Annotated in this window: 62 protein-coding genes (2 of these 62 running past the window's edge); 26 read left to right on the top strand and 36 right to left on the bottom strand. The window is 27.9% G+C overall.

What is annotated here, in order from left to right; genetic code table 11:
• From ABVS04_RS00520 to ABVS04_RS00550, 7 genes are all read right to left on the bottom strand, one after another.
• A protein-coding gene (locus tag ABVS04_RS00520; protein ID WP_368028693.1) for a mechanosensitive ion channel family protein crosses the window boundary here: on the bottom strand, nucleotides 1-751 show its 5' portion. 110 nt of this gene lie to the left of the window's left edge; the window shows 751 of its 861 coding nt (coding positions 1-751); the start codon lies at nucleotides 749-751; its stop codon lies beyond the left edge, outside the window.
• A gap of 50 nt (nucleotides 752-801) precedes the next feature.
• Nucleotides 802-2508: a proline--tRNA ligase gene (locus ABVS04_RS00525; RefSeq protein WP_368028694.1), complete on the bottom strand. Its 1707-nt coding sequence runs from the start codon at nucleotides 2506-2508 to the stop codon at nucleotides 802-804.
• A gap of 45 nt (nucleotides 2509-2553) precedes the next feature.
• Nucleotides 2554-3852, bottom strand: coding sequence for a glutamyl-tRNA reductase (gene hemA / locus ABVS04_RS00530; protein ID WP_368028695.1), 1299 nt, complete (start codon nucleotides 3850-3852; stop codon nucleotides 2554-2556).
• Nucleotides 3853-4752, bottom strand: coding sequence for a polyprenyl synthetase family protein (locus tag ABVS04_RS00535; protein WP_368028696.1), 900 nt, complete (start codon nucleotides 4750-4752; stop codon nucleotides 3853-3855). It abuts the gene before it with no gap.
• Nucleotides 4753-4765: 13 nt separating this feature from the next.
• Nucleotides 4766-5068: a DUF2018 family protein gene (locus tag ABVS04_RS00540; protein ID WP_368028697.1), complete on the bottom strand. Its 303-nt coding sequence runs from the start codon at nucleotides 5066-5068 to the stop codon at nucleotides 4766-4768.
• Nucleotides 5069-5196: 128 nt separating this feature from the next.
• A complete protein-coding gene (gene hisD / locus ABVS04_RS00545; protein WP_368028698.1) occupies nucleotides 5197-6498 on the bottom strand; it encodes a histidinol dehydrogenase in 1302 nt (433 codons plus the stop codon).
• Nucleotides 6499-7008, bottom strand: a complete 510-nt coding sequence (locus ABVS04_RS00550) for a shikimate kinase (RefSeq protein WP_368028699.1) — start codon at nucleotides 7006-7008, stop codon at nucleotides 6499-6501.
• A 117-nt stretch (nucleotides 7009-7125) separates the two neighbouring features.
• Here ABVS04_RS00550 and ABVS04_RS00555 point away from each other — a divergent pair, with 117 nt between their 5' ends.
• A complete protein-coding gene (locus tag ABVS04_RS00555; RefSeq protein WP_368028700.1) occupies nucleotides 7126-10266 on the top strand; it encodes an EAL domain-containing protein in 3141 nt (1046 codons plus the stop codon).
• On the opposite strand, the gene ABVS04_RS00560 is transcribed toward ABVS04_RS00555, so the two are convergent.
• Nucleotides 10259-11119, bottom strand: coding sequence for a 1-aminocyclopropane-1-carboxylate deaminase (locus ABVS04_RS00560; RefSeq protein ID WP_368028701.1), 861 nt, complete (start codon nucleotides 11117-11119; stop codon nucleotides 10259-10261). The two genes, ABVS04_RS00555 and ABVS04_RS00560, sit on opposite strands and share 8 nt — an antisense overlap.
• A gap of 63 nt (nucleotides 11120-11182) precedes the next feature.
• On the opposite strand from ABVS04_RS00560, the gene ABVS04_RS00565 reads away from it, so the two are divergent.
• From ABVS04_RS00565 to ABVS04_RS00575, 3 genes are all read left to right on the top strand, one after another.
• On the top strand, nucleotides 11183-11656 hold the full coding sequence (locus tag ABVS04_RS00565) for a MotA/TolQ/ExbB proton channel family protein (RefSeq protein WP_368028702.1): 474 nt from the start codon (nucleotides 11183-11185) through the stop codon (nucleotides 11654-11656).
• Between the two features lies 1 nt (nucleotide 11657).
• Nucleotides 11658-12047, top strand: coding sequence for an ExbD/TolR family protein (locus ABVS04_RS00570; RefSeq protein WP_368028703.1), 390 nt, complete (start codon nucleotides 11658-11660; stop codon nucleotides 12045-12047).
• Between the two features lie 224 nt (nucleotides 12048-12271).
• Nucleotides 12272-12490 carry a cold-shock protein gene (locus tag ABVS04_RS00575; protein WP_172124872.1) on the top strand — a complete coding sequence of 73 codons (219 nt, stop codon included), beginning with the start codon at nucleotides 12272-12274 and terminating at the stop codon, nucleotides 12488-12490.
• Between the two features lie 60 nt (nucleotides 12491-12550).
• Here ABVS04_RS00575 and ABVS04_RS00580 read toward each other — a convergent pair whose 3' ends face one another.
• Together ABVS04_RS00580 and ABVS04_RS00585 are read right to left on the bottom strand one after the other, a co-directional pair.
• Nucleotides 12551-12928: a DUF779 domain-containing protein gene (locus ABVS04_RS00580; protein WP_368028704.1), complete on the bottom strand. Its 378-nt coding sequence runs from the start codon at nucleotides 12926-12928 to the stop codon at nucleotides 12551-12553.
• 76 nt (nucleotides 12929-13004) lie between these two features.
• Complete coding sequence (locus ABVS04_RS00585) at nucleotides 13005-14501, bottom strand: aldehyde dehydrogenase family protein (RefSeq protein WP_368028705.1); 1497 nt, start codon at nucleotides 14499-14501, stop codon at nucleotides 13005-13007.
• Between the two features lie 220 nt (nucleotides 14502-14721).
• Here ABVS04_RS00585 and ABVS04_RS00590 point away from each other — a divergent pair, with 220 nt between their 5' ends.
• From ABVS04_RS00590 to ABVS04_RS00605, 4 genes are all read left to right on the top strand, one after another.
• The gene (locus ABVS04_RS00590) at nucleotides 14722-16629 is read left to right on the top strand and encodes an FIST N-terminal domain-containing protein (protein WP_368028706.1); all 1908 of its coding nucleotides are present in this window, start codon (nucleotides 14722-14724) and stop codon (nucleotides 16627-16629) included.
• Nucleotides 16626-17285 (top strand): response regulator transcription factor, encoded by a 660-nt coding sequence (locus ABVS04_RS00595; RefSeq protein WP_368028707.1) that lies wholly within the window; start codon nucleotides 16626-16628, stop codon nucleotides 17283-17285. Before ABVS04_RS00590 ends, ABVS04_RS00595 begins: the two co-directional genes overlap by 4 nt.
• Nucleotides 17286-17358: 73 nt before the next feature.
• Entirely contained in the window at nucleotides 17359-18504 is a 1146-nt protein-coding gene (locus ABVS04_RS00600; RefSeq protein ID WP_368028708.1) for an MFS transporter, read from the top strand.
• Nucleotides 18505-18517: 13 nt separating this feature from the next.
• The gene (locus ABVS04_RS00605) at nucleotides 18518-19141 is read left to right on the top strand and encodes a LysE family translocator (RefSeq protein ID WP_368028709.1); all 624 of its coding nucleotides are present in this window, start codon (nucleotides 18518-18520) and stop codon (nucleotides 19139-19141) included.
• A gap of 15 nt (nucleotides 19142-19156) precedes the next feature.
• On the opposite strand, the gene pqqE is transcribed toward ABVS04_RS00605, so the two are convergent.
• The 9 genes from pqqE to ABVS04_RS00650 all read right to left on the bottom strand — a co-directional run bounded on the left by pqqE (nucleotide 19157) and on the right by ABVS04_RS00650 (nucleotide 26718).
• Nucleotides 19157-20257 carry a pyrroloquinoline quinone biosynthesis protein PqqE gene (gene pqqE / locus ABVS04_RS00610; RefSeq protein ID WP_368028710.1) on the bottom strand — a complete coding sequence of 367 codons (1101 nt, stop codon included), beginning with the start codon at nucleotides 20255-20257 and terminating at the stop codon, nucleotides 19157-19159.
• Entirely contained in the window at nucleotides 20250-20519 is a 270-nt protein-coding gene (gene pqqD / locus ABVS04_RS00615) for a pyrroloquinoline quinone biosynthesis peptide chaperone PqqD (RefSeq protein WP_368028711.1), read from the bottom strand. Before pqqD ends, pqqE begins: the two co-directional genes overlap by 8 nt.
• Nucleotides 20520-20525: 6 nt before the next feature.
• Nucleotides 20526-21233 carry a pyrroloquinoline-quinone synthase PqqC gene (gene pqqC / locus ABVS04_RS00620; RefSeq protein ID WP_368028712.1) on the bottom strand — a complete coding sequence of 236 codons (708 nt, stop codon included), beginning with the start codon at nucleotides 21231-21233 and terminating at the stop codon, nucleotides 20526-20528.
• 31 nt (nucleotides 21234-21264) lie between these two features.
• A complete protein-coding gene (gene pqqB, locus ABVS04_RS00625) occupies nucleotides 21265-22182 on the bottom strand; it encodes a pyrroloquinoline quinone biosynthesis protein PqqB (RefSeq protein ID WP_368028713.1) in 918 nt (305 codons plus the stop codon).
• A 113-nt stretch (nucleotides 22183-22295) separates the two neighbouring features.
• Complete coding sequence (pqqA, locus tag ABVS04_RS00630) at nucleotides 22296-22370, bottom strand: pyrroloquinoline quinone precursor peptide PqqA (RefSeq protein ID WP_128357823.1); 75 nt, start codon at nucleotides 22368-22370, stop codon at nucleotides 22296-22298.
• Nucleotides 22371-22404: 34 nt separating this feature from the next.
• Nucleotides 22405-24186 (bottom strand): methanol/ethanol family PQQ-dependent dehydrogenase, encoded by a 1782-nt coding sequence (locus ABVS04_RS00635; protein ID WP_368028714.1) that lies wholly within the window; start codon nucleotides 24184-24186, stop codon nucleotides 22405-22407.
• 56 nt (nucleotides 24187-24242) lie between these two features.
• Nucleotides 24243-25025, bottom strand: a complete 783-nt coding sequence (locus ABVS04_RS00640; RefSeq protein ID WP_368028715.1) for an ABC transporter permease — start codon at nucleotides 25023-25025, stop codon at nucleotides 24243-24245.
• A gap of 4 nt (nucleotides 25026-25029) precedes the next feature.
• Entirely contained in the window at nucleotides 25030-25752 is a 723-nt protein-coding gene (locus tag ABVS04_RS00645) for an ATP-binding cassette domain-containing protein (protein WP_368028716.1), read from the bottom strand.
• Nucleotides 25753-25755: 3 nt separating this feature from the next.
• On the bottom strand, nucleotides 25756-26718 hold the full coding sequence (locus ABVS04_RS00650; RefSeq protein ID WP_368028717.1) for a PQQ-dependent catabolism-associated beta-propeller protein: 963 nt from the start codon (nucleotides 26716-26718) through the stop codon (nucleotides 25756-25758).
• Between the two features lie 128 nt (nucleotides 26719-26846).
• On the opposite strand from ABVS04_RS00650, the gene ABVS04_RS00655 reads away from it, so the two are divergent.
• The 5 genes from ABVS04_RS00655 to ABVS04_RS00675 all read left to right on the top strand — a co-directional run bounded on the left by ABVS04_RS00655 (nucleotide 26847) and on the right by ABVS04_RS00675 (nucleotide 31201).
• On the top strand, nucleotides 26847-27995 hold the full coding sequence (locus ABVS04_RS00655; protein ID WP_368028718.1) for a hypothetical protein: 1149 nt from the start codon (nucleotides 26847-26849) through the stop codon (nucleotides 27993-27995).
• Nucleotides 27992-28450 (top strand): hypothetical protein, encoded by a 459-nt coding sequence (locus ABVS04_RS00660; RefSeq protein WP_368028719.1) that lies wholly within the window; start codon nucleotides 27992-27994, stop codon nucleotides 28448-28450. The genes ABVS04_RS00655 and ABVS04_RS00660 overlap by 4 nt, the downstream gene beginning before the upstream one ends.
• Nucleotides 28451-28490: 40 nt before the next feature.
• Complete coding sequence (locus tag ABVS04_RS00665) at nucleotides 28491-29489, top strand: LLM class flavin-dependent oxidoreductase (RefSeq protein ID WP_368028720.1); 999 nt, start codon at nucleotides 28491-28493, stop codon at nucleotides 29487-29489.
• A 130-nt stretch (nucleotides 29490-29619) separates the two neighbouring features.
• Complete coding sequence (locus ABVS04_RS00670; protein WP_368028722.1) at nucleotides 29620-30399, top strand: hypothetical protein; 780 nt, start codon at nucleotides 29620-29622, stop codon at nucleotides 30397-30399.
• Between the two features lie 460 nt (nucleotides 30400-30859).
• Complete coding sequence (locus tag ABVS04_RS00675; protein ID WP_368028723.1) at nucleotides 30860-31201, top strand: hypothetical protein; 342 nt, start codon at nucleotides 30860-30862, stop codon at nucleotides 31199-31201.
• Between the two features lie 149 nt (nucleotides 31202-31350).
• On the opposite strand, the gene ABVS04_RS00680 is transcribed toward ABVS04_RS00675, so the two are convergent.
• From ABVS04_RS00680 to ABVS04_RS00695, 4 genes are all read right to left on the bottom strand, one after another.
• Nucleotides 31351-32550, bottom strand: a complete 1200-nt coding sequence (locus ABVS04_RS00680; RefSeq protein ID WP_368028724.1) for a hypothetical protein — start codon at nucleotides 32548-32550, stop codon at nucleotides 31351-31353.
• Nucleotides 32551-32870: 320 nt separating this feature from the next.
• On the bottom strand, nucleotides 32871-33584 hold the full coding sequence (locus ABVS04_RS00685; protein WP_368028725.1) for an ABC transporter ATP-binding protein: 714 nt from the start codon (nucleotides 33582-33584) through the stop codon (nucleotides 32871-32873).
• A gap of 1 nt (nucleotide 33585) precedes the next feature.
• A complete protein-coding gene (locus ABVS04_RS00690) occupies nucleotides 33586-34320 on the bottom strand; it encodes an ABC transporter permease (RefSeq protein ID WP_368028726.1) in 735 nt (244 codons plus the stop codon).
• 14 nt (nucleotides 34321-34334) lie between these two features.
• A complete protein-coding gene (locus tag ABVS04_RS00695; protein ID WP_368028727.1) occupies nucleotides 34335-35297 on the bottom strand; it encodes an ABC transporter substrate-binding protein in 963 nt (320 codons plus the stop codon).
• 144 nt (nucleotides 35298-35441) lie between these two features.
• Here ABVS04_RS00695 and pedF point away from each other — a divergent pair, with 144 nt between their 5' ends.
• Genes pedF through ABVS04_RS00715 form a run of 4 tightly spaced genes read left to right on the top strand, consistent with a single transcriptional unit; the run spans nucleotide 35442 to nucleotide 38379 of the window.
• The gene (gene pedF, locus ABVS04_RS00700; protein ID WP_368028728.1) at nucleotides 35442-35843 is read left to right on the top strand and encodes a cytochrome c-550 PedF; all 402 of its coding nucleotides are present in this window, start codon (nucleotides 35442-35444) and stop codon (nucleotides 35841-35843) included.
• 11 nt (nucleotides 35844-35854) lie between these two features.
• Nucleotides 35855-36724 carry a substrate-binding periplasmic protein gene (locus tag ABVS04_RS00705; RefSeq protein WP_368028729.1) on the top strand — a complete coding sequence of 290 codons (870 nt, stop codon included), beginning with the start codon at nucleotides 35855-35857 and terminating at the stop codon, nucleotides 36722-36724.
• Between the two features lie 9 nt (nucleotides 36725-36733).
• Nucleotides 36734-37474: a quinoprotein dehydrogenase-associated SoxYZ-like carrier gene (locus ABVS04_RS00710; protein ID WP_368028730.1), complete on the top strand. Its 741-nt coding sequence runs from the start codon at nucleotides 36734-36736 to the stop codon at nucleotides 37472-37474.
• Nucleotides 37471-38379, top strand: a complete 909-nt coding sequence (locus tag ABVS04_RS00715) for a quinoprotein relay system zinc metallohydrolase 1 (protein WP_368028731.1) — start codon at nucleotides 37471-37473, stop codon at nucleotides 38377-38379. The genes ABVS04_RS00710 and ABVS04_RS00715 overlap by 4 nt, the downstream gene beginning before the upstream one ends.
• Here the strand turns inward: ABVS04_RS00715 and ABVS04_RS00720 are convergent, their stop codons facing one another.
• The 3 genes from ABVS04_RS00720 to ABVS04_RS00730 all read right to left on the bottom strand — a co-directional run bounded on the left by ABVS04_RS00720 (nucleotide 38380) and on the right by ABVS04_RS00730 (nucleotide 41796).
• Nucleotides 38380-39816 carry a leucyl aminopeptidase gene (locus ABVS04_RS00720; protein ID WP_368028732.1) on the bottom strand — a complete coding sequence of 479 codons (1437 nt, stop codon included), beginning with the start codon at nucleotides 39814-39816 and terminating at the stop codon, nucleotides 38380-38382.
• A 92-nt stretch (nucleotides 39817-39908) separates the two neighbouring features.
• Entirely contained in the window at nucleotides 39909-40979 is a 1071-nt protein-coding gene (gene fbaA / locus ABVS04_RS00725) for a class II fructose-bisphosphate aldolase (protein WP_368028733.1), read from the bottom strand.
• A 10-nt stretch (nucleotides 40980-40989) separates the two neighbouring features.
• Nucleotides 40990-41796 carry a peptidylprolyl isomerase gene (locus tag ABVS04_RS00730; protein WP_368028734.1) on the bottom strand — a complete coding sequence of 269 codons (807 nt, stop codon included), beginning with the start codon at nucleotides 41794-41796 and terminating at the stop codon, nucleotides 40990-40992.
• A 216-nt stretch (nucleotides 41797-42012) separates the two neighbouring features.
• Between ABVS04_RS00730 and hsrA the strand changes: the two genes are divergently transcribed.
• Both hsrA and ABVS04_RS00740 read left to right on the top strand, forming a co-directional pair.
• Entirely contained in the window at nucleotides 42013-42705 is a 693-nt protein-coding gene (gene hsrA, locus ABVS04_RS00735) for a homeostatic response regulator transcription factor HsrA (protein WP_368028735.1), read from the top strand.
• Between the two features lie 22 nt (nucleotides 42706-42727).
• Entirely contained in the window at nucleotides 42728-44008 is a 1281-nt protein-coding gene (locus ABVS04_RS00740) for a sensor histidine kinase (RefSeq protein ID WP_368028736.1), read from the top strand.
• Here ABVS04_RS00740 and ABVS04_RS00745 read toward each other — a convergent pair.
• From ABVS04_RS00745 to ABVS04_RS00790, 10 genes are all read right to left on the bottom strand, one after another.
• Nucleotides 44005-44433 carry a CoA-binding protein gene (locus ABVS04_RS00745; RefSeq protein WP_368028737.1) on the bottom strand — a complete coding sequence of 143 codons (429 nt, stop codon included), beginning with the start codon at nucleotides 44431-44433 and terminating at the stop codon, nucleotides 44005-44007. The genes ABVS04_RS00740 and ABVS04_RS00745 overlap by 4 nt on opposite strands.
• 45 nt (nucleotides 44434-44478) lie before the next feature.
• On the bottom strand, nucleotides 44479-45525 hold the full coding sequence (locus tag ABVS04_RS00750) for a DHH family phosphoesterase (protein ID WP_368028738.1): 1047 nt from the start codon (nucleotides 45523-45525) through the stop codon (nucleotides 44479-44481).
• Entirely contained in the window at nucleotides 45525-45923 is a 399-nt protein-coding gene (locus ABVS04_RS00755) for an Rrf2 family transcriptional regulator (RefSeq protein ID WP_368028739.1), read from the bottom strand. The genes ABVS04_RS00750 and ABVS04_RS00755 overlap by 1 nt, the downstream gene beginning before the upstream one ends.
• Before the next feature lie 142 nt (nucleotides 45924-46065).
• Nucleotides 46066-46338 carry a 30S ribosomal protein S15 gene (gene rpsO / locus ABVS04_RS00760; RefSeq protein WP_368028740.1) on the bottom strand — a complete coding sequence of 91 codons (273 nt, stop codon included), beginning with the start codon at nucleotides 46336-46338 and terminating at the stop codon, nucleotides 46066-46068.
• Between the two features lie 95 nt (nucleotides 46339-46433).
• Nucleotides 46434-46958: a 5-(carboxyamino)imidazole ribonucleotide mutase gene (gene purE, locus ABVS04_RS00765; protein ID WP_368028741.1), complete on the bottom strand. Its 525-nt coding sequence runs from the start codon at nucleotides 46956-46958 to the stop codon at nucleotides 46434-46436.
• Nucleotides 46955-48109 (bottom strand): 5-(carboxyamino)imidazole ribonucleotide synthase, encoded by a 1155-nt coding sequence (locus tag ABVS04_RS00770; RefSeq protein WP_368028742.1) that lies wholly within the window; start codon nucleotides 48107-48109, stop codon nucleotides 46955-46957. Before ABVS04_RS00770 ends, purE begins: the two co-directional genes overlap by 4 nt.
• A gap of 35 nt (nucleotides 48110-48144) precedes the next feature.
• The gene (locus ABVS04_RS00775; protein WP_368028743.1) at nucleotides 48145-48435 is read right to left on the bottom strand and encodes a hypothetical protein; all 291 of its coding nucleotides are present in this window, start codon (nucleotides 48433-48435) and stop codon (nucleotides 48145-48147) included.
• Nucleotide 48436: 1 nt separating this feature from the next.
• On the bottom strand, nucleotides 48437-49432 hold the full coding sequence (locus tag ABVS04_RS00780) for a sodium-dependent bicarbonate transport family permease (RefSeq protein ID WP_368028744.1): 996 nt from the start codon (nucleotides 49430-49432) through the stop codon (nucleotides 48437-48439).
• Nucleotides 49433-49559: 127 nt separating this feature from the next.
• Nucleotides 49560-50531, bottom strand: a complete 972-nt coding sequence (gene moaA / locus ABVS04_RS00785) for a GTP 3',8-cyclase MoaA (RefSeq protein WP_368028745.1) — start codon at nucleotides 50529-50531, stop codon at nucleotides 49560-49562.
• Nucleotides 50532-50590: 59 nt separating this feature from the next.
• Nucleotides 50591-51508: a glycosyl transferase gene (locus ABVS04_RS00790; RefSeq protein ID WP_368028746.1), complete on the bottom strand. Its 918-nt coding sequence runs from the start codon at nucleotides 51506-51508 to the stop codon at nucleotides 50591-50593.
• Nucleotides 51509-51593: 85 nt separating this feature from the next.
• Here ABVS04_RS00790 and ABVS04_RS00795 point away from each other — a divergent pair, with 85 nt between their 5' ends.
• The 7 genes from ABVS04_RS00795 to ABVS04_RS00825 form a co-directional block, all read left to right on the top strand.
• Nucleotides 51594-52259: a Crp/Fnr family transcriptional regulator gene (locus tag ABVS04_RS00795; RefSeq protein ID WP_368028747.1), complete on the top strand. Its 666-nt coding sequence runs from the start codon at nucleotides 51594-51596 to the stop codon at nucleotides 52257-52259.
• Entirely contained in the window at nucleotides 52256-53251 is a 996-nt protein-coding gene (locus ABVS04_RS00800; RefSeq protein WP_368028748.1) for a type IV pili methyl-accepting chemotaxis transducer N-terminal domain-containing protein, read from the top strand. The genes ABVS04_RS00795 and ABVS04_RS00800 overlap by 4 nt, the downstream gene beginning before the upstream one ends.
• A 137-nt stretch (nucleotides 53252-53388) precedes the next feature.
• Nucleotides 53389-53715, top strand: coding sequence for a hypothetical protein (locus ABVS04_RS00805; protein ID WP_368028749.1), 327 nt, complete (start codon nucleotides 53389-53391; stop codon nucleotides 53713-53715).
• Nucleotides 53716-53731: 16 nt separating this feature from the next.
• Nucleotides 53732-54406: a cytochrome c gene (locus tag ABVS04_RS00810; protein ID WP_368028750.1), complete on the top strand. Its 675-nt coding sequence runs from the start codon at nucleotides 53732-53734 to the stop codon at nucleotides 54404-54406.
• Nucleotides 54396-55817, top strand: coding sequence for a cbb3-type cytochrome c oxidase subunit I (locus ABVS04_RS00815; RefSeq protein ID WP_368028751.1), 1422 nt, complete (start codon nucleotides 54396-54398; stop codon nucleotides 55815-55817). The genes ABVS04_RS00810 and ABVS04_RS00815 overlap by 11 nt, the downstream gene beginning before the upstream one ends.
• A gap of 10 nt (nucleotides 55818-55827) precedes the next feature.
• Nucleotides 55828-55983: a hypothetical protein gene (locus ABVS04_RS00820; protein WP_368028752.1), complete on the top strand. Its 156-nt coding sequence runs from the start codon at nucleotides 55828-55830 to the stop codon at nucleotides 55981-55983.
• Between the two features lie 123 nt (nucleotides 55984-56106).
• Nucleotides 56107-57671, top strand: the 5' portion of a protein-coding gene (locus ABVS04_RS00825; protein WP_368028753.1) for a cytochrome D1 domain-containing protein. Its footprint extends 154 nt past the window's final position; 1565 of the gene's 1719 nt are visible here — the first part of the coding sequence; the start codon lies at nucleotides 56107-56109; its stop codon lies beyond the right edge, outside the window.

Consider the following 57671-nt stretch of genomic DNA (forward strand, 5'->3'; position numbering starts at 1 on the left):
AATCAGGAGTTTTAACCCAAGCTCTTACTACAAAGTTTACAGATGAATCAGCCAATTCAGAAACTGCAACTGTAATTCCTTTATCAATTAATACTTTTTCATGTGAAGAAATAATATCATTTAAAACTTCTTTTGTTTTTTTAATATCATCTTCATATCCAATCCCAACAACTAAATCAACTCTTCTTGTATCATTAGCATTTATATTTGTTATTGAACCACTTGTAATTGCACCATTGGGAACTATTATTTTTTGATTATCAGGAGTTATAAATACAGAGTTGAAAATTCCAACTTCACTTACACTTCCTGTAACTCCAGCAGCAGTAACAACATCACCTACTTTAAAAGGTTTAAACATAATAATCATAACACCTGAAGCAAAATTACCAAGTGAATCTTTAAGAGCAAGTCCAATAGCTAAACCAGCAGCTCCAAGTATTGCTAAAAATGAAGTTGTTTCAACTCCTAGTTTTCCTAAAGATGTTAATAAAACTACAATCATTAAAGCGTAATAAACGATATTTTCTAAAAACTTAATTAAAGTTTCGTCCATACCTTTTACTTTTCTTAAAACTTTTCCAAGTAAAGCAACAATTTTATTTACAGCCCATTTACCAATAATAAAAATCAGTAATGCCATTATCAATGAAAATGCATATCCACCAACAATTTCAACTATATTATCAGGTATATAAGAGCTAATATCTTTTGTTAAGCCTTCAATGTTTTTTTCTAATTCTTTTTCCATTTATTTCCTTTTTCGAAATTGCATAATTTTAACATAAATAAATTAATATATTATTTCAAAAGTTCTAAAATTTTTGCACTTACTTCTTCTATTTTAACATCTGTTTTTTCTAAAGTTTTTCTGTCAACTAATTCAACAAAGCCATCAGCTAGTTTTTTACCAATAACAACAGCATAAGGAAATCCTATAAGTTCAAAGTCTCCTATTTTAAAACCAAATCTTGCATTTATTCTATCATCTAAAATAACTTCAACACCAGCTTGTTTTAATTCATTATAAATATTTTCACCCGCTTGTGCTTCTTCATCTTTTTTAGAGTTTGAGACAATAATATCCACCATAAATGGAGCTGTTTCTTTTGTCCAAATACATCCTTTTTCATCATGATTTTGTTCAATTACAGCAGCAACCAATCTTGAAACTCCAATTCCGTAACATCCCATTACAAATGGTTGTGCTTTTCCATTAGAATCTAAGAAATTTGCATTCATAGCACTTGAATATTTAGTACCTAATTGAAAAATATGCCCAGCTTCAATTCCTTTTGTGTATGATAATATTCCACCACAACAAGCACAAGTATCACCCTCTTTTACAGCTACTAAATCTGCAAATTTTAGACCCTCTATTGAAGTTAAATCAACACCTTTTAAGTGATAGTTTTCTTCATTTGCACCACAAACTAAATTATTATCTTCTTTTAATTCATTATCAACTATAACTAAAACATCTTTTGGTAGATTAACAATTCCACAATAACCTGCAACTAAATCAGATTTTGTAATATCATCTTCACTTGCATCTTCAAGCTCTAAAGCACCAACAGAATTACAAGCTTTTGTTTCTTCTAACTCATCAATTCCTCTTATAAAGAAAACTACTGTTTTTGTTTTATCTTCAAAAATTGCATTTTTGATAACAGCTTTCATAGAATAATATGCATCAGCATTTAAAAATGAGCTAACTTCTTCTATTGTTTTACAATTTGGAGTTTCTATTTTTTCAACTGAAATTGTTTTTAATTTTTCTTTTCTATTTGCTTTTCTTGTAGCAGCTTCAATATTAGCACCATAATCACAAGAATCACAAACAACAATTGTATCTTCACCACTATTTGCAAGAACATGAAACTCTTTAGAACCACTTCCACCAATAGCACCACTATCAGCTTCAACTACTCTAAATTCTAAACCAAGTCTTGTATAAACTTTTTTATAAGTTTCTTCCATAAGATTAAATTCTCTTACTAAATCTTCAGTAGATGAATGGAAAGAATAAGCATCTTTCATTAAGAATTCTCTCCCTCTCATTAAACCAAATCTTGGTCTTGCTTCATCTCTAAATTTTGTATAAATTTGATATAAATTAACAGGTAAATCTTTATATGAAGTAATTCTATTTTTTACCATATTTACAGCAGCTTCTTCATTTGTAGGAGATAAAACATAATCACTGTTTTTTCTATCTTTAAATCTTAGAAGTTCATTTCCCATAGTTGTAGCTCGACCTGATTCTTCCCATAAAGAAAGAGGTGTTACAAAACCAAATTGAACTTCATTTGCTCCACTATTATCCATTTCTTCTTTTACAACCGCTCTAATTTTATCTAAAACAATTTTTCCCAAAGGCATATAATCATAAATTCCAGCACCTGTTTGAGAGATAAATCCAGCTCTCAATAAAAATTGATGTGATGGCAATGTTGCATCATTTGGAGTTTCTTTTGTTGTAGGTATAAACATTTTGCTAAATTTCATATACTATTTTCCTATTTTTTTAATTTATTTCTAATTGTTCTTAATTCAATTTTTTATTAAATGATCACATTTATATTTATTTGATCTATTTGAATCACTTGCTAGTCCAAACATATTTTGAACCGCTCCTACAACTATATCACACTCCATATTTTTTGAAATATCTTTTAATTGTTTAGAAGGATTATGTAAATATTCTGTTATAACCGTTTGACAAAGTTTTCTAATATTTTCTTCATCATCTACTCTTATGTAACCTTTTTTAATAGCATTTTTCACTTTTTTATCAATAATACTTTCACCTTTTACATAAAGATGTTTTACTACAGGCTCAATTTCAAGTGATTTTAACCACTCAAAAAATTCAATTGACATTCTGCTTACAATTCCGTATGCTGTTTTTGCTTGTTCTGCTCTTAAACTCATATTTTCATTTACTATATCTTGTAAATCATCTACTGAATAAATTTCTAAACCATTAAGTGAAATATTTTCATCAATATCTCTTGGAACTGCTATATCAAACCAATATCTATCAATTGAAGCACTAGGAGCATTATCTTTAGTTATTATTGGATAAGGAGCAGCAGTTGCTGTTATCATAACTGGAATTTTTGCTAAAAGATTTGATAGCTCACTATATGGTTCAACACTAACATGAACTTCAAAAGAGTTTGCTAAGATTTGAGCTTTTTTAATATCTCTACTTGTTAAGATAACATCAAAACCTGAAGAGATAAGATGCTTAATTGTAAGCTCACTCATTTCTCCTGCACCTACGACTAAAGCTTTTACACCTTTTGTATTTTTAATAATATCTTTAGCTTTTGCAACAGCAGTAGAGGCAACAGAAACAGAGCCTGTTCCTAAAGATGTAGCGTTTCTTACATTAGCTGCACATTTAAAAGCATAGTGCATTACTCTTGTTATATTTGAAGAACAATAATTTTGTGCTTGTGAAAATCTAAATGCATCTTTTAATTGTCCTACAATCTGTGTTTCCCCGATAACTAATGAATCAAGTGCAGAAGCTACTGAAAAAAGATGATGTACTGCACCATCATTATCATATATATCAGCTCTTTCATATAAAATATCAAAATTAATTCCTGAATATAAAGATAATTTTTCGATAATATTTTTTGCACTATTTTTTATATTTGAAGATCTAGTGATGATTTCAACTCTATTACAGGTTGATAATAAAACAACTTCTTTAGTATGTTCATTTTCTAAAAGAACTCTTATAAATCTATCTTTGTCTTCACTACTACCAAAAGCTAGTTTTTCTCTCATTTTTATATCTATATTTTTATGAGAAAAACTAATTACTAAGTAACTCATTTAAAACTCTCTTTCAATCATTGCCTTCATAATAAATACTAAAGTTTCACTATCTTTTTCATTTCTTACTGCATTAATACCTATATTTCCTATTTCTCTAGCTTGAGAAATTGAATCTTCTAAAGCTTTCGTAATATTCATTTGTTCTTTAATCCACAAGATTTCATCAGTATTTAACTCTTTTTTATATAAAGATTCTAATTTTGTTTTGTTTTCTAATCGTTCATGAAGTAAAAGATATGGAATGGTAACTTTACCTTCAGCAAAATCTGACATTGCAGGTTTGCCCAAAGTTTGTGAATCTTGTGTAATATCTAAAATATCATCAATCATTTGAAAAGCAACACCTAAATTTCGTCCATATAAGGCATATTTATTTTCATCAAGTCCAGCTAAAATTGCTGCTGCTTTTGCTGCTGCTTCTATTAATGATCCTGTTTTTTTATAAATCATATCTAGGTATTTATCATAAGAAGTATTAAAAGTTTCAGCCAAATCAACATCTAACATCTCACCTATACTTAATTGTGTTACTGAGTTTGAAATAGTATAAGCAACTTTTTTATCCATTAAAGTCAATTCTGTAAATGCTCTTGAATATAAAATATCTCCAAACATAATAGATGTTTTATTATCGTAAAGTGCATTAACAGAAGGTTTACCTCTTCTTATATTAGCTTCATCTATAACATCATCATGTAAAAGTGATGCTGCATGAATCATTTCTACAATAGCACAAAGATTAATACTTTCAGGAGTTACACCTGCAATTTTTAAAATGAGTTTAGATCGCAACATTTTTCCTGTTGCTAAATTATTAAGTAAATCTAAACTTTTTTTATGATTACAAACTTCAACAAATTCTCTTATTTGATTTTTAACTTTATCTAATTCTTCCACTTAAATTTTTACCTTATGAATCTAATCTACAAATAATTTCACCTGTAAATTCAACATATAAACCTTTTTTCATAGCTTTTACTTCTGACATATTATCTAAAGTATAATCCTTAATGTATTGATTGATATCAAAGTCTTCACCCTTATCTTTGCTAATAATCATTTCTAAAACTGCTAATTTTTCAACAATTTTATCTATTTCTTCTTCAACAATATCTTTTGAAGCTTCTCTACTTACATCAAAAAACTTTGATTTCGGGCTTCCCATAAAAATATCATCTTCATCTTCTGTAAACCAATCTTTAAATGTTGACATGTGTATATTCCTTTTAAATCGTTCCTCTTAAAAAGGGAACCTATTTCATTTAATCTCTACTTTTTTAGCAGGATTTATAAAAAATCCTTAAAAAGTAGCAAAAACCTAAAGGGCTTTAAGAATAAACCCTATTCATGTTTATTTTCAAGTCTCACTCTAACAGCTTTTGCATGAGCCGTTAAACCTTCAGTATCTGCAAGTAATGCACAAGCTTCACCAAGTTCATCTATAGCATTTTTTGAAAAATTAATAATTGAACTTTTTTTCATAAAATTTTCCACATTTAATGGACTATAAAATTTAGCTGTACTTCCGGTTGGTAATGTATGATTAGGACCTGCTAAATAATCACCAATTGGCTCAGGAGTATTTTCACCTAGGAAAATTGCCCCTGCGTGTTTAATAAATGGTAATAATTCAAAGGCATTTTTAGTCATAACTTCTAAGTGCTCAGGCGCTATTTCATTCATTAATTTTATTGCTTCATTTATATCTGATGCTATAATAATGGCACCTCTATCTTCAATTGATTTTCTAGCAATCGTTTCTCTGCTTAAAGTTTTTAAGTAGTTTTCTACCTCATCACTTGTTTTATTCGCAATATTTTCACATGTTGTAATCATAATAGAACTAGCCATCTCATCATGCTCAGCTTGTGATAATAAATCAATAGCTAAATAGTGAGGTTTTGCCGTTTCATCTGCAAGAATTCCAATTTCACTTGGACCTGCAATCATATCAATATTTACTTCACCAAAAACAAGTTTTTTAGCAGTTGCTACAAAAATATTACCTGGACCTGTAATAACATCAACTTTTGGAATTGTTTGTGTTCCATAAGCCATTGCAGCAATTGCAGAAGCCCCACCTACTTTATAAGCTTTTTTTATTCCACAAAGGTGACAAGCTGCAAGTAAAAGTTCATTTACTTCATTATCAGGAGTTGGAGTACAAACAACTATTTCTTCAACGCCTGCCACGATTGCTGGAATTGCATTCATTAAAAGAGAGCTAGGATATGCAGCTTTTCCACCTGGAATATAAAGCCCTGCTCTATCAACTGCACTTACTTTTTGACCTAAAATAGTACCATTTGATTCAAAGTCTAACCATGATTTTGGAAGTTGTTTTTCATGATATTTTTTAATTCTATCATATGCGATATGTAAAGCATTTCTTAATTTCTCATCAATATTATCATATGCTTTTTTCATATCAGTAGGATCTATCATCAAATCTTCATCTGATTTAACTTCCCATTTATCAAACTTTTCTATATGTCTTTTTAAAGCTGTATTTCCCTCAACAACAATTTCATCAATAATATTCATAACAATAGAAGAAACACCCTTGATATCACTCTTAGCTCTAGCTAAAATTGTTTCAAATTGCTCATTAAAATTGTTATCTTTTGTATTTATAATTTTCATTTATATTTGTCCTAAAATCTCTTTTACAATATCTTTTAAATCTTTATTTTCAACATCAACAACTATTTTAGCAACTTTTTCATACTCTTTAGCTCTTGAATTATAAAGCTTAATTGCTTCTTCCATATTTTGTAAAAGTGGTCTTTTTTTTAGTTTATTTTCTGCATTTGGAGCAGCATTTATTCTGTCTAATATACCTTGAAACGATGATTTTAAATAAACAACCTTTCCTATTTTGTTTATATTTTCTTGCTTATAAAATCCACCACCTGTTGAAATAATAGTGTTACGAACACTTTTTTGCAACCACAATGCAGTTTTCTTTTCTAAAGCTCTAAAATATGGTTCACCCTCAATTTCAAAAATTTTTTTGATTTTTCTATTTTCCATACTTTCTATTAAATCATCAGTATCAATTGCCATCATATTAGATTTTTCAACTAATCCACGTGCAACTGTGCCTTTACCAACACCCATAAAACCTATTAATATTATATTGTTCTTTTTCATAGTTGAGGATTATATCTAAACTTATTTAAATTTTTATATATAAGTGTTTTCATTAGCTAAAATTAGGCTTTATTTTGCTATCATTTAAAATAATAACTAGATGAAGATAGGAAATATATGGCTTTAACAAGATTACTTTCAAATAGTAATAATTCAATAGATTATAATGTAACTTTACAAGAAATCCTAGATTTAATGATTAAAAATAAAACTAAGCATTTCGTATTATTAGATAATAATAAGCCCATTGGAATTATAACTGAAAGAGATATTTTGTTTTTATATGCTAAACATATTGATTTAAATTTAAAAGCGATTGACTATGCAAAAAAATGTTTAATAACAAGTAAAGTAAATAGAAAAATTAATTATATTTTAGGATTAATGTTAAATCACAGAATCAGAAGAGTTATAATAGTTGACACTCAAGGAGACTATTTAGGAACTATATTACAAGAAAAACTAATTTATGAATTTGAACAAGACATATTTAAAACCCATACAAAAGCAAAAGATTTAATAAGAAATAATTTAAAAGCTATATTTGTACAAAAAGAGGCAAATATTCAAGCAGCTATTGACATAATGAGTGAAAAATATATTGGTTCTATCCTAATATTTGATAAGGCTAAACCTATAGGTATATTGACTGAAAGTGATGTTATAAATCTTGCACAAAAACATGTTGACACTTCATTAAATATTCAAGAAGTTATGCATGGAAATATTATTTGTTTTGATTCTGAAGAATTATTATTTAAAGTTGTCGAAACAATGAAAAAAGAAGATATTAGGAGAGCTGTAATTTTTGATAAATTCAAAAAAGATTATTTTATAATCACTTCAAAAGACATCTTAAATAATATTAAAGGAAACTATAATTTATTTTTAGAATCAAAATTAAGAGATATAAAAAGTACTTTTAATTCCTTAAATGAAGCTGTAATTGAGATTTTTGATAATGAAGAAGAACAGATTATATATTGGTTTAATCAAAAAGCAAAAAAATTATTTAACTTAGCAATTGATGAAAATATCACAACTATTATACCTAAACATAAATGGAATGAAATTTATAAAAAAATTCTTACAAATGATTTTGGTGAAAATGAAATTTTAGAAATAAATGATGATGTTTTTCAATTAACAATTATGAATACAGTTTTACTTGATAACGCTATAATAAAACTATTATTTACAAATATAACTGAAATTGCCCATACAAATAAACAAATTGAAAATAAATTTAAATTTTTATATGAACAAGTTCCTTATCCTTATCAATCACTAAATGATAAAGGAATTATCACGAGTGTAAACAAGAAATGGACAGAAATAACAGGTTATACAAAAGATGAAGCAATTGGAGAAAAATTTAGTATTTTCACAGATGAAAGTTATGAAAAACTAAAAATTCTATTCAAAGCATTTATAAATACAAAAAAAGTTGAAAATGAAAGACTAAGAATAAAGAAGAAAAATGGAGAAATTATTTTAGCTGAATTCACAGGTAATATTTCAAATATAAATGGAGAATTAAAAACTCATTGTATTTTCAAAGATATAACAAGTGAAGAAAAAATTGAAAAAAAATTGAAATTATCAGATATTGTATTTGAAAATACAACTGAGGGAATTATAATTACAAACCATAAAAATGAAATTATTTCAATAAATAATGCATTTACAAAAATAACCGGTTATGAAAAAGAAGATATTCTTTATAAAAATCCTAAAATTTTAAGATCAGGAAAACATAATAAAGAATTTTATGAAAATTTATGGAAAGAATTATCACAAACAGGTCAATTTCAAGGTGAAGTTTGGAATAGAAAGAAAAATGGTGAAATATATCCTGAATGGTTAAATATTTCTATTGTAAAAGATTCTTCTGGAAATGTTTTAAATTATGTTGCAATTTTTTCTGATATTACAAAAATCAAAAAATCAAATGAAAAAATTGAATTTTTAGCTCATCATGATCCATTGACGAATTTACCAAATAGATTGCTTTTAAAAGCTAGACTTGATCAATCAATTGCTCATGCAAATCATGCAAAAGAAGTATTAGCTGTCTTTTTTATTGATATTGATAATTTTAAAATGATTAATGATACATATGGACACTCAATTGGTGATAAAATTATCAATCTTGTAGCAGCAAGATTACAAAAAAATCTAAGGGCTGATGACACTATTTCAAGAATTGGTGGAGATGAATTTATTATAGTTATTGAAAATATTGATAATATAAAAAATGTAGAAAAAATTGCTAATAAAATATTAGATGATTTTAAAGAACCTATAAAACTTCAAGAATATCTTTTTGATATTACAATTAGTATAGGTATATCTTTATTCCCAAATAATGGACTTGATACTGAAGATTTAATCAAAGAAGCTGATACCGCAATGTATAGTGCTAAAAATGCTGGTAGAAATCAATTTCAATTTTATAAAAATGAAATGACTAGTGAAATTTTTGAAAAAATCATTATGAAAAAAGAAATTTCTGATGCTCTAGAAAATGGCGATTTTGAAGTATATTATCAACCACAAATAAATATAAAAGAAAATAAAATTGTTGGATTAGAAGCTCTAATTAGATGGAATTATAAAAATAGTAAATTAGTTTTACCAAAAGAATTTATTTCATATGCAGAAGAAACAAAATTAATCCTTCCATTAGGAGAATTCGTATTAAAATCAGCTTGTTCATTTATTAAAAAACTTCAAAATTTAAATTTAATTCAAGATGCAGTAGTTGCTGTTAATATTTCTGGTGTTCAAATAAAAAACTCTGATATATTCAAACTTATAGTAAATAGTTTAAAAGAAGCAAATTTAGATGCAAGATATTTAGAAATTGAACTAACAGAAAGTTATATTATAGAAAATATTGAACAATCTCTTTTAACCTTAAATAAGCTAAAAGATTTAGGAGTTAAACTTGCAATTGATGATTTTGGGACAGGATATTCATCTTTAAGTTATTTAAAAAAGTTTCCAATTGATAAACTAAAAATTGATAAATCATTTATTGATGAATTACCAAATAATACAAAAGATGTTGCAATTGCAAGAACTATTATTGCTCTTGCAAAAGGATTAGAAATAAAAACTATTGCAGAAGGTGTTGAAATTCAAAAACAAAAAGAGTTTTTAGAGAAAGAAGAATGTGATGAAATTCAAGGTTGGTTCTATGCTAAAGCTTTAAGAGAAAATGATTTTATTGAGTTTGCAAGAAACTTTAAATAAAATCATACTTATTTTTATATCTTTCAAGCATAGAAATATTTCCCAATAATCCTCCTTGATGGATGTATAATATTTCAAAATCTTGTTTTTCAAAATTTTTTAGATATTTTTCAAGACAAATCCAAGCTAAGCTATCATATAAAAAATCAAACTCTATATTTGTTTGAGCTAAAAGTTCCTTATGAATTTCATAAAATTCTTTATATAATTTTCCAAAATGATATTTTTTCTCTCTTTTTATAATTATAGGATGATTCTCTTTTTCAAGCATATCAAACTGCTTTTTTAGATAATCTTCATCACCAACACAAGCACATGTTAATACTTCAAAGGGAAGATATTTTTGTAAATAAAGAGCTGTAGTTCCTGTACCACTGGGTAAAAAAATTTTTAGTTTCTCTATTTTATTTTCATTTGCCCAAGAGATAATCTCATTTGCTAATATTTCAAGACCAAAGCAAGCCTCTTTTACAGCACCACCTTCACTTATAAATAAAACATCTTTTTCAAAAGTTGTAGGAACTTCATCTTCTATAATATTCATTTTATTTTCTAAAGCAAATTTATAATTTCCACTTGGATTTTCTTTTAAAAAAGATGCAATATGATCTACATAATAATCAAATAATAAACCTTTGATTTTACATAATACAGATAAAGAGTACATTGCATTTGATTGAGCTGAGCCACAAGAAACTATTTTTTTTATATTAGGAAAATCATTTTTTAAGAAATAATAGAGTTTTCTAGCTTTATTTCCAGAAAAATCAATATTCAGTAAATCATCTCTTTTTACAAAATATTTTCTAGCATTAAAAGTAATTTGTTCAGTTGGGGAATTTATATAGTTCATAAAAAATTGTACCATCTATTAGCAAAAGTTTTGTACAATAACAAAAAAATATTGGGGTTTAAAATGGATTTAATGAGTTATATTGATAAAGGTGGAGCTATAGTTTATATTTTAATAGCATTAAATATAGTTGGCTTCACTATTATTTTATGGAAATTTTTTACACTTCCTAGAAAAAATGCGATGATAAATAAAATAAAAAATCGTGTAACTATAAATTCAACTATTTCATCTCAAATCGAATATGAAGTAAAAAAGTTAGAATCAGGTTTAACTATTATAAAAAATATTGCTACTGTTGCTCCTCTTTTAGGACTTTTGGGAACAGTAATTGGAGTTTATAAATCATTTGAAGCAATTACTCAAAATGGTTTAGGAGATCCAACTATTTTCTCAAATGGTATTGGAATAGCACTTATTACAACAATTGCTGGTTTAATTGTAGCAATTCCACATCAAATAGCTTATAATCATTTTATCTCTATGATTGATTCAATTGAATTAAAAGCTAAAAAAGAGTTAGTTGGGCAAGAATAATATGAAAAGAAGAGAATCCTTAGGATTAGACTTAACACCTGTAATAGATGTTGTTTTTATTCTTTTAATATTCTTTATAGTTACCTCTGTTTTTAAAAAAGAAGAGTTAGCACTAATATTAGATTTACCAACATCGAATGCAAAAGAGATGGAAATTCAAAAAGAACAAGTATTTATTGAGCTAAGCCAAGATAAACTTGCAATAAAAGGAATTGAAGTATCTTTTGAATCTTTAGAAGACAATCTAAAAGCTATTAAAGATAGAGAAAAGCCTGTCATTGTTAGAATTGATAAAAAAGTAGAGTATCAAAGAGTGGTAAAAGTTTTAGATTTATTACAAAAATATAACCTTTCAAATCTTGCTTTAGTAACAAATGAAGAGAAGAAATAAATAGGAATTTACGAAAATAATGAAAAAAATTCAATAAAAAAGTTTATTTTCTTTTTTTTGTGCTATAATAATCCCATTGAAAGATGGTTTAGGGTTCATCTATAGTTTATGTTTTTCTTGTAACGCTAGTTTTAAGTACACAATCAATCTAAAGAATTCTCAATTTTATATCTTCAACACTTTAGAAATGAAGTATATTTTAACAAAAAAGAAAAGGAGTTACAATGGCAACATTAGTAAACGGAACAGTAAAATGGTTTAATAGCGAAAAAGGTTATGGTTTTATCGAGCAAGATAACGGTGGAAAAGATGTATTCGTACACTACAGAAATATCAACAACACTGGTTATGGTAGAGTTTCATTAAATGACGGTCAAAAAGTTACTTTTGAAGTTGGTCAAGGTGAAAAAGGTCTTCAAGCAGAAAACGTAACAGCTTTATAATTTTAGCTTTACTATTTAAAAAAGGGAAAAGAGTTTTACTCTTTTCCCTTTTTTTTTACTCTATTTTTCTGATTTATCTAAAGAAGCATATTCTTCATCTGTAAAAATTCTTGATTTTGTAATAAATTGATAACCTATATCTATTTCTAGAGAAAATGAATTTCCAAATGCAGATTTTTCTTCTCTTACATCTATTGTAATAAATGAGTGTTTGAAGTATTCAAATTGATCTTTATCTATAAAAAACTCACATCCACAAATTTCACCTAATTTTACATTACGACTAGGAACATAAAAATCACCTTTTTCATAACACATGGGAGCTGTTCCATCACAACATCCGCCACTTTGGTTAAATACTAATTCACCATGTTCTTCTTTTAATCTTTCAATAACAACAGCTGCTGCAGGTGTTACGTCTACTCTTTTAATTGACATTTTAAAATCCTTTGTAATGCAAAAAACCCATAGAGGAGAACTTCTATGGGTTTTGTTATTGTTTTTAGATTAAATCCTAGAAGAAACCTAATTTATTTTTATTGTATGAAGTTAAAATATTTTTAGTATGTCTATATGAATTTAACATCATCATATGTGTTTCTCTTCCAATTCCTGATTTTTTGTATCCACCAAAAGAAGCATGTGAAGGATAAATATGGTAACAATTTACCCACACTCTTCCAGCTTCAATTCCTCTAGAAAATTTATGTAATTGGTGAGCATCCCTTGACCAAACACCTGAACCTAAACCATAAATTGTATCATTTGCAATCTCTAATGCTTCTTCTTCAGTTTTAAATGTAGTAACAGCAAGAACTGGTCCAAAAATTTCTTCTTGGAAAATTCTCATTTTATTATGACCTTTAAATAGTGTTGGTTCAATATAGTAACCGTTTGGATTAGTTTCTGAATTATGAACATTTCCACCAATTAATAGTTCAGCACCCTCTTCTTTACCAATTTTAATGTATTCAGTAATTTTCTCTTTTTGACTTAATGAACATTGAGCACCCATCATACAATCAGTATCTAAAGGATTCCCTAATTTAATAGCTTTAACTCGCTCAAGTACCCTTGCCATAAATGGCTCATAAATTGATTCTTGAATTAATGCACGTGACGGACAAGTACAAACTTCCCCTGAGTTAAATGCGAATAACACTAAACCTTCAATTGCTTTATCAAAGAATTCATCATCAGCATCCATAATTGATTCCATAAAGATGTTTGGTGATTTTCCACCAAGTTCTAATGTAGAAGGAATAATATTTTCAGTTGCATATTGCATAATTAATTGACCAGTTGTAGTTTCACCTGTAAATCCAACTTTTTTAACTAATGGATGAGTTGAAAGGAATTTACCAATTTTTCCACCTGCACCATTAATAATATTAATAACACCTTTTGGTAATACATCTTGTACTGCTTCCATTAATAATAAAATTGACATAGGAGTTGCAGATGCAGGCTTCATAACAACACAATTTCCAGCTGCTAATGCAGGTGCTAATTTCCATGCAGCCATTAATAAAGGAAAATTCCATGGAATAATTTGAGCAACAACACCATATGGTTCATGAATTTCTTGAGAAATCGTATTTTCATCTAAATCTGAAACTGTTCCAGATTCTGCTCTAATTACTGATGCAAAATATCTAAAATGATCAACAACTAAAGGAACGTCAGCATTTAAAGTTTCTCTAATTGCTTTTCCATTATCTAAAGTTTCTGCAATTGCAAGTTTTTCCAAATTTGCTTCTATTGCATCAGCCATTTTATTCAATAAATTACTTCTTTCAACAACTGAAGTGTGTTTAAAAGATTGAAATGCTTTATCAGCAGCAAAAATTGCAGCTTCAACATCTGCTTCATTTGATCTTGGTATTCTTGTTAAAACTTCACCATCAACAGGTGAAATGTTATCAAAATACTCACCACTTGTAGGAGCTACCCATTCTCCACCGATGAAGTTCTCATATTGAGATTTGTATTGAGGTTTACTGTAAATCATTTTATTATCCTTTTTTATTTGTTTTGTTTTGGAAAAAGTGTTAAGTTTATAAACTTATCTTTTCGCTTGATGAAATTCTACATGAGATTTATAGCGTGAATAAAGCCCTTGTATAGCGTGAATATAGCGGTGATAAGATTTGTTACAAATTCCCTTGTTTTCGTACTTTTAAAGAGTTTTTTTTCTTTGATTTTTTTGAAATATCTGCTACAATTTTTTTATGAAAACATATAATTATACACTTAACAATAAATCTTTAGCTTCATTAATTGATTTTTCACTTTTTGAGAAAGAAAAAAATATTTTAATTCAAATATTTTGTGGAGAAAAAAAAGAAGTATTAGAAAAGATATTAAAAGAGATCACAAATAAACTGCCACAAGCTGTTTGTATTGGCTCATCAACAGATGGAGAAATCAATAATGCTCAAATTACTATATTAAAAACAGTAATTTCAATTTCTACTTTTGAAAAAACAACTTTAAAAACAACATATATAAAAGAAAAAAATTCTTTTAAAAATGGTGCTTTACTTGCAAGTGAATTATGTGGTGAAAATACAAAGTTATTGCTAACCTTTACAGATGGTGATACAACAAATGGTGAAGAGTTTTTAAATGGTATTGCATCTATTGATGGAAATATCTTAGTTTCAGGTGGAATGGCTGGAGATAATGCCCACTTTACACAAACATTTATTTCATCTCAAAATAATATATTAACCCAAGGATCAGTTGGGGTTTCTTTTAATTCCGATGTTTTAAAAGTATATAATGCTTACAATTTCAACTGGTCGCCAATAGGAATTGAACATGAAATTGAAGAAGTTGAAGGAAATAGAGTGTACAAGATTTCAGGATTAACTCCATTAGATTTTTATGAAAAATACTTAGGATCACATGTGGCTAGAACTCTTCCTGCAACCGGAATTGAGTTTCCTTTAATTGTACAAAAAAATAATATTCCATTGGCTCGTGCTGTTATTGCAAAACATGAAGATGGAAGTCTTAGTTTTGCAGGAAACTTATATAAAGGAGATATTGTTAAATTAGGCTTTGGAAATGTTGAGCTTATGATGAATAATCCTCTAAAGTCTTTATTTAATAAAAGTAAAATCAAAAACACTGAATCATTTTTTATTTATGCATGTATGGCAAGAAGAAGATATATGCCAAATTTAATTGATATTGAAATCAATCCTTTTTCACAAATTGCTACAACTTCTGGATTTTTCACATATGGTGAATTCTATCATCATCATAATCATAATGAATTATTAAACCAAACATTAACAGTTTTGTCTCTTAGTGAAAAAGAAATTGAAATTGAAGATAATGATAGTGACAACGAAGTAGAAGACACAACTCTTAGTGATCATGCAATAAGTTTACAAGCCCTTACTCATTTAATTCAACAATCTTCTGAAGATTATAATAAACAATCAAAAGAGTTAGAAATTAAAAATACTTACGCACAAAATTTAATAACTTCACAAAAACAGTTTTTAAAATATGCAATCCATGAAACTAACACTCCATTATCAGTAATAATGGGAAATATTGATATGTTTGAAATAAAATATGGTAAAAATCCATATTTATCAAATATAGAAGTTGCAATGAAAAATATATTTAGTATTTATGATGATTTATCTTATTTAGTAAAAAGAGATCAAGTAAAACAAACTAGCCACAAAATTAATTTAGTTGAATATATAAAAAGTAGAATAGATTTTTTTACACAAACTGCATTAAAATTTAAAGTAGAATTTAATTTTATTTCAAATTATGAAGATATATTTATAGATTTCAATGAAATAAAACTTCAAAGAATAGTTGATAATAATCTAACAAATGCAATTAAATATACTTTAGCAAATGAAAGAATATATGTTATTTTAAAAAAGACAAATGAAAATTGTGATTTTTTAATAGAAAGTCGTTCTGCTCAAATATTAGATCCTCAAAAAATATTCGAAGAGTACTATAGAGAAGAGGTTTCAAAGGATGGATTTGGACTTGGATTAAATTTAGTAAAAAGAATATGTAGTGAAGAAAATGTTGGAATAAAACTAGAATCAGGTGAAAATTGGGCTTCATTTACATATACATTTAAAGGAATATTATGAAAATTTTATTAGTTGAAGATGATATTATGTTAAATGAGATGATATGGGAATATATTACATCAACAGGACATCTAATCAAAAGTGAAAAAAATGGGAAAGATGCTTTAGAAGTTTTAGAAAAAGAAAAATTTGATCTACTAATTTTAGATATTAATCTTCCTGATATTGATGGTTTTACAATTTTAGAAAAACTTCATGAGCAAAAAAGAATGATTCCTACTATTTATATCTCAGCTTTAATTGATATAGAAGATATTTCAAGAGCTTTTGATTTAGGATGTTTTGATTATTTGAAAAAACCTTTTCATCTAAAAGAATTAACTCTTAGAATTAATAAGATTTTAAAAACAAGAATAGTTCCTCAAACCCATAAAAGATTATCAAAACATTATAGTTTTGATTCTGAAAACATGACACTTTTATACAATAATGAACCTCATATTTTGCCTAAACGACAACTTCAAATAATCGAGCTTTTAGCACTTAATAGAAGTTTAGTTGTTCAATATGATATGTTTAGAGACTATGTTTGGAATGATGATTATATTGATAATGCGACCATTAGAGCCGAAGTAAATAGAGTAAAAACAGTATTAAAAGAAGACTTTATAAAAAATATTCGAGGAAGTGGATATATGATTGAAAGACCTGAATAAGCAAAACTATTATAAAATCTTTTTTTACTAATAAATTAAAAAATCATAAAAAATTTAAAATAGTGATTCGCCTATGAAAAAAAGAGATTTATTTATAATAGTTTATTGCATAATTATTGTTTTATCAGTAATGTATGCAACACAACCTTTGCAACCTTTGCTCGCAAAAGAATTTGATATCTCAATTACTAAAGCTTCACAATTTACAGCTGTAATAATGCTTTTTTTAGCCATATCTCCAATAATATATGGATATATTTTAGAAAAAGTAAATGCAAAAAAAATGTTAATAAACTCTTCAATTATACTTTTTATTACAAATATTTTTTTAGGATTATCAAGCTCTTATGAACTATTTTTACTTTTTAGAATAGTAGAAGCCTTAGTTGTTCCTGCAATTTTAACTTCACTTATGAGTATCTTAGCAAACATAGACAAAGAAAATATCAAATTTAATATGTCTATTTATGTGGCCTCAACTGTATTTGGAGGACTTATAGGAAGAGTTTTCTCAGGTTTTATTGCAACAAACTTTTCATATCAGTTTGTATTTTATTCATTATCACTTGCAATTTTAATTTCTATTTATTTTATATCTAAATTATCATATGAAGGTGAAGCTAATATCATAAAACCTCAGCTTTCTCATATAAGTGAAATACTAAAAGATAAAAAGTTTTCTACAGTTTATATTTTGATGTTTTGTGTATTTTTTGTATTTTCTGGAGTATTAAATATACTTCCTTTTAGAGTAAAAGAAATCTCATCTAATGTATCTGAATTTCAAATTTCATTATTGTATCTAGGTTATGGAATGGGAATTTTAGTTTCATTAAACTCAAGAAAGATTATAAACTTTTTTAAAAATGAAATAAATACAGTTTTATTTGGTTTAGTTCTTTTTTTATTTATCACTATATTTTTAGTTATAAAAGATATTTTGATTTTATTTTTACTTATTTTTCTATTTTGCTTAGGAATGTTTACAGTTCATAGTGTAAGCACTGGACTTGCAAACTCTATGAAAGAATCTCAGAAATCACTTACTTCTGGAATGTATCTAACATTTTATTATTTAGGTGGAGCATTTGGTTCTTATATTCCATCTATTATTTATGAAAAATTTGGATGGAATAGTGTTATTTATATGTTTTGTGCAATCTTAATTGGAACTATGTTTTTACTTGTAAAAAGAAAAAAACTATTTGATAATTTATAATTAAAGGATTTTTATGGAAGTTATATCATTACTATTTATTCTCACATCAATAATTATTATTTTAACACCTGGTCAAGATATGATTTTAGTGATGTCTCAGTCTATTTCACATGGTAAAAAAGCTGGAATTATTACAGCATTGGGAGTAAGTGGAGGATTATTAGGACATACATTATTAGCAACAGTTGGCTTAGGATCATTACTTATGGCTTCAGATTGGTTATTTGATGTAATTAAATTTATTGGGGCTACGTATTTGATTTATATAGGGTATCAACTATTAGTTAGTAAAAGTCCTAAACTAGCAATAAAAACTCTTCCTAAAGTTTCATATAAAAAGATGTTTATACAAGGTGCTATTACAAATATTATGAATCCTAAAATTACAATATTTTACTTCTCATATCTTCCTCAATTTGTAACTTTAAATACAGGAACAGAATCATTACAGCTTTTTATTTTGGGAATTACATTTGCTATTTTAACTTTTTTTATCAAAGCACCTATTGGTTTCATATCAGGTACATTATCATTTTGGATTCAAGCAAGACCTATTGTTCTAAAATACATAAATAAAACAAGTGGTGTGATTCTTATTGGATTAGGTTTAAAATTAGCAATGGAACAAAAAGCTTAAAATTCTTTAACTTTTTTAAATAAAAGTTAAAGAGTTTTTTCTATTTCTATAAAGAATTTTATCATCTGCAAAAACAACACTATTTTCTATTTTCTTATTTATTATTCCATGATCAGGAGATTTTATACATACAGGATCAGCTGCATTCATATCACCTGTTAACGCAAAAGCTTGACATCTACATCCTCCAAAATCCTTCTCTTTTTCATCACAAGTTCGACAAGGCTCTTTCATCCAGCTATCACCTCTGAAATAGTTAAATGCTGTTGATTCATTCCATATTTGCTCAATTGAAAACTCTTTTACACTTGGAAATGTTAAAGGTAAGGTATTTGCAGTATTGCAAGGAAGTGCTACACCATCTGGATTTATAGTTAAAAATGTTGTACCCCAACCATTCATACAAGCTTTTGGTCTTGTTGCAAAATAATCAGGAACAACAAAAAATACTTTCATATCTTTTCTTTGTTCTCTATAATATTTTGTTACTTCTCTTGCTTTTGTAATTTGCTCTTGAGATGGTAAAAGTGCATTTACATTTTTTAATGCCCAACCATAATATTGAATATTTGCTATTTCTAAATAATTTGCTCCTAAACTTTCAGCTAATTCAATAATTTCACCAACTTGATGAATATTCTGTCTTGTTATACAAGTATTTATAATCAACTGTAGACCTGCTTTTTTTACTTCTTTTGCAAAAGCCATTTTTTCATCATATGAATTTTTATTATTAGTAATTAAAGTCATAGTATCTCTATCATGAGATTGAATACCTAGCTGAACTGTTTTAAGTCCTGCTTCTTTTAATTTTTTAACTATTCCCTTTGGAGCTCCCACTCCTGAAGTTATAAGGTTTGTGTAAAATTTTAAAAGATTTGCTTTTTCAACAATATCAACTACATCTTTATTTAATAAAGGCTCACCACCAGAAATTCCTAATTGTACTGCTCCCATTTCTCGTGCTTGCTCCATCACTCTAAACCAATCTTCTTTGCTCATTGCATCTTTTGTTTTTGCAAAATCTAGTTGATTATAACAATATGCGCACTCTAGGGGGCACTTGTGAGTTAACTCTAAAAGTATCCATAAAGGTGGTTTTATTTCATTATTCATAACTTATCCAATTTCTATTTTGTGCTTCTTCTAAAAAGCTTTTTATATCTTGTGTTAAATCTTCTACTTCAAATTTTTCACATAAAAGTTTATTTATATTTTCTGTATTATTTTGCCCATCACAAAGAGCTAGGATTTCCCCAGCACTTTGATTTAATTGAACCATCCCCTCAGGATAAAGTAAAACATAACAGTTTTGTCTATCTTCCCATTGAAATTGGAAATTTGGATTTATTTTAATTTTTTTATCTAAATTTTGCATTTTTTCCTACTTACAATTAAAATATGGTGGTCTTTTTAGTTCGTATGCTAAGTATAAAGCATCACACATTGTCCATAATATATCTAGTTTAAATTGTAAAATAGTAAAAGCTTTTTCTTGAAGCTCTCTTGTATTAAACTCTTCTAGGGTTATATTTAAACCATGTTGAACATCTCGTCTTGCTTCACTTAATCTTTTTTGAAAATATCTTAAACCTTTTTGCTCAATCCAAGGATAATTATTTGGCCATGTACTTAGTCTTTGTTGATGAATTTGAGGAGCAAACATTTCAGTTAAAGATGACATTGCAGCCTCTTTCCAAGGAGCTCGCCTTGCAAAATTTACATATGCATCAACTGCAAATCTAACAGATGGCAATAAAAATTTATGAGAAATTAAATCCTCTTTTTTAAGTCCAACTGCTTCACCTAATTCAAGCCATGCTTCAATTCCTCCACCAACACTATCATGGTCTATAATTCTATCTATCCACTTTCTTCTATCTTCTAAACTAGGACAATTTGACATAATAGCTGCATCTTTAATAGGAATCATACATTGATAATAAAATCTGTTTGCAACCCAACCTTGAATCTCTTCTTTAGTGCAAGAACCTTCATACATTCTTATATGAAATGGATGATTTATGTGATACATACTTCCCATATCTCTTAATTTTGTTTCAAATTCTTCTTTGCTGTAAGCTTCTTGCATTTTTTTCTCCTATTTATTAAATAAATTTTCTTTAAATTTCTATACTCATACCATCATAAGATATTTCAATTCCATGGGATATAAGCTCTTTATACTCTGGATTTGACTCATCTAAAATAGGATTTGTATTATTTATATGAATCAAAATCTTTCTTGGTTTTTCTAAAGTATCAAGAACTTTAATTAAACCATCTTCTCCATTTAAAGGAATATGACCCATCTCAGTTCCTAGTTTTTTAGAAAAATTTCCTTTTATCATCTCATCATTTGTCCACAAAGTACCTTCTAATAATAAAATATCAGCTTTTGCCATCTCTTCTAAAATATGATCTTCAAGAACTCCAAGTCCTGGAAGATAAAAAAGTCTTTTTCCTGTATTTTTATTTACAACTGTAACACCAATATTATCACCCTTTCTTGGCTTATCTCTATAAGCTGAGTATGGAGGTGCATTTGAGATTAGTGAGTGTGCATAAAATTCATAACTTGGCATCACTGGGATTTCAAACTTTGTAGTACTATTTGGAAGAATTTCATGCCAAAAAGTTCCACCACCATCCCAGTGTTTTAACATTTTAAATAAAGGGAAAGTTGTATTTAATTCTTCATTTACCTCTTTTGTGCAATATATTTGATGAGGGCAACCTTCTCTTAACATCAAAAGTCCAGTTGTGTGATCTATTTGTGCATCATTAAAAATTATTGCTTTTATTTTAGTTTCTCTTTTTTGTGTAGGGTGTAAAAAAGGTGAATTATGAATTTGTTCTAAAATATCAGGAGAAGTGTTAAACAAAACCCAATTAACACCATCCTCACTAATAGTAATTGAACTTTGTGTTCTTCTTTTAATTGTAGTTTTACCTTCTCTGTAACCTTTACAATTATCGCAATTACAATTAAACTGAGGAAGTCCTCCTCCTGCGCTTGAACCTAAGATTTCTATTTTCATATTATTCCTAACTCTTTTTATAATTGAATCAATTTTAAATAAACTCAATAATAAAAAGAGCAAGAAAGGAAACTAATCCTTCCTTGCTAATTAAAACTTACAATTAAGACCTATTATTCATGACAAATATACATTGTCACTTCAAATCCGAATCTATTATCAACGAACATTGGTTTTTCCCATTTCATAATATTGCCCTCCTTTCATAAGATTTACACAAATCTATTTTGATTTATGTAGTTTAAATACGTGAACTGTTCCACCTTGGTTAATTTCCTTAATCTGTTTTGCAACTTCACCACCCCATAAAGGAACAGCTCCACCCCAACCTGAAACGATTGAAATATATTGTTCACCATTTTGTTCCCAAGTAACAGGAGATCCAACGATTCCAGATCCAACTTGGAATGAATACAAGATTTCACCTGTTTCATCATCAAATGCTAAGAATTTACCTTCAGGTGTTCCTGTAAATACAAGTCCACCAGCAGTTGTTAAAACTCCTCCCCATAATGGTGCAGGGTTTTTATATTCCCATTTAACTTTTCCACTTAGTGGCTCGATTGCTTTTAAAGAACCAATATGATCTTCAAAAATAGGTTTGATTGTAAATCCAGCACCTAAATATGCAGCACCTTTTTTATAAGAAACTGGTTGATTCCAAATATCCATTCCCCACTCATTAGATGGAACATAGAAATTCTTTGTTTTTTGTGAGTAAGCCATTGGCATCCAGTTTTTAGCTCCCAAGAATGCAGGAACAGCAAATACTGATGAACCTTTTGATTCAGCACCTGGATTTCCTGGTCTTCCATCATCTGTATAAATTGGTCTACCATCTTTTCCAATACCTGTTGCCCATGTAATATTTGAAACAAATGGGTTTGCAGTAACAAATTTACCATTAGTTCTATTTAATACATAGAAGAATCCATTTCTATCAGCAGTTGCAGCTAGTTTTTCAATTTTCCCATCTTTATTTGTATAGTCAAATGAAATTAATTCATTTACACCATCAAAATCCCAACCGTCATGAGGAGTTGTTTGATAATGCCAAACAATTTTTCCAGTATCAGGATCAAGTGCTAATCTTGAAGATGAATATAAATTATCTCCAGGTCTTAAATGTGAATTCCAAGGAGCAGGATTTCCTGTTCCCATAAAAATTAAGTTAGTATCAGGATCATAAGTTCCACCTAACCAAGTTGCTGCACCTCCAGATTTCCATAAATCTCCAGGCCATGTTTTACCAGCTTCTCCACCAGTTATTCCATTTTCTTTCCCATTTAAGTAACCCATATGACCTTCAACAGTTGGTCTAGTCCATACTACTTCACCTGTTTTTGCATTTCTTGCTTCAACTTTTCCAACAATACCGAACTCACCACCTGCAACACCTGTGATTACCATATCTTTTACAATCATCGGAGCAGCTGTTATTGAGTAACCATCTTTATACTCTTCAACTTTTTTCTTCCAAACTACATTTCCAGTTTTTCTATCAAGTGCAACTAATTTTGCATCAAGAGTTCCGAAAATTACTAAGTTATCATAAATAGCAACACCTCTGTTGATAACGTCACAACAAGGTAAAATTGCATCTGGAAGTTTTGCATCATATTGCCAAATTTCTTCACCATTTGCTATATTAATAGCAAAAACTCTAGAGTAAGAACCTGTAACATACATAACACCATCTTTGATGATTGGTTGAGACTCTTGTCCTCTTTGTTTTTCACCACCAAAAGAGAAATTCCATACAGGAACTAAATCTTTAATTGTATTTTTATTGATTTGTTCAAGTGTTGAATATCTTTGACCTTGTTGCCCCAACCCGTAAGTTAAAACATCTTCTGTAGACTTCGCATCATTTGAAATTTCAGTATAAGTAACTGGATTGTATGATGGTTCTGTAACCTTATTTGTGTTACTATTTGCTTGAGCGCTAATTAGGGCACAAAGTGTAACGGCAGCGGCACTAGTTAGTAGCTTTTTTTTAATCATTTTCTCTCCTTAATTATTGTCTTAGCAAAAGTATACATGACATTTATAGCCTAAGTTTAGCCATGACTCACTTTTTTTGATTTGAATCCTACAAAGGCCATTATTAGGCTAATTAGCAATGAAATTCCTAAAATTAGAAATATTTCTAAGTCAAATTTTTCATATAAAGAAAATCTAATAGCCTCTACAACATAAGTAAATGGGTTATAAGATGAGATATTAAATAATAAAAGTGATGAATCTTTTATTTTCCATAAAGGATAAAGTGCAGAACTTAAAAAAAACATAGGAAAAATTACAAAATTCATCACCGTTGCAAAATTTTCTAGCTGCTTAATAACAGATGAAATAAAAAGTGCAAAAGCATTTAATATAATTGATGAAATCATAATAATAGGAATAGTTAAAATAATTGCACCATATGAAATATCAACACCATAAAGAATTGCAACTATTAAAAAAGTAATAGCTTGTAAAGTTGAAACAATTGCTGTTGCAAACATTTTACAAAATAGTAAATAATTTCTATTTATATAAGAAGTTAAAAGTATTTTCATACTTCCCATTTCTCTATCAAATATCATAGTTAGTGAGCTTTGCATTCCATTAAAAAGTAAAACCATTCCTACAAGTCCAGGAACTATATATGTTTCATAGGTAATATAAGTTTCATAAGGTGGAATTATTGCTAATCCTAAAGCTGTTTTAAAACCAACAGAAAAAATAAAAAGCCATAAAAGTGGTCTAACAAGAGCTGAAAAGAATCTGCTTTTTTGTTTTAAAAATCTAATTAGCTCTTTATAAACGATTCCTTTCATACAATATATATATTTTTTCATCTCTCTACCTTACTAAATAATTGAAAGTTTCAACTAGGTTTTCTTTTTTGTGTTTAACAATTATATTTTTTACAATTCCAGATTCCACAATTTTTCCTGTTTTAATTAAAGTAACATTATCATCTTCTTCAATTTCATCAAATAAATGAGTAATCCACAATACAGATATATTTTTTGTAGAAACAAGCTGTCTTACATAAGCTAAAATATCAAATCTACTTTTTAAATCAAGGCCAACAGTTGGCTCATCAAGTAAAAGTAATTTTGGTTTATTTATCAAAGCTCTTAAAATCTCAACCCTTCTTCTATGCCCTCCATTTAAATTCCGCACTTGAGTATCTAAATGTTCTTCTAGTTCAAGTTTTTTAATTTCATCAGCTATTGTTAAAATTGTTTGTTTAAAATCAAGCCCTTTTAAAGCACCATAATAATAAAGGTTTTGTTTTACAGTTAAATCTAAATCCAAAGTCGGTTCTTGAAAAACAATTCCAATATCTTTTAGGGCATTTGAATAATCTTTTATTGGAAAGTTATTGATAGTAATTTCTCCAACTACAAGATTTTGCAATCTTGTAATTAAAGAAAAAATAGTAGATTTACCAGCACCATTAAGTCCTAGTAAAACGCTAAAGGTTCCCTCTTCTATAGAAAAATTTATATTATCTAAAACCTTTTTCTTTCCATAGGAAAAATCTACATGATTTACTTCTAGTATTTTTTTTTTCATATTTTATTTATTTTGTGGAATTACAGCTAATCCCCAAGGATATCTTCCAACAGGTATTGATTTTTCTACTTTTAAAGAATCTACATCAATAACTGAAACATCTCCACTTACACCATTTGTTGTATAAAGTTTTTTCTCATCATGTGCAAAATCTAATTGCCATACTCTTTTTCCAACTAATAAATATTTTATAACTTTGAATGTTTGCGCATCCACAACAGCAACATGATTTGCAGGTCCAAGTGCTACAAAAGCATATTTTCCATCGCTTGTTAGTTTAATTCCAACTGGTTGAATTAAGTCTTTAAAAACTCCTGGAATTTTAAAAGAAACTTTTCCAATGCTCTCTTTTGTTTTTGAGTCAACTATCATGACAGTTCCACCAATTTCACTTGAAGCCCAAACTCTATCACCACTTTTTGTAAATTCAATATGTCTTGGTCTTTGATCAACTAATGTATTATGAATAATCTTTTTTGTTTTTGTATCAATCCAGTGTAAAAAGTTTGATGTTTCAGTTGTGTTTATAGCAACCGTTCCATCAGGACTTACAGCCATCCCCTCAGGTTCAACTCCAACTTCTATTTGAGTAATTACACTTCTATTTACTGTGTCAATTACAGTTACAATTGCATCATCTTCATTTGAAACATATAACTCTTTTCCATCAGGAGTAAGTGCGAATTGTTCAGGATCTTCACCTGATGGTAAGTTATATATGATTTTTTTTGTTTTTAAATCTAATACTTGAACAGTATCATCATCACTTGCACATATATATAACTGAGTTTTATCATTGTTTAATAATATACCTCTTGGTCTTTGACCTACTTTTATAGTATCCGTTACTTTATTTGTAAGTGAATCAATAACAGAAATAGTATTATCCTTTTCATTTGATACATAAATAGTATCTGCTAATAATGAGCTTGTTAATATAGCAATAGTTAATATTTTTTTCTTCATAAATTTAACTCCAATTTTATTTTGATGAATTCTATACTATCTTTATAGCCTAAGTTTAGCGATTATTTTTGCTAAACTCAGGCTATAAATATTTAATATAATCCTTATAAACCATTAAAGGGAAAAAAATGAAAACTCTAATATCTTTTCTATTTTTATTATCTATCATAAATGCAGATGTTTTAAATGTAAATATTTTATATTTAGAGCAAAAAATCCAAAAGCCACCTGTTTTATCAAATATAATTGAAGAACCCGAAGATTTAGGAATAAAAGGTGCCGAGATTGCCATAATAGATAGTAATAAAAGTGCAAAATTCTTAAATCAAAACTTCACTTTAGAAAGTAAAACATCTTTTGATGAAAATGAATTAATTTCTGTATTTGAAGAGTTTATAAAAAACAAAAATAGCTATGTATTATTAAATGTAGAAGATGTACTTTTGGAAAAACTACTTAAAAATCCCCTTTCAAAAGATGCCTTACTTATAAATGCAAGTAGCCAAAATACAAATCTTAGAAAAACTATTTGCCAAAACAACCTACTTCACACAAGTGCAAGTAATGCTATGCTTTATGATGGATTAGTTCAATTTTTAGTAAAAAGAGATTTTAAAAAAATATTTTTATTAAGTGGCAAAAATCCAAAAGATTTACAAATCAAAGAAGATATTAAAAGAGCTGCCAAAAAGTTTGGAGCACAAATTGTTGTTGAAAAAGATTGGGATAATAATAGTGATATTAGAAGAAAGGCAACTGACGAGTTTCCTGTATTTACACAAGCTAAAGATTATGATGTAATTTTACTTGCTGATTATTATGGTGATTTTGGAGAGTTTGTATATTTTAACTCTTGGCTTCCAAGACCAGTTGCAGGAACGCAAGGTCTAACTCCTGTTTTATGGCATAAAGTAATAGAACAATGGGGTGCAGCTCAAATGCAAAGTAGATTTGAAAAATTTTCTTCAAGATGGATGGAATCAAGGGATTATTCAAATTGGTTAGCAATAAGAACTATTATTACATCAATTTCAAAAACAAAAACAGCTGATTTAAAAACAAATTTAGACTATATTTATTCTGATGATTTTGATGTGGCTGCTTATATGGGAAGAAAACTATCTTTTAGGGATTATAATGGACAGGTTAGAATTCCTATCTCTTTAGTTCAACCAAGAGCTTTGATTTCTACTTCCCCTCAAGTTGGTTTTTTGCATCCAACTACTGATTTAGATACTTTGGGAATAGCACCTTTTGAAATGGAATGTAAAAAATGAAAAAAACCTTTTTATTAACTCTTTTTTTATGCTCTTTTTTAAAAGCTAATTATGAAATAATAGATAATGAAAATCTTTTTTTAGTAAAAACGCCTAATAAAAGTTTTCAAGAAAATTTATTAAATCTAAAAGATGAGATAAATTTTCAAGGTTTTACTATAGTTTATGAACTAAATCTTGCAAAAACTACAAATGAACTAGCTGTTTTACTTGAAAAAAAAGAGATTCTACAAGAGGGAATAAATCTAGGTCTTTGTAAAAGTAGTTTTACTTTACAAATGATAGAAGAAAATTACAATAATATCAACTACTGCCCCCTTGCTATTTCTATTTATAAAAAAAATGATGAAAACTATATCTCTTATAAATTTTACAAGCCTTTTAAAAAAGATGATGGAATCGCCAATAAAATAAATGAAACATTAAAAAATCTGATTATAAAAAGTGTAGAATAAAAGAAATTTCTATACACTGTGCTTTTAAATGGAGATAAATATGAATAATAAAAAAATACCACTTTCTGTATTAGATTTAGTTCCAGTTGCAGTTGGTTTCTCAATATCACAAGCCATAGAAAATAGTTCAAAACTTGCATGTGCGGTTGAGAAGTTTGGATATGAGCGTTATTGGGTAGCTGAACATCACAATTTTAGTGGAATTGCTAGTGCTGCTACATCTGTAATATTAAGTTATATTGGAGCAAAAACAACAAAAATTAGAATAGGTTCAGGAGGGATCATGCTTCCTAATCATGCTCCATTGGTTATTGCTGAACAATTTGGAACTTTGGAATCTTTATATCCAAATAGAATAGATTTAGGTTTAGGACGAGCCCCAGGAACTGATAAACAAACAATGTTAGCTTTAAGACGTGATCCAAATAATGACGGTTCAGACTTTCCAATGATGCTTAAATATTTACAATACTATTTATCAAATGAAGCTGGAAGCAAAGGTATAAAAGCAATACCTGGATATGGATTAGATATTCCAATTTGCTTACTTGGTTCTAGTACTTTTAGTGCCCAATTAGCAGCACAAAAAGGTTTGCCTTTTGTTTTTGCCTCACACTTTGCCCCTGATTCAATGGATGATGCAGTAAAAATATATAAGGCAAACTTCAAGCCATCAAAACAGCTAAGAGAGCCTTATATAATGATTTGTATAAATGTAATTTGTGCCCAAACAAATGAGCAAGCTCAATACTTAGCAACAAGTGAACTTCAAAAATTTCTTCATCTACATAGAGGTGACGATAAACAATTACAAAAACCTACAAAAGATATGAGTAGTTTATGGGAAGATTGGGAAGAAAAAAGTATAAGACATAAAACAAGAGAATCAATATGGGGAACACCCCAAGTTGTCAAAGAAAGACTTGAAAGTTTAATCGCAAGAACTGGTACAAATGAAATAATGATAAATGCCATGATACATAATCCAGAGGATAGAATAAAATCTTATGAGCTGATTTCAGAAGTTTGGTTTGGGTGATATTTTTAGGAAAAAGGGATATAAAAGAATTTAAAGTGTCAATAAACTTTATCTTATTATCTAAAAAATATTTTGCTTTTAAAATATAAGTATACATTAGTTAAAATAAAATAAAAAACAGAGATAAAGTATGATAGAGGAATTATTAAAGAATATTGAAAATATAGAAGAATGTATTTTCAGAACAATTAGAAGTAATGTGTTTAAATTTAAAAAAGAAGAAATGCAATTTTTAAATAACTTTGGCGATGAAATTGAAAAAAGTAAAGAACTTGCAATTCGTATTGGTAAAGACGCTTTTAATAACTTTGACTCAAGTTTAAGAAGTATTGCAATATTAGTAAACTTAAGAAATTTATATGTATTATTAGCAATAAAAATTCAAGATGAATCAAATAAAACTTTTTTAGATGGCATAATTAGTGAGAGAGGAGAGAATGCTCAACTTGAAAGTATTGTTAAAATAATTATTGATTTTAAGCCTGCTATTAAAAAATTAAAAAGACAATATGATGAATATTTAGAACTAGAAAATAGTAATTCTATTTTTGAAGAAACAAAAATAGATAAAAATGAAATATTATTATATTTAAATAAATCTTTGACCGAATTATCAAATGAAACGACAATTCCCCAACAAGAAAAAGAAAAGTTAATTATTGTTTATAAAGAAGTAATTAAAGAAGTAGAAAAGAAACAAACTAATTGGCAAAAAGTTTTGGGTTTTTTTAATGTTATGGCTATTGCTTTAACCATATATACTTCTGTTCCAACAGTAATGCAAGACCTTCGTAAAGCTTATTCTGAAGTTACAAAAGGTGTAAATATATTTAGTGAAAAAAAAGAATTTAAAATAAAAGTTTTAGATAATCAATCAATTAAATTAATCGAAGAAGTAAATCAATCTTAAATAAAAAAAAGTGAAAAAGATGCCATGCAATTTTTTTATAAAGATTCCACTTTTAGTAAGTTTTTTTAAGGATATTTTACAAACTCTTTATAAGTTTTATCTTCATACTTATTTTTCTTCTTTTCCATTTTTATAAGCAGGAAGAGATAATCCAATTGAATTTTTTAGTATATTTTTAGCTAGAAGTAGCGTCTGTCTACTTTATCTCTTAGTCTTGTTATTGGATTTTCACTTGTATCTATTTTAAATTTTAAACAAATTAACCATAAAAAGTGTAAATTGAGTATAATAATAAATTAGTTTTAAGAAGTGAAAAAACTAATAACACTTAATATTAAAAATTAAAGCAAAACTAAAACAATAAGAATTAATGATAACTAAACTATGACTATATTGTCCTATCATAAGGTAATATCTATTAATAAGTTAAAATTCAATAGTAAAGAGGATAAGAAGATAAATGAAATTAATAATTGTCTTTTTTATATTTATATTAAACATACAAGCTGGAAATCTGGAAAGAGAACTATCAAGAATGATAGGCTGGACTATTGTTGGAAACGTCGAAATAATTGGAACTATCGATGAGGGGAAGGAAGATAGTATGTTTAGAGGTTGCAATGGAAAAAATATTATTGTTTTCAGTAATAATTTAAAAGCGTTATGTATCTCTTATGAACTTGCTCTAGAAATAAGACCAACTGCAATAATATTTAATAAAAATACTACAATAGACAACAGAGAAGTAAAAATGTACAAAATGCTAGTAAAAGATACTATTTACAATATAAATCCAAGATAACTACTAATTTAAATTTTTAACTAAGTAATCATTTTCTTACATTCTTTTATCCTCAAAAATCATAATTTAAAATTTAGAGTACATATTACAGATATAAAATAAATAAAAAATAAGACCCAAAGTTAGGGTCTTATTCTTTTGTAGTATTATTAAAACTTAACTTCAACAGCAGCTACAACTGTTTGCATATCTTCTAAACTACCTTCATCAAATGTACCTAATGCATATCTTAAACTTACAGTTGCACTTTTATTAAGTTCATAAGCTAAACCTGCATCATATTCTGTGATTTTTAAATCTTTGTTGATACTACTAAATGTTGCATCTTTAATAATATGCTGAGCTAAATTTGATTCTAGTGTTAAATCTTTTGTTAAATCATATGCTAAATTTAAAGCTACAATTGTAGTATCTCCATATTTTCCAACTCTATCAAGAGAAGCTGTTCCTAAATCATCATTTGTTAAATATGTTACTGGTAAATTTTCACCTGACACATATCCATCTTTTGTAGTAAGTGCAGCAAATCCAATATTTAGATTATCTATTTGTTTAGCAACTTTTAAATAAGCTCCAAACATTTTTTCATCACTTTGACCTGCTGTTGAATTACTTCTATCCCCTACTCTTTTTTCTATTTGTGTTTGAATATCTAAACCTGCAACTTCACCCATTGCAAAGGCATTAAACATATGGCTTGTAGCATCATTATAAATTCCAGAACTTACAGTTGTTTCTGTATTATTTTGTAAATAAACATATCTTCCACCAACTAATAGTTTATCAAGTGTCACTTGTCCACCTAAACCATAAGCATCAAAATCACCCGTTCCAGTTCCACTTGAGTTTGCACCTAAGAATGTATTTTGGTCTTCATTTGTACCTTCAACTGCTTTAAAATCAAATGCATATAATAAAGTATTTTCAATAGGTGTATAACCTAAGAAAGCTAAATCAATTTTATCTCCATTTGAACCATAAAAAGGTGTCCCATAAGTATCATTTACTCGTCCTGCTAATAAAAATTTATTTTCATTAAATGGTACTAAGACAGTTGCTTCATCCCATGTAAAAGCGTCATTATCATTATTTCCCCATGCATCGTTTTTAAGCTCAACTCTTGTGTGAACAACAACATTTTCTAATGTTTTAAAATCTAAATTAACTCTGATTTTTGAGTCGATTACTTGTTTATCTTTTTTTACAGTATCTGTATCACCTTTTACAGATATTCCTCTTACATCAGCATCTCCATAAATTTTTAAATCTGATACTAATTCAACATTTCCTGCCATTGCAGATGTAAGTGCAAGCGACGCAGCTAAACTTAATAACCCTAATTTTTTCATCTTCAGTCCTTAACTAATTTTTACAAGAATTCACCTAAAAACAAATTCCGTATTCGTTATTATATCTGACTAATATAGCCCTGCAATAGCCCTAAAATAGCCTAGATATAGCGCTTAAATAGCTTAATCATAGCATAGGATAAAAAATTATTTTTTACTGTTTTTTTAACTTATATTATAGTATGAAATAAAGGGGTTTTCTATTTATATTTTGCAAACTCTTTATATGTTTTATCTCAAACATAATAAATACTTGTTTTTCTTCTTTTTCATTTTCATAAACAGGAAGAGATAAGACAATGGCATTCTTTGGAATATTTTTAAAAAAATCTTTTGCATAAAAATCCTTCTAATATATTTGGGTAAGTTTCTAGTATTTGATTTTTTAGTTCATCTATTTTTTTTAAATCAAACTCTTGATTATTTGAGTTTTCATATTCAAGTATTTGACTTGCAGGATTTTTACTAAAAAACAAAATTCTATTTGATAAATAAATTGCTTCACTTAAATCATGGGTTACTAAAATAACTGTTACATTAAATTTTTTACATAGTTCTAAAAAATCCTTTTTTAAAGCCATTGCAGTTGGATAATCAAGTGAGATAAAAGGCTCATCTAAAAATATGACTTTTGGTTTATTAATAAAAGCTCTTACAAATGATACTCGTCTTGCCATTCCACCTGATAGATTTTTTGGATAAACATCTAAAATATCATTTAATCCTACTATTTTTAATAGTTCATTTATATGATTCATATCTTTTTCTTTTGAGATTATTAGAAGATTTTCTTTTATAGTAAGCCAAGGGATTAATCTATGATCTTGAAAAACAAATCCTATATTTGAAGATGATATAGTAACTTTTCCATTAAAATCTTTATCTAAAGATGAAGCTATATTTAAAAGTGTAGTTTTACCACAGCCAGATGGTCCAATAATAGATAAAAATTCGCCTTCTCTTACTGATATTTTAATATTTTCTAATATTTTTATATCTTTAAAAAATTTCTCTTTTATATTTATATTAATCATATTATCTCCAAATTCTCATTTTTGCTTCTATTGGATTTAGAAATATTTTTTCTATTAAAATCACAATAAAAATAAAAGCAAAAGAGTATGCAAAAATAGAAGTAATATCAAAATCTTGAAAAAATAATGCAATTTGAAAACCAACACCATCACTTCTTCCTAATAACTCAACAACTAAAACTATTTTCCAAACCAATGAAATAGTAAGTCTTGTTGTTGCCATAATATATGGATAAATTTGAGGTAAATATATTTTTCTTATAACATCTTTTTTTGGTATTTCATAAATACTTGCTAAGTCTAAATATTTTTTATCAATAGATTTTACACCTTCTCTAATATTTACAATTATTATTGGAACTTTATTTATGATAACTGCTAGTATTGCCGAAAAATCTGTTAGACCAAACCAAATATAGCAAATAATTATTGTCACTAGTGCTGGCATATTTAAACCAATTATTAGAAAAATATCTAAAAAAGAATCAATTTTAGAAAATAACCCCATAATAATTCCAAAAAAAACTCCAATAATCATTGCAATAAAAAATGCAATAAAAACTCTTTGTAGTGTTATTGATACATGATGAACTAGCTCTTTATTTAAAAGATGATCAAAAAAACTTCTTAATATATCTACAACTGAGGGAAAAACATCAGTATTTGCTAATATTGAAATTGATTGCCATAATATTACAAATGCAAATATTGATAAAAATTTATTAGGATTATTCATAGTATTTTCAAGCTCTATTTTGAATCAAAATTCCAAAATATATTATTATCCAAGAAAACACTATCTTCAACAAAACTCTTTCCACCCTCTTTTAAAAGTATTTTAAATACTTTTTGTAAATCAGTGATATTACTATCATCAAACTCTTCAATGATTCCTTTTTTATAACCATTTTTTAGTGCTTCAAACTCTTTATCATTTTTTACATTCATTTGATTTCTAATTCTATTCCACTCTTCATCACTGTTTTTTAGAATTTCTTTACTCTCTTTTGAAGCTTTTAAAAAGCCATTGATTATCTCTTTGTTATTATTTGCAAATTGAGTATCAAAAGTCCAACCCACAAAAGATACATCTTTTTTGATTCCTAATTCTTCTAATATATCTTTAATCTCTACTAATGGTTTTATATTTTTTGATTCTAATTTTGCATTAAAATGCCAAAAATTAATCGCAGCTTCCAAAGAATCATCTTCCATCTTTTTATATAAAATTGGAGCAGATGCATATAAAGGATTTACAATATCTTTTAAATCTATATCATATTTACTTTTACTATATGCTCTAAATAACAACCATGTTTTATCATAAACTCCACCTGCAATTCCAAGCTCTTTCCCTTTTAAATCAAGTAATGTTTTTATCTTGCTATTTTCATTTACAACTAATGTACCTGTAGCTTTTGAATAGGGATAAAAACTAAAATCTTTTCCTTTTACTTTTTGTGCATTTACCCAAATCCAATCATTTACAATCATATTTACATCTTTTGATTGTAAAGATACTAACTGGGCATTTTTAGAAGCTAGTTCAACAACATCTAAATTAAAACCATATTTCTTATCTAAGTTATGATATTTCAAAACATCTAATTCCCAATTTACAGTTCCAAATGCTAAAACACCTATTCGTAAATTTCCTTGTGCGTATAAACTTATTATGCTTAATAATAAAATTGAAATTAATTTATATATCACTTTTCTACCTCTATGTTTTTTTATAGAGCAATTGTATATAAGTTTTATAGCCCAATTATAGCCATTTGGTGATAATTTTTGTCGCTATAATTAGGCTATAAAATTTGTTTATACTTCCATTACATAAAAACAAAAGGACGAGAAATGAAAAAAATTACACTAGCATTACTTGCTACAACAATATTAGCTTTTGGACATGGAAGTGTTACTCCACAAGCTATTGATACTAAAAATTTAAAGCCACTTGGAGCTGAATGGTTAGAAGAAAATCCTTATAAAGGTGATGAGGCAGCAATAAAACTTGGTAAATATGCATATAGTGAGAATTGTGCTAGATGTCATGGTTTAGATGCTATTTCTGGTGGAATTGCACCTGATTTAAGAGCTTTAGATGATGGTATTGATGGTGATGAGTGGTATATGGAAAGAGTAAGAGGGGGAGCTGTTAGAAATGGAAATGTTTACATGCCTCCATTTGAAGGTGTTTTAAACCAAGAAGCTATGTGGGCAATTAGAGCTTATTTAGTATCATTACCAAAAGAATAAAAAGTATTTATATGAAAAATATTCTTAAATTATATGCTCTAATATTAATTCTTACAATAAATTTATTTGCAAGAAGTATTGATGATATAAAAGCAAGTGGGGAAATAGTAATTGCTGTTTATGAAAACTTTCCACCTTACTCTTATATTGAAGATGGTATAGAAAAAGGGATTGACATCGAGCTTGGTAAAAAGGTCGCAGCCTCATTAAATGTAAAACCCATATGGTATTTTACAGGCTTTGATGAAAATCTTGCAAGTGATTTAAGAAACACTATATGGAGAGGGAATCTAATACATAAAACAAAAGCTGATATTATGTTTAGAATTCCCTATGATTATGATTATCTAAGAATGACAGATAAATCAACAGGTGAATTAGAAAATGAAAGAGTAACAATTAAAGGTCCATATCAAAGTGAGAAATGGATAATTGCTACAAATAAAAAAATAATCCCACAAATAAAAACTTTAGCAATTTTTGCTTATCAAACTATTGGCGTAGAAATAGATATGCTTCCTGATTTACATTTAAGTGGGTTTGCTAGAGGTTTATTACAAAGAAATATTAAGCATTATTCAAATTTTCAAGATGCAATAAATGATTTTAAAACTGGAAAACTAGATGCAATCGCTGGATTAAAATCACAAATTGAATTTCTAATTGACTATAAAAACAATAAAGATAAATACTATTTATCTCAAGATATTCCACAAATGAAATCTCAATGGGATTTAGCTACAGCTGTTTCTAGTTCTTATAGAGATTTATCTTACCATGTTGATGGATTGTTGGATGAAGCTTATAAAAAAGGTGAGATTAAAACAATCTTTGAAAGCTTTGGAGTTGAATATTTACCCCCTATAGCAAAAACACAATAAGGAGAAATTATGAAATATATATTTGTTTTATTAGTAAGTTTTTTACTAGTTCAAAACTCTTATGGAAAGAATCCAGTTGAGTCTCCAACTTTTGACGATATTATAAAAAATATTATACAAAATGACAAATATATATTTGATGATAAAAATATCAATATTCAAGTTCCATTATTTGCCGATAATCCTGTACAAGTTCCAATCTTTGTAGATGCAAAAGCTATTAAGAATGCCAAAAGATTAATTATATTTGCAGACTTAAATCCAATTGATAAAGTAATTGATATGGATTTAGTAAATCTTCTTCCAATAGTGTCATTAAATATGAAAGTTGCACAAGAAACACCTATTCGAGCTTTAGTTTTAGATGATAAAGGACTTTGGCATGTGGGAAGTAATAATATCAAAAGTTTTGGAGGAGGATGTTCTGTTTCTAGTGTAGCTTCATCTGATACAAACTTTGATAAGCTTCTTGGAAAAGTAAAGGGAAATATTTTTAAAACACCCGATTCAATTAGATTAAAAGCTTCGATTTTTCATCCAATGGAAACAGGACTTGTATTTGGAAATAGTGAATTTTATATAAATAAAATTACTATAAAAGCAGATGATAAAATATTAGCAAAAATTGATGCTTACTCATCTATTAGTGAAAATCCAAGATTTATTTTTGAAACATTAGTTGAATCAAAAGATTATAAAATAGAATTTTTTGATATTGATGGAAACAAATTTAATATGGATATAAAATGAAATCTTTAATCTTTTTCTTTTGTTTAATATCATATGTTTTCTCAAATGATTTTGATTATAAATTAACACCTATAAAATTGGCTGAAAATAGTTACTACTTTTATGGAAAAGAAGAGTACTTTTCCAAAGAAAATGGTGGTGATATTGCAAATAGTTCTTTTATAATCACAAAAGATAGTGTAATTTTGATTGATACAGGAAGCTCAGAACAATATGGGGAGCAAGTCAAAAAACAAATTGAATTGATAACTAAGAAACCTATTAAATATATTTTAAATACTCACCATCATCCGGATCATTTTTTAGGAAATAGTGCTTTTTCTACTAGTGATATTTATGCAAGTGAATATACAAAAAATGAGATAGAAACTAATGGTGATTTATATATTGTGAATTTAGTAAATATTATTCAAAAAGCTATGGATAAAACAAAAGTAAAAGCTCCTAATCAAATTTTAACAACCAAAGAGTTAGATTTTGATGGATATAAATTAAAAGTTTTATATTTTGATGGACATACACAAAGTGATATAGCAATTTATGATGAGAATACAAAAATACTTTATTCTTCTGATTTAGTTTTTTACAAAAGAACACTAGCTACTCCCCATGCAAATCTTGATAATTGGATAAAATCACTAAAAGAGTTAGAAAAAATAAGCTACTCTATTTTAGTTCCAGGACATGGAATTAGCTCTACAACAAAAGAGCCTATAAAAGAAAATATTGCTTATTTAGAGTTTTTACAAAATACACTTAGAAATAGTGCAAAAGAGGGATTAGATATTTATGAGATATTAAATAAACCTATTCCAAAAGAGTTTGAGAGTTTTACTATGTTTAAAGAAGAGTTTGAAAGATCTGTGATAAACCTATATCCTTCATATGAAAAAGATTTGAAATAACTATTTTTTCAAATCTTCCATAAACTTAATAAGTAATCTAACTGCAACTCCAGTTGCCCCATAAGAGTTGTATGCCCAAACTTCTTTTCTATAAGAAGGTCCTGCTATATCAAAATGAAGCCATTTTTTCTTGTTTTTATTTTTTATAAATTTACTTAAAAATAGTGAGGCTGTGATTGCAGCTCCATTTTTATTGGGACTTGTATTTACGAAATCAGCCACAGAACTTTCTAAAAGTTTTTCTAAATAATCATTAAAAGGTAAAAAACCTACTAATTCACCTGATTTTTTTGAAGCTTTTAAAATCTTCTTTTTTAGTTTTTCACTATATCCCATGACAGCCGTTGTATATCCACCAAAAGCTCCAATAGATGCTCCCGTTAATGTTGCTAAATCAAAAATATAATCAAAGTCTTTTATATTTTTTTGAGCATAGTGTAAACAATCAGCCAAAACCAATCTCCCCTCTGCATCTGTATTTGTAACTTCAATTGTTTTACCATTAGCAGCTTTTAAAATATCATCTGGTTTATAAGCATCCCCACCAATCATATTTTCCACAGCACCAACAATGCCATGAACCTCGAAAGCTAAATTAAGGCATCCAAGAGCGTGTATAATACCCATTACACTAGCACCCCCTGCTTTGTCACATTTCATAGAAACCATTCCATCACCACGCTTTAAACTCATCCCACCTGTATCATATGTCACGCCTTTTCCAACTAATACTATTTTAGCTATTGGTTTTTTTGCTTTGTATGTAAGATGAATTAGTTTACTTTCATGTGGTGAAGCAATACCTACACTATACATAGCATTCATATTATTATCTTTTAGATAATCTTCACCAAAGATTTTACATGTGATGTTTTTACTTTTTGCGATTTCTTGTGCATCATCTGCCATAATTTGTGGATAATAATCTTCAGGTGAACTATTTACAATATCTTTTGTGTAATTTACACTATTACAAATAATAAGAGCTTTTTTTAAATCTGCTTCTAATTGAGTTTTTTCTTTTTCTGACTTACAAGTAATTATTTCAATATTTTTAATATTTTCTTTATTTTGAGAAGATTTATATTCTAAAAATTCATAATTACCTAAAACTAAACCTTCAACAATAGTTTGAATATTTAACTCATTTTTACATTGAATGATATCTATATTTATATTTTCGATTTTTATATTTTTCAATAATTTTATAGCTTTTGCAAATGCTATTTTTATATGTTCATCTTTTAATTTTAGGCATGAAACATATAGTTTATTGTTTTTTATATCAAAATGAGTATTAAATGATTTTTTTAAAAAGTTTATATTATCTAGAGTTTCTTTTACATCTTCAGATAAATTTTTAATTTTATTTAAAATGATTATTTCAACAGATAATTGGGTTTGATTGTTTTTCTTTTTGTTTAGAGTTATATTCATTAGAATTTCCTTTGAATATATTATATAGTTTTTATATGAAATTTTTATTCAAAAAAGAGTAGATAATATAAATTACCTACCTTTTTTTCTAATTAGTTTTTATTTAATGAACAAAGATCAGAAAATGCAACTTCAAGTCTAGCAATCATTGATTCTTGACCAGCTCGTAACCATTTTCTAGGATCATAGTAGTTTTTATTTGGTTTATCTTCACCCTCTGGGTTTCCAATTTGACCTTGTAAATAACCATGATATTTAGCTTCATAAGCTCTAACACCATCCCATGCTGCCCATTGAGTATCTGTATCGATATTCATTTTAATAACACCATAAGTAATAGCTTCTCTAATCTCTTCAAGTAATGAACCAGATCCGCCATGGAATACAAAATCAACAGGTTGTGCTGATGCAGTTCCAAGTTTTTCTTGAATGAACTTTTGAGAATTATTTAAGATTTTTGGGCTTAATTGTACATTTCCTGGTTTATAAACACCATGAACATTTCCAAAAGATGCAGCTATTGTAAAGTTAGGTCCAACTTTACTTAACTCTTCATGTGCAAAACAAACTTCTTCAGGTTGAGTATAAAGTAAAGCATTATCAACATCAGAGTTGTCAACACCATCTTCTTCTCCTCCTGTAATTCCAAGTTCAATTTCAATCATCATATCAAGGGCATTCATTCTTTTGAAGTACTCAACACAGATTTCAATATTTTCTTCTAAAGGCTCTTCACTTAAATCTAACATATGAGAAGTAAATAAAGAACGTCCAGTTTGCTCAAAATGCTTAGCTCCTGCATCTAATAATCCATCAATCCAAGGCAAAAGTTTTTTTGCAGCATGATCTGTATGTAAAATAACAGGAACACCATAAGCAGCAGCCATTGTATGAACATGATTTGCACCACTAATTCCACCAAGAACAGCAGCATCAGAAGTTTTTAAACCTTTTCCAGCATAAAAACTTGCTCCACCATTTGAAAATTGAATTATAATTGGTGAATTAACTTTAGCAGCAACTTCAAGTACAGCATTTACTGAATCTGTTCCTACAACATTTACCGCAGGAATTGCAAAATTATTTTCTTTCGCATAAGCAAAAAGTTTTTTTGCTTCACTACCTGTTAATACCCCTGGCTTTACAATATCTAATACACCCAAACTAATCTCCTTAATTAATAACTATTTTTGCGTCTTTTCTTAATTCGTCAGTAATTTCTTTTACTTTTTTATTATAACTATTTCCTAATAAAATTTGAGAGATATTACTTTCAACTTCTGCATAAGATAATGATTTACCAGGAATTTTATCTTTTAAATAAATAACATGGTAACCAAATTGAGTTTTAACAGGAGTTTTTGAATAAGATCCTTTTGCTAAAGTTTTTGCAGCTGCAGAAAATTCTGGAACCATTTGATCAGCTGCAAATTTACCTAAATAACCACCATTTTTACCAGCTGGATCTTGAGATTTTGTTTTTGCTAATTCTTTAAATTTATCTTCTTTTTTAGTAGCTTTATCTAATTGCTTAATAATTTCATTTGCTTCAGCTTCAGTTTTAACTAAAATATGACTAGCTTCTAAGTTCTCAGGAACTATGAATTTATCTTTATTTTTGTTATAAAAATCTTGTTTTTCAGCATCTGTGAATTTAATTTTTTGAACTTCATTTTTTTGCCATACTTGGAAAGCTAAATCTTCTTTAATTTTAGTAATGGCTTCAACATATTGAGGATCTTTGTCAATACCATCTTCTAAAGCTTTTTTAGAAAGAAGTTTTCTATTTATAATTTGTTCTAAAACTTGTTTTTTAGCAGTATCAGGAAGTTTATCAAAATCAATTCTTGGATCTTGTAATACCATAGTAATATCTTTTTTTGTAATATTCTCACCATCAACTGAAGCGTAAATATCTGCAGCATTTAACGTTGACACTAAAGCTATTGAAGCAACTAAACTTGACACTATTCTTTTCATAATTTTCCTTGACTTTTTATTTAGCGTATTCTATCCATTCATAGTTAATAAAAGGATAATATATTAAAGTAAAATGATAATTTTTTTATAAATTTATGATTTTTTTCAACATATTTAATAAATTTTAAAATTTAGCTTAAAAACACTTTAAATTTTCCAATTTTTATGATACAATTCCGTCAAAATTTAAACTTTACTTAAAGTTAAGGAATATTAATGAGAATTTTGATTATTGAAGATGAAATAACACTAAATAGAACACTACAAGAAGGTCTATCAGACTTCGGATATCAAGTAGATACTGCTGAAAATTATAAAGATGCAGAATACTTTATTGACATTAGAAACTATGATTTAGTTTTAACAGACTGGATGTTACCAGACGGTGATGGTATTGAATTATGTAAAATAGTAAAAAACAGAAGTTCAAGAACTGCAGTTGTTATTATCTCTGCAAGAGATGATAAAGAAAGTGAAATTGAAGCACTTAAATCAGGTGCTGATGACTTCATTAAAAAACCATTTGATTTTGATATCTTACTTGCAAGAATTGAAGCAAGATTAAGATTTGGTGGAACAAATGTAATTGAGATTGATGACTTAATCATTAATCCTGATGAAGAGAAAATTGAATATGCTGGTGAAGAAATTGAATTAAAAGGTAAACCTTTTGAAGTATTAACACACTTAGCAAGACATAGAGATCAAATTGTTTCAAAAGAACAATTATTAGATGCAATTTGGGAAGAGCCTGAATTAGTTACTCCAAATGTAATTGAAGTTGCAATCAACCAAATTAGACAAAAAATGGATAAACCATTAAATATTTCTACTATTGAAACAATTAGAAGAAGAGGATACAGATTCTGTTATCCAAATACAGTTGAAGATACAAAAGCTAAAAGCTAATTATTAATAGCTGCTTATAAAAATGGAAAGTAAAAGTATATATAGACAGTTTTATACAAAACTGATTATAGCTACTTCACTTTTCATTATTACTCTCTCATTTATTTTCTATGAATATGCAAGAAGTACTGTTTACGATGATATACAAGAAAATATGCTAAATCATGCAAAACAACTTTACCAGTCATCACAATCTACTAAAAACTTTGAAGCAGTTCAAAATGACAACTTATCAATTAATTTAGTAACAAATAGTATTCTAGAAAATTTTCAGTTTCAAAACTATCAACGTGGTGGGAATTATTATATAAAATTACTTTATCCTTTTGATTTAGATAATAAGCAATTTATACAAATTATTCGAAATATTAGTTTAGAGCGAGAACTTCTTTATTCTGTTATCTTTAAAAATCTTTTTATACTTGCAATTCCTGGATTTCTTTTAATGCTTTTATATGCAGTAGCTGTTTCAAAGTCATTATTAAAACCAATTATTCAAATAAATAAAAAACTTTCAAATATGGATGAAAATTCTTTAACACAAATTGATAAAAAAGATTTACCTGTAGAGTTTCATTCACTTGCTAATTCTATTAACTCTTTAACAAATAGAATTGAAACCTATGTTAAGTTTAAAAAAGAACTTTTTATAGGAGCAGCACATGAACTTAAAACTCCACTTGCTGTTATGAAACTAAAAAATGAAGTTACACTAAAGAAAAAAAGAGAAATAGAGCAATATGAGGAAACTCTTAAACTTACTATTAAATCAATTGATGATATGAATATAATGATATCTTCTATTTTAGATATAGGAAGAACAGAAGGTGCTCAATTTGAACAAAACATTGAACTAGATTTAGTTGAATATATAAAGAAAAAAGCAAATGATTATCGAATGTTAAGTGCTCAAAAAAATATTATCATAACATTTTTTTCAAATGTTAATCATCTAAATACATCTATTCAAATCACATTATTTAACCAAATCTTACAAAATTTTGTGCAAAATGCAATTAAATTTACTCCAAATGAAAAATCAATTGCAATTAGACTAAAAAAAACAAAAGATGAAATTATCATAACTGTAACTGATGAAGGAATAGGAATAAATGAAAATGTAGATTTATTTGCACCTTTTAAAAGAATAGGAAATCAAAGTGGAGTTGGTCTTGGATTATTTCTTGCAAAAAACGCTGCAGATGCACTTCGAGCAAAAATAACACTTAAAAATAGAGATGATGGGAAAACTGGATGCATTGCTAAGCTTGTACTTAACAATACATCAAAAAGTATAGATTAGAATAAATTCCTATGTTCTATCTTAGTACATTTATTTTGTACTACTTTCATTCCAGCTTCTTTAGCTTTTTGTGCTGCTTCATTGTTTACTAATCCTAATTGAGTCCACACAGTATCTACATCACCCCTTGCTATTACTTCATCTACAATAGCAGCAATTGCATCTGGTTTTCTAAAAATATCAACCATATCAATTTTAAATGGAACTTCTGAAATAGTTCTATAAACTTTTTCTCCTAAAATCGTATCTTCTTTTGGATAAATAGGAACTATTTTAAATCCAGCATTTTGTAAATAAGCGGCCACCATATTTGAAGCTTTTGAAGTATCAGGAGAAAGACCTGCTATTGCTATTGTTTTTGTATTTTTAAAAATTTCTATTATCTCTTCACTTTTTGAGTTTACTGTTGGAAATTCACAATCCATTTTTAATCCTTTATAAATTAATTGAGTAAGTATATTTAAAATAAATTAAATTTTATCTAATTTATTTTGTATATAAGTTTTTACATCTTGATAATTGATACTTTCTTTAAAGTCTTCAAATCTTCCACCACTTGCATTCACATGTCCACCCCCACCTGCAATTTTTGCAGCCATTAGTGAAACATCTACTTTTCCATCTGCTCTAAAAGAAGCATTTCCTTTTTTATTTACATCTATAAAAAAATCATAATCAGGATTTGCTTTTAAGAAGGCATTTGCAGGAATTGATATAGAACCTAAACAATATGTTAAAAGTCCTTTATGACCATTAAAAACTACTGTTAAATCATCTTTTACATCAATTAAAGATTTTACCAAATAAGCAGCTGATAAATTATCTAAGGTATCATCTTTATGATCTAATTTTAGAAATTCTTTTTTTAAGAAATGAACTTCATTATCAAGTTTTATATGTCCATCAACTTGATCTAAAAATGTTGATGCTTGTCTTAATAAATAAAATCTAAATTCTCTATTTAAATCAGCAAATAAAATATTGTTCACTTCTCTAACTTTTGAAATCATAGACATTACAACTTTTCCAAATTCAAAGTTTTTAATATCATAATCAAGCCAAATATCAACAGCATTTATTGCATTTACTAAAGGTTCTAACCATGATGAGACTGTAAAATCGAAACCATCATACTCTTCAAAAAGATAATCATATACTATTTTAGTAGCGCACCTTTTATCATCTAAATAATACCAATAATAAGCATCTGCACTCTTTTTTCCACTTACATGATGATCTAGTAATTGAAGTTTGATTTTATATCCACTTTCAATTAATTCTGAAATATCTCTATCCAAATCTTTTGATTCTTGAAATGTCAAATTCAAGTCACTTATTAAAAAAAGAATATCTTCTTCTTTAAAAGCAAGAATTTCTTCTAATACTTTTTTTATGGTTAATTTAACTTCTATTCCATAATTTGCATTATAAAAATAACCTTCTTTAAAATATTCTTTTGTGATTAATTGACATCCATAGCCATCTAAATCTGTATGTGAGATATGAAATAATTTCATTAAGCAATATCTTTTAATGTTAATTTTTCTAAAAAATCATTAATTTTCATTTGTAAGTTATTTAGTAAAGGCCAAATAGTACAAAGCATTGCTACTTGGTTTGGACAATTATCAGGAGAAGGGGAACACTCAAAAACAGATGGTGTCTTTTCTTCTGCCGCAACAACAATTTCCAAGATAGTAATATTTTCCCATGATTTATTTAAAGCAAAACCTCCATTTACACCCCTGTGAGATATAACTAAATTTTGTTTTGCTAAATTTTGCATGATTTTTGCTAAAAATGATTTTGAAATATTTAATTCTCTTGATAATTCATCTACGTTCTTTGGTTCACTGCTTTTAGCAATTGAAATCAAAGATAATAAAGCATATTCACTCTTTTTTGTTAATAACATATTATATTTTTCCAATTTTTTATCTATATTCTACATAAACTATTATTAAGATTAGTTATTATAATCAAGTAATTCGAATTTTTAATCAAAAAAAAAGGGTCCCAGAAAAACTGAGACCCTTTTTTAACTAAAAAAACTAGAATTATTTAGCTCTAATTCCTAAAGAAGCAACTAATTCAACAAATGAAGTATAGTTTGTTCTTCTTAAATATGCTAGTAATCTTTTTCTTTTACCAACCATTTTTAATAAACCTAATCTTGAAGAGTGGTCTTTTTTGAAAACTTTTAAGTGTTCTGTTAAAATTTTGATTTGCTCTGTTAATAATGCAATTTGCACTTCTGATGAACCTGTATCACCATCTTTTTTTCCATATTTTGCTACTATAGCTGCTTTTAGTTCCTGATCTAAAGCCATGTTGACCTCCTAATAGGTATATTATTTTATCTCACTTTAATAAAGTGGACGCGAATTTTACTTAAAATATACTTTAGTTTACTTTAACTAATAAACTATTTTCCCATCATTTTTAAATATTCTTTATATTTTATATCTTCTAATTTTTGAGCTTTCTCTAAAACTTCATTTTCCATTTGTTTTTTATACTCTTTAACCTTAGCTCTAATCTCTTTTGATTTAATTCCAATCATTTGAGCAGCTAAAATTCCAGCATTTTTCCCGCCATTTATTGCAACCGTTGCAACAGGAACTCCTCCTGGCATTTGAACAATTGATAATAAAGAATCCATTCCTTCTAAATTTGAAGCCCTAACAGGAACTCCAATTACAGGAAGTTCTGTCATAGAAGCTACCATTCCAGGTAAATGAGCTGCTCCACCAGCTCCTGCAATAATCACTCTTAATCCTCTTTTTTCAGCACTTTTTGCATATTTAACTAATCTATCTGGCGTTCTATGAGCTGATACAACACTTACTTCATAATCAATACCAAACTCATCACACATAAGTGCAGCTGCACTCATAACTGGTAAGTCTGAATCACTCCCCATAATTATTCCAACTAATGGCTTACTCATATTTTTATACTCCCTTTTACTTTTAAGATTTCTTTAGCTTTTTGTGCTTTTTTTAATGCATCATCAAGATTTTCATCTAATACTGTTATATGTCCCATTTTTCTAAATGGTGTTGTTTCTTTTTTACCATAAAAGTGAAATGATAAACCAGGAATTTCTAAAACTTCATGAATTCCTTCAATTATAGGTTCACCTTTATATCCTTCTTCTCCTAATAAATTAACCATAGCAGAAGGAGATATAAGCTTTGTTGAACCCAAAGGTAGGTTTGTAACAGCTCTTATTAATTGCTCAAATTGTGATGTTAAGCAAGATTCAATTGTATAATGTCCTGAATTATGAGGTCTTGGTGCAATTTCATTTACCAAAATTTTATTATCTTTTGTTAAAAATAATTCAACACCAAAAATTCCAACTCCATCTAATGCTTCAATACATTTAATAGAAATATCTTCTATTTCTTTTCTAAGATTTTCTTCAATTCGTGCAGGTGCAATAACAATATCACAGATATTTACCCTTTCATCAAAAAGCATTTCAACAACAGGATAACAAACTATTTCACCTTCAATATTTCTAGCAACCATAACAGCTATTTCTTTTTCAATATCAACAAGTTCTTCTATAAAAGATTCAGCTTCAATGGCTTTATTAATTAGATCATCTTTATTTTTTAATAAAACAACTCCTTTACCATCGTATCCACCTTTTCTTGCTTTTTGAATCACTGGTAATCCAAAACTTTCAAGACAAGATTTTGTATCAACTTTCTTATATTTTGGTACTGGAATTCCTTTTTTATCAAGTAATTCTTTCTGTTTATACTTATCTTGAATTAATTCTATTAAATATGGTGAAGGAAAGATATTATTTCCTTCGTCAAACATTTTTTTTAAAATACTTGTGTCTACATGCTCTAATTCAAATGTTGTAACATCATTTTCTTTTACTAATTGTGCTAATTTTTGGGCATCATGAAAACCACCAATTATTTGTTTATCTGAAACTTGTGCAGCAGGACAATTAGGAGTAGGATCTAGTATAGTTACATGGAATCCCATTTTTTTGGCTTTTTGAGCCATAATCTTACCTAGTTGCCCACCTCCTATTATTCCTACTTTCATTGTAGAATAATTAAAAGTTTTATTCATATATAAATTTCTCCTTCAAAATATTTTGCATTAAATTATAAAACCCAAGAAACATCAGAAACAATACATCTTCCACCATATCTTTTTATAAATTTTCTAATATCTTCAACAATATTCATAAGTTTATCTTCATCACAAACTGTAAAAACATAATTATTTGTAAAAACATCAGTGATTTCATCTGCTGATTTTATACCTGTTATTCCTTTTCCTTCTACATCTCTTATTATTGTATAACCTGAGATTTCTTTTATATCAAATAACTCAATTAATCTATTAAGATAAACTGATTCAAGAATAATCTCTATTTTTTTCATTTTTTTCATATTAACTCCATAAGTTATTAATTGCAAAATAGTACAATGGTATTCCCAATGATATATTAAATGGGAAGGTAATAGCAAGACTTAAAGGTAAATAAATACTTGGATTTGCTTCTGGCACAGAAAGTCTCATAGCTGCTGGAACTGCTATATATGAAGCACTTCCACTCAAAAGTGCTAGTAAAAATGCATCGCCTTTTGATAAACCAAAGAAATAAGCTAAAGCCATTGCTATACTTGCATTAAAAATAGGCATTAATATTGCAAAAAATATTAGAAATGAACCTAATTTTTTAAGTTCATATATTCTTTTTGCAGCAACTAATCCCATATCAAGTAAGAAAAATGCCAGCATACCTTTAAATAAAGCTCCAAATAAAGGCTCCATAGAAGTCCAGCCTTTATCTCCAGTTAAAATTCCTATTAATAAAGCTCCCATTAGTAAAAATACAGATGGATTTAAAAAAGCTTCTCTTAGTATCTCTTTCCAAGATGTATGAGATGATTCATTTTTACCATTATTAGCAACACTTTCTTTTTTAGAAAAAATTGCAACAAATACTAAAGCTATGATAATTGCAGGTGACTCCATAAGTGTCATAGCTGCTACCATATATCCTCCATATTCAACACCTAAAGATTGTAAATAAGTTATTCCTGTTATAAAAGTAACAGCACTAATTGATCCATAAGTTGCAGCAACTGCAATAGCATTATGTACATCGAGTTTTATTTTTAAAATAAAAAAACTATAAATAGGTACCAAAATAGCCATAAAAACAGCTAATAATAAAGCTTTCATAACATCAAGTGTTAAACCACTTTTTGATAATTCATATCCTCCATGTAATCCTATTGCAATTAAAAGATAAAGTGAAAAAAACTTAGGTAGGGGTTGAGGAATGGATAAATCAGATTTTAAAAAAACAGCCAACATTCCTAAAAAAAAGAATAAAATTGGCGGATTAAGAATATTTTGCATTATTAAATCAATGCTCATAACAATAACTCCTAATAAAAAATTAAATTATATTAAGTTAAAAGTCTTATATTATAATTTGCGAATGCTATCTAATAGAAAGTTAATTGTTTATTAATCTTTTAGCTAAGACCGACAAGAAGGAGGCTCAACCTCCTGTTTGATAAAATGCTCTTGATGAAACTTCATTGTCATCTTTTACAGACCATTTGTTTTTTTCTGGTTTTCCAGCTAATACTTTTTTTAAAATTGCAACTGCTTCATCAACATTATTTTTTTGAATTGCATCTTTAATACTCATTGCATCTTCAAAATATAAACAAGGTATTAAAAACCCTTCTGCTGTTAGTCTTATTCTATTACATGCAGCACAAAAATCATCTTTGTGTGGTTCTATTATTCCAAATTGATAACCATCTTCAAGTTCATAATACTGAGCAGGTGAACTATTATCTCTTGGTACTGCTTTAAAATTTGGATATTTTTTAGAAACTAAGGCTTTTATCTCATCTGAATTTAATCCTTTTGCACCATCTTTTGCATGATGATTTTCCATAAATTCAATAAATCTAATTACATAACCTTTTTCTTTACAGAAATCTAAAACATCAATTACATCAATATCATTTATTCCTTTTATTGGAACACAGTTTATTTTGATTTTAAGACCTGCATCATCTGCTGCTTGAATCCCTGCAAGAACTGTTCCTAAAACATCTTTTTGTGCAATTTTTGCAGCAGTTGCAGGATTCATAGAATCAAGTGAAATATTAATTCTTTTAAGTCCTGCATTTTTTAGTTCTTGAGCTACTTTTGGTAATAAAAATCCATTGGTAGTAAGTGCTAAATCTATATCATTTTTATAATCAAAAATCATTTTTATAAATACATCTAAACCTTCTCTTAAAAGAGGTTCTCCACCTGTAATTCTTACTTTTTTTATACCCTCATCTATTGAAGCACTTATAAATTTAAATAAGTCTTCATAAGATAGTAAATTCTCTTTTGGTACCCATGAAAAAGGTTTTTCCGGCATACAATATTGACATCTAAAATTACATCTTTCTGTAACAGAAACTCTTAAATAATCGTGTTTTCTTCCAAATCCATCTATTAACATATCTTATTCCTATTTTTTGTAGCTGTTAGAATAGTATAACCTAACTTAAAAAGGTAAAATTAATTTAACCTTTTCCATGCATCTTCTAAAGAATCTACTCTATTAGCAAATACTAAATATAATGCAATATTAAATTTCGCAAGTTTTAAAATCTCATCAGATGGATTTTTAATTATTTCTAAAGCCTCTTCTAAAGAGATATTTTCATAAGCTTTATCATAAATTATACCAAAATCATCCAATGAAAATGAAACTTCAGAAATTTCTCCATTAACTTCTTTCCAATATTTACCATTTCCAAATACTTCAGGACTTCCCTCTGCTGCTTTTACAACTAAAACCTCTTTATAATATTCTTTAAACATTGCTAAATATTTTTTTACATAAGGTTTATGAAAAGCTGTTGTAACACCATATTCACTTAAACCTGGATTTAAAAGTTTTTCAACTGTATTAAAAACTGTTCTCAATCCTAATTCATGTCTTAAGGGTGTCAATATACTTAACTCTTTTAGGTATTCTACCCTATCAAAATAGTGTACATATTGACCCGCATCAAGTGAATCAAAAATCTCTTTTGTTGTTAATCCATTTTTTGCAGGTTGAACTAAATCTCCAGAAATTACAAGATTTAAAGGTGTAATATCTTTATTTTTTTCATGAAATTCTTTTAAAATATTTTCATAAAGAGGAAATAAAAATGGATTATTTACTCTTCCATCAAAAGAGTATCCAAGTTCCAAAGAATTCTCTACTTTTGAAAATTTCATATATTTTTTCAAAGCTTTAACAGCTGCTGTTAATTCGCCATCTGTTTCAAGTTTAGTTCTCCATCCAATTAAAAATGCTCCAATTTGAGCCTGTGTAACTTTATTTTCTAAAATTGATTCAATTGCATCTATTACCTCAAATTCTGTTAATTCTCTATTACCTTTTGGTCCTGTTCCAACTGCTTTTATATATTTTTTGAAGCTCATTTTTTACCTTATTTTTATCGTTTAATTTATATTTTCACAAGCATAATATACAATAGCTTAAATAAAACAATTACCAAGGTAAGCCGTGTCTATTCAAGAAACCATTAGAAAAATAAGTTTTTTTAATAATTTAGATGATGAACAAGTTGATTTAATAGCCTCTATTTCTACTACATCTACTTATACAAGTAATTCTATTTTATATTATGAAAGTGATTCAAATAACAATCTTTTGTTTTTAGTTGAAGGTCTTATAAAAATATATAAAGTTGATAAATTTAATAATGAAATTTTTTTATATCATATTTATAAAAACTCTATGATTAGTGAATTAACATCTATAAAACAAAATGATATATACTGTTTTTCAAATGCAGAATTTATTGAAGATTCAACAATTTTATCAATAAATTTTAGTAAATTTAAAGAATATTTTTTATCAAAAAATATTCTAAATATAGAATTATTAGAAATACTTCTAGAAAAAACTCATCAATTACAATGTATTGTAAATAGAGAATTAGTTTTCGATGCAACTGCAAAAGTTGCTTTTATGCTAAATCAAGATTTAGAAATGTTTAATAAATTAAAAAGACAAGAGGTATCATTTATGCTTCATATTCAACCAGAAACTCTATCTAGAGTTTTAAAAAGATTGACAAGAAATGGTGTAATAATAGTAGATAATGGAAAAATAACTATTATTAATAAAGATGCATTGATTTCAATTTTTAAAGGAGTTGGAATATGAAAGAAAATACAATAAGTAGCAAAATTAAATTAATAGGTATATTTTTTATTATTTTAATGATTAGTATTATTGTTTCAACCATTTATTTAAATGAAAAAAATAAAAAAGATGCTTTAGTTATAAATATTGCAGGAAAGCAAAGAATGCTAACACAAAAAATAGCTAAAAATATATTTTATTTATATCACAATAATGAATCACAAAATGAACTAGATGCTGCAACAGTTGAATTTATCTATAATCTTGATTCATTAAAAAATGGAAATAAATTAATAGGTATATTTAATGCTCCAACAGATGAAATTGCTAAGCAAATATCAAAAATTGAAATACTATGGCATAATTTTTATGCAAATATAAATAAATTTAAAGAAATAGTAGTAAAAAGAGATTTAACTAATGAGCATCTTTTAGAAACTATTGTTCATTCAATTTATAATACAAATAATACACTTTTAAATGATGTAGATATTTTAGTATCTATGTATACTAGCTATACAGAAGAAAAAACAGACTATTTGAGATATAGTCAATATTTGTTTGCACTTATTATTATTTTTCTTATTATCTATAGTTTCTCGCAATTAAAAGCCATGGAAGCAAATGCAAGAAAATTCTTTGAATTTTCTAAGAAAGTTGCACAAAATCCCGATAATCAACCTCTTGAACCAATTAAAATAGAAGCAGAAAAAGAAATAGTTGATGCAACAGATACTATTAATTGTTTTATAAATAAAATAAATTCAGCTATGAACTACTCTGCAAATGCAGTAGAACAATCAAAAAATGCATCTATTAAACTTGAAGAAATAAATGATGAATTTGATGCAATTATTAATGAATTAACTAATTCAGCAGAAATATCAAAACACCTTGATAAAAGTGAAGGAATAGTAATTCAAACACAAGAAGACCTTATCAAATCTACAAAGAAACTACAAGAATTAAAAAATGAGTTAGATAAGTTGCTTAATTCTTGTAAACCTAAATAGGATTTCTTCCTATTTAGCTATTAACTTCCTAAATACTTTTTATACTTCTTTCAATATTGATATATATCATTTTTTTATCCATTGGTTTAGACTAAAATTTTTCCATAGTTCTAGTATGAACAAAAAAAGGAGAAAAAATGGAACCAATCTTAATCATAAGACCTGAAATTGCCCTTGACGATTTCTTACCTATCTTTTTATCTTCATCTTTTGTTTTGCTATTTGGACTGTTTTATGTAGCTATTTATACGCTAGTAAAAATGGAAAGATTAAAAAAAATGTATATGCCTTTCGCATACATTTTTTGGGCTTTACAAACATATTGTATGTATTTTGTTGCAGACAAAATTCAAAGTAATGATTTTACTGTTAAAGCATTAATGGTAACAATGGTGTGTTATTTGATCCTTCCACACTTATATTATTACTTGAATGTTAGATCTGAACAAAGATATGAACAATAAATTTTAGGAGGAACAGGTGTCAAAAAAAGTTGTTTCAGTATGGACTAGTATTCCATTTTGGAGAAGATCAGCTGCGTGGGTAACTGGTTTTGCTTCAATATTACTAATTTGGTTAACATTTGACTCAATGGGTCAAATTAGTATGGGAACAGATGCAGATCTTAAAAATGGTGTTACAAAAAGAGTACCAGGTCCTACGGTAATCAATTATAACATTGATTATAAAATGGATGAAAAAAGAGGTCATGAGGTGCCAGTTATTGGTGAAAAAGAGAAATTCTTTGGAAGAGATGACTGGAGCGAAGAAGAAGCTGCGGAACTTCTTCATTTAGGTAAACTAGGATCTCAAGCAAAGAACTGTATGAATTGTCATACATTACTTGGAAATGGTGCATATTATGCTCCAGATTTAACAAAAGCTTGGCTAGATCCAGCATGGGGACCAAATGGATCATATTTAGGTATGACTAATTCTACTACAAAAGAAGAAGCTATGTCTAAATTTTTACAAAATCCATCTCAATACCCAACACATGAAAGAATGATGCCAAATCTTGGTATTACAGAAAAAGAAGCTATGGGTCTTGTAGCATTTTTAAAACATATGTCATCAATTGATACAAATGGTTTCCCAAGAAACTTTGGAAGAATGTCAACAGATGGTGTAACAGGAGCGATTCATGGGAAATAATTTAAAATTTGAATCTCAAAAATTAGCGATTAACTATTTTGTAGTTGCTGCTATTTTATTTGGTGCTCAATTAGTAATGGGGCTTATTGCAGCTACTCAGTTTTTATATCCAAGTTTTCTTTTTGAAATCTTTGATTTTTCAGTAGCAAGAATGGTACATATTAATGCGCTAGTTGTTTGGATGCTTTATGCAATGATTGGTTCTGTTTACTATTTATTACCAGAAGAAACTGGTATTGAAACAGTTGGTATCAAACTTGGAAAATTAGCATTTTATATTTTAACTGCTGCTGTTACTGTTGTTGTTTTAGTATATATCTTAGTTCAAGTTGGACCTGCAAGTGAATCAACTATTTGGTTAATTAATGAAGGTAGAGAATATATTGAAGCTCCAAGATGGGCTGATATTGGTATCGTTGTTGTAGTACTTGTTTTTGTATTTAACCTTTTTGCTACAGCAATGAAAGGAAATCAAACAGGTATTGTAACTGTATTAATGGCTGACGTTTTAGCTCTTGCTGGTTTATATTTAGCAGGTATGTTCTTTACTGATAATATTTCTATGGATCAATACTGGTGGTGGTGGGTAATTCACTTATGGGTTGAAGCTACATGGGAAGTATTTGTTGGATGTTTAGCAGCTTATGGATTAATTAAAATCATTGGTGCTAGAAGAGAAGTTGTTGAAATGTGGTTATGGATTGAAGTTTCAATGTTATTTGGATCAGGGATATTAGGTCTTGGTCATCACTATTTCTGGATTGGTACTCCTGAATACTGGTGGGAAATTGGAGCATTATTCTCAGCACTTGAGCCTGTTCCTTTAGTTGCTATGTTCGTACACGTTATTTATGATTGGGGAAAAGAAACTGGTCTTAAAGAAGGTCATGGAACAGCTGAGAAAACAATGAATAATTCACCTGCCTTTGCTTGGTTTGTTACAAATGCTTTTGGTAACTTCTTAGGTGCTGGTATCTGGGGATTCTTCCACACATTACCACAAGTAAATATTTATACACATGGTACGCAGTTTACATCAGCTCATGGTCACTTAGCGTTCTTTGGAGCATATGCTACTATCTTAATTGGTATGTTCTATCTTGGAGTTCAAGGTAAAAATGGTATCAAAGTTATGAAAGCAACATTTGATTCTAAAATGGCAATTACATTAATTACACTTGGTGTAATGGGTATGACTGTTTCTCTAACAGTTGCTGGATATGGTCAAGTATTAGTAGAACGTGCTCAAATGGGAGCTACTTGGGAAGCATTCTTTGTATCTCAAGATATGGTATGGTTTGTTCAAGGTCTTGGATGGAGACTAGCAACTGGAATCATGACATTTGTTGGATTTATATATTTGGTTAAAGATTTATTAACTACTTCAAAAAATCCTAAACACGAAAGATAAGGAGTAAATTATGTTTGAACCATTTACAGATATAGTACCAAGTTTTTTTGGTACATTAAATCAAGGTCCTTTAACACTTACGATTTTTCTTCATACAGTGATTATTCTTCCAATGTTTTGGATTTATAAACAGGAGAAAAAAAGATTAGAGGATGAACAAAAATAAAAATCAAGAGATTTTCTCTTGATTTGGGTAGGTAGGAATAAATAGCTAAACTGTGGTGTTTAAGAAAGACTATTTATGGGTAATAAGGTATGAATTTACATTAAAAAAGGTAAGGGAAACATTATGAAATTAGGTAGAGTATTAAGTTTAACAGCGTGTTCAGTAATAGCAGCAGGTTCTTTATTTGCAGGATCTTCAACAATGAATTTTGCAAATGTATATGAAAAAGAGTGTCAAGGTTGTCATGGTCCAATTCACCAAGGTGGAGTTGGTTCTGATTTAAGACCTGATGCATTAAAGAAAAAAGAAAGACACGTATTAAGAGATTCTATTATGAATGGTATTCCAAATACGGCAATGCCACAATGGGATCACATGTTCTCTAAAGATGACGCAGATGGTATGGTTGACTGGTTAATGGACTGGAAAGACAATACAAATTATAAATTAGACTTTGATCAAATCAAGGGTACATGGACAAAATTAGCAGATAGAGAAGAATTAGCTAAAAAATATCCAAATGCAGTTGATACAAAATCAGTTTTAGATATCACATTTGCAACAGAAAGAGATGCTTCTTTAGTTGACTTTATTGATTCAACTACAGGAAAAGTATTATCAAGACATAAAGCTGGATTTGCTGTTCACGTAACAGTAACAAATAAGAAAAATCCAAGATATGCGTATTCAATTTCAAGATCTGGAAGATTAACAATGTTTGATATTGCAGCACCTGGTCAACCAGCACTTGCTTCTGTTCAAGTTGGATTTGAATCAAGAGGACTTGCAGTTTCTCCAGATGGTAAATATGTAATCGCAGGAAATTATACTCCAGGTGGAGCAGTTTTATGTGATGCTATGACTTTAGAGCCATTAAAAGCTTATGATACTTCAGCAGTTATCAATACAGAAGGACAAATTGAAGCTTCAAGGGTTGCATCTTTAGCTGATACTCCTTATGGTCCTTATTTTGCAATGGCATTAAAAGATGCTGGTAGAGTATATTTAATTGATTATTCAAAACCAGGTTTCCCAATTGTTGGAGATGTTCCTAATATTGGTAAAATTCTTCATGATGCATTCTTAAATGAAGATGAAGGTGAAGATTTTGGTAGATACTATATGATCGCTTCTCAAGGTTCTGATGTTATGGGTATCGTAGACTTTAAAGAAAAAAATTTAGCAGCAAAAGTTTATACAGGTGAAAAATCAAAACCACATCCAGGTCAAGGTTCTTCTTGGTTTAATAAAACAATGGGAAAACAACTGCATGCAACTGTTTCAATGAACATAGGTTCTGTTGTTATTTGGGATTCAAACTGGGAAATTGTTAAAAAAGTTGAAACTTCAGGAGGAGGATTATTCGTAGGAACTGCACATCATACACCATATATTTGGGCTGATACAGTTTTAGGATCACCTGAAACTTATAATGAAGTTTATTTAATTAATAAAGAAACTTTAGAAACTGATAAAATCGTAAAAGTTGGAAAAACTGAAGGTCAATTAATTGATGCTAAAACTAAAAAAGTTTTACAAACTTGGGATGCAACACAATATGAAACAATTACATTTCCTGAATCTGATCCACAAATTGGAAAAGATAAAGTTATCAAATATACAGATAAATTAGGTGAAAAAGTAAAAGAACCTGTTCAACCAAGACTATTACACGCAGAACCTGCTAA

Source organism: Arcobacter sp. s6 (assembly GCF_040884245.1).
Classification (GTDB): domain Bacteria; phylum Campylobacterota; class Campylobacteria; order Campylobacterales; family Arcobacteraceae; genus Aliarcobacter.

Coding starts and splice junctions, on each gene's coding strand:
- ABVS04_RS00650 (WP_368028717.1), bottom strand. CDS start 26,718: ATGAAGAAAAAAATATTAACTATTGCTATATTAACAAGCTCATTATTA.
- ABVS04_RS00705 (WP_368028729.1), top strand. CDS start 35,855: ATGAAAAATATTCTTAAATTATATGCTCTAATATTAATTCTTACAATA.
- rpsO (WP_368028740.1), bottom strand. CDS start 46,338: ATGGCTTTAGATCAGGAACTAAAAGCAGCTATAGTAGCAAAATATGGA.
- pqqC (WP_368028712.1), bottom strand. CDS start 21,233: ATGCAAGAAGCTTACAGCAAAGAAGAATTTGAAACAAAATTAAGAGAT.
- ABVS04_RS00815 (WP_368028751.1), top strand. CDS start 54,396: ATGGGAAATAATTTAAAATTTGAATCTCAAAAATTAGCGATTAACTAT.
- ABVS04_RS00730 (WP_368028734.1), bottom strand. CDS start 41,796: ATGAAAAGAATAGTGTCAAGTTTAGTTGCTTCAATAGCTTTAGTGTCA.
- ABVS04_RS00640 (WP_368028715.1), bottom strand. CDS start 25,025: ATGAAAAAATATATATATTGTATGAAAGGAATCGTTTATAAAGAGCTA.
- ABVS04_RS00770 (WP_368028742.1), bottom strand. CDS start 48,109: ATGAATAAAACTTTTAATTATTCTACAATGAAAGTAGGAATAATAGGA.
- pqqE (WP_368028710.1), bottom strand. CDS start 20,257: ATGAATAATGAAATAAAACCACCTTTATGGATACTTTTAGAGTTAACT.
- pedF (WP_368028728.1), top strand. CDS start 35,442: ATGAAAAAAATTACACTAGCATTACTTGCTACAACAATATTAGCTTTT.
- ABVS04_RS00665 (WP_368028720.1), top strand. CDS start 28,491: ATGAATAATAAAAAAATACCACTTTCTGTATTAGATTTAGTTCCAGTT.
- ABVS04_RS00580 (WP_368028704.1), bottom strand. CDS start 12,928: ATGTCAATTAAAAGAGTAGACGTAACACCTGCAGCAGCTGTTGTTATT.
- ABVS04_RS00555 (WP_368028700.1), top strand. CDS start 7,126: ATGGCTTTAACAAGATTACTTTCAAATAGTAATAATTCAATAGATTAT.
- ABVS04_RS00750 (WP_368028738.1), bottom strand. CDS start 45,525: ATGAAATTATTTCATATCTCACATACAGATTTAGATGGCTATGGATGT.
- ABVS04_RS00655 (WP_368028718.1), top strand. CDS start 26,847: ATGAAAACTCTAATATCTTTTCTATTTTTATTATCTATCATAAATGCA.
- ABVS04_RS00755 (WP_368028739.1), bottom strand. CDS start 45,923: ATGTTATTAACAAAAAAGAGTGAATATGCTTTATTATCTTTGATTTCA.
- purE (WP_368028741.1), bottom strand. CDS start 46,958: ATGAGTAAGCCATTAGTTGGAATAATTATGGGGAGTGATTCAGACTTA.
- ABVS04_RS00690 (WP_368028726.1), bottom strand. CDS start 34,320: ATGAATAATCCTAATAAATTTTTATCAATATTTGCATTTGTAATATTA.
- hisD (WP_368028698.1), bottom strand. CDS start 6,498: ATGAAAATTATAAATACAAAAGATAACAATTTTAATGAGCAATTTGAA.
- ABVS04_RS00565 (WP_368028702.1), top strand. CDS start 11,183: ATGGATTTAATGAGTTATATTGATAAAGGTGGAGCTATAGTTTATATT.
- ABVS04_RS00600 (WP_368028708.1), top strand. CDS start 17,359: ATGAAAAAAAGAGATTTATTTATAATAGTTTATTGCATAATTATTGTT.
- ABVS04_RS00780 (WP_368028744.1), bottom strand. CDS start 49,432: ATGAGCATTGATTTAATAATGCAAAATATTCTTAATCCGCCAATTTTA.
- ABVS04_RS00550 (WP_368028699.1), bottom strand. CDS start 7,008: ATGAAAAAGAACAATATAATATTAATAGGTTTTATGGGTGTTGGTAAA.
- hemA (WP_368028695.1), bottom strand. CDS start 3,852: ATGAGTTACTTAGTAATTAGTTTTTCTCATAAAAATATAGATATAAAA.
- ABVS04_RS00645 (WP_368028716.1), bottom strand. CDS start 25,752: ATGAAAAAAAAAATACTAGAAGTAAATCATGTAGATTTTTCCTATGGA.
- ABVS04_RS00800 (WP_368028748.1), top strand. CDS start 52,256: ATGAAAGAAAATACAATAAGTAGCAAAATTAAATTAATAGGTATATTT.
- ABVS04_RS00585 (WP_368028705.1), bottom strand. CDS start 14,501: ATGATTTACAGTAAACCTCAATACAAATCTCAATATGAGAACTTCATC.
- ABVS04_RS00680 (WP_368028724.1), bottom strand. CDS start 32,550: ATGAAAAAATTAGGGTTATTAAGTTTAGCTGCGTCGCTTGCACTTACA.
- ABVS04_RS00710 (WP_368028730.1), top strand. CDS start 36,734: ATGAAATATATATTTGTTTTATTAGTAAGTTTTTTACTAGTTCAAAAC.
- pqqD (WP_368028711.1), bottom strand. CDS start 20,519: ATGCAAAATTTAGATAAAAAAATTAAAATAAATCCAAATTTCCAATTT.
- ABVS04_RS00560 (WP_368028701.1), bottom strand. CDS start 11,119: ATGAACTATATAAATTCCCCAACTGAACAAATTACTTTTAATGCTAGA.
- ABVS04_RS00605 (WP_368028709.1), top strand. CDS start 18,518: ATGGAAGTTATATCATTACTATTTATTCTCACATCAATAATTATTATT.
- ABVS04_RS00820 (WP_368028752.1), top strand. CDS start 55,828: ATGTTTGAACCATTTACAGATATAGTACCAAGTTTTTTTGGTACATTA.
- ABVS04_RS00595 (WP_368028707.1), top strand. CDS start 16,626: ATGAAAATTTTATTAGTTGAAGATGATATTATGTTAAATGAGATGATA.
- pqqB (WP_368028713.1), bottom strand. CDS start 22,182: ATGAAAATAGAAATCTTAGGTTCAAGCGCAGGAGGAGGACTTCCTCAG.
- ABVS04_RS00685 (WP_368028725.1), bottom strand. CDS start 33,584: ATGATTAATATAAATATAAAAGAGAAATTTTTTAAAGATATAAAAATA.
- ABVS04_RS00740 (WP_368028736.1), top strand. CDS start 42,728: ATGGAAAGTAAAAGTATATATAGACAGTTTTATACAAAACTGATTATA.
- ABVS04_RS00675 (WP_368028723.1), top strand. CDS start 30,860: ATGAAATTAATAATTGTCTTTTTTATATTTATATTAAACATACAAGCT.
- ABVS04_RS00745 (WP_368028737.1), bottom strand. CDS start 44,433: ATGGATTGTGAATTTCCAACAGTAAACTCAAAAAGTGAAGAGATAATA.
- moaA (WP_368028745.1), bottom strand. CDS start 50,531: ATGTTAATAGATGGATTTGGAAGAAAACACGATTATTTAAGAGTTTCT.
- ABVS04_RS00805 (WP_368028749.1), top strand. CDS start 53,389: ATGGAACCAATCTTAATCATAAGACCTGAAATTGCCCTTGACGATTTC.
- ABVS04_RS00540 (WP_368028697.1), bottom strand. CDS start 5,068: ATGTCAACATTTAAAGATTGGTTTACAGAAGATGAAGATGATATTTTT.
- ABVS04_RS00575 (WP_172124872.1), top strand. CDS start 12,272: ATGGCAACATTAGTAAACGGAACAGTAAAATGGTTTAATAGCGAAAAA.
- hsrA (WP_368028735.1), top strand. CDS start 42,013: ATGAGAATTTTGATTATTGAAGATGAAATAACACTAAATAGAACACTA.
- ABVS04_RS00660 (WP_368028719.1), top strand. CDS start 27,992: ATGAAAAAAACCTTTTTATTAACTCTTTTTTTATGCTCTTTTTTAAAA.
- ABVS04_RS00635 (WP_368028714.1), bottom strand. CDS start 24,186: ATGATTAAAAAAAAGCTACTAACTAGTGCCGCTGCCGTTACACTTTGT.
- ABVS04_RS00775 (WP_368028743.1), bottom strand. CDS start 48,435: ATGAAAAAAATGAAAAAAATAGAGATTATTCTTGAATCAGTTTATCTT.
- ABVS04_RS00525 (WP_368028694.1), bottom strand. CDS start 2,508: ATGAAATTTAGCAAAATGTTTATACCTACAACAAAAGAAACTCCAAAT.
- ABVS04_RS00590 (WP_368028706.1), top strand. CDS start 14,722: ATGAAAACATATAATTATACACTTAACAATAAATCTTTAGCTTCATTA.
- ABVS04_RS00790 (WP_368028746.1), bottom strand. CDS start 51,508: ATGAGCTTCAAAAAATATATAAAAGCAGTTGGAACAGGACCAAAAGGT.
- ABVS04_RS00715 (WP_368028731.1), top strand. CDS start 37,471: ATGAAATCTTTAATCTTTTTCTTTTGTTTAATATCATATGTTTTCTCA.
- ABVS04_RS00570 (WP_368028703.1), top strand. CDS start 11,658: ATGAAAAGAAGAGAATCCTTAGGATTAGACTTAACACCTGTAATAGAT.
- ABVS04_RS00720 (WP_368028732.1), bottom strand. CDS start 39,816: ATGAATATAACTCTAAACAAAAAGAAAAACAATCAAACCCAATTATCT.
- ABVS04_RS00670 (WP_368028722.1), top strand. CDS start 29,620: ATGATAGAGGAATTATTAAAGAATATTGAAAATATAGAAGAATGTATT.